We start from the raw sequence: 54958 nt of genomic DNA on the forward strand, positions 1-54958 counted from the left end.
CCCCCGGGACGCGGCCGTGCAGTCTCCAGGCGTCGCCGTCGTGTTCGGCCCGCACCTCGCCGCAGGCGGTCCAGCCCGACGGCGTCCGGCCCGCGGCGACGGCGGCGACCGCCTCGCCGTTCACCAGGCGCTCGAGCCACGCCTCGCCCAGCGGTCCCGCGGCGACGACGGCGGCGGTGACTGCGGCCAGGGACAGGGTGGGCGCCGGGGCGATGCCGCGGCCCAGTTCCTCCTGGATCACGACGGCGGCGGAAAGGCCCAGCCCTGCCCCGCCCAGTTCGGCGGGGACGGTGAGGCCGGGCAGACCCATCTCGACCAGCTCCGTCCAGAGCGCGCGGTCGTAGGGCTCGGGACCGTCGGCCAGCGCGGCGACGGCCTTCGGCGTGCAGCGCTTGTTCAGCAGCGCGGCGACGGTCTCGCGCAGTTCGTCTTCCAGGCCGGGCATCAGGTTCCTCCCCGGTGCGAAGGCAGGCCGAGGACCTTCTCGGCGATGGTGTTGCGCTGGATCTCGGCGGTGCCCGCGCCGATCGTGGACGAGCGGGTCATGAGGTAGCCGTACGTCCAGCGCCCGTGCTCGGGCGCTTCGGCCGCCGCGCTGCCGAGAACCGCGTCGGGGCCGACCACGCGCAGGGCCACCTCGTGCAGGAACTGCTCGAACTCGGCTTTCACCAGGCGGTTCACCGATGCCGCGGCACCGGGGTCACCGCCCTCCAGCACGGTGTCGAGCGCGCGCCTGCTGTTGGCGGCGAGGATTCGCGCCCGCTCCTCCACCCGGGCGAGGGACTGCCGGACGACGGGGTCGTCGGAGGCTCCGGTCGTCGCCGCGAGCGCGAAGAGCTCGTCGACGATCCGGCGGTAGCGGAACTCGTCGGCGAGGAAGGCGGTGGCCCGCTCGTGTCCGAGGCTGGTCCGGGCGATGGCCCAGCCGCCGTTCTCCTCCCCCACGAGGTTGCCGACCGGGACGCGGACCTCGTCCAGGAACACCTCGGCGAAGTGCGCGCCGCCCGTGATGTCGCGCAGCGGCCGGACGGTGACGCCCGGAGCGTCCATGGGCAGCAGCAGGTAGCTGATCCCGGCGGGGCCGAGCCCACCGGTGCGCACCAGCGCGAACATCCAGTCGGCCTTGTCGCCCATCGACGTCCAGACCTTCTGCCCGGTGACGACGTAATCGTCGCCGTCGCGCACGGCGCGGGTGGACAGCGCCGTCAGGTCGCTGCCCGCGCCCGGCTCGGAGAAGCCCTGGCACCACAGCTCGTCGGCGCGCAGGATCGGGCGGAGGAACCGTTCGCGCTGCTCGGGCGTGCCGTGCTCGATGAGCGTCGGGGCGACGATGAAGGACAGTCCGCACGGGTGCTTGGGGGCGCGGGCCCGCGTCATCTCGCGGTGGTAGGCGAGCTGGTCGGCCAGCTCCAGCCCCATTCCGCCCGCTTCGACGGGCCAGCCGGGCGCGGCGAGTCCCGCGTCGGTGAGATCCGCGTGGAAGGCCCGCGCCCGGGCGAGGCGCTCCTCCTTGCCGCGCGGGGGCCTGCCGGAGTGGGCGGCGAGGAACTCCCGCAGCCGTGTGGACCAGTCCGCAACCACCCGGTCACCTCCTTGAGAACAAACGGAGCATACATGGTTTACTAGGTTATCTACCATAGGGTTCGGCGTAGTAGCTATCCTGGTTGACCAGGTGAAAGCGCGAAGGGCCCGCGGGCCCGAAGGAAGGGATGGGCTCTCGTGACACTGCCCGAGCTGGAGCGATCCGGCACGGCCGGCCTGGCGCGCGGCGCCGACATCCGGCCGCCGAAGACAGGTGAGCTCGTCGCCCGCCGCATGCGCCGGATGATCGTCGAGGGAGGCCTGGCGGACGGGGACTTCCTCCCGCACGAGTCCTCCCTGATGGAGCACTTCGGCGTCTCCCGGCCCACCCTGCGCGAGGCGTTCCGGGTCCTGGAGTCCGAGGGGCTGATCGAGCTGCGCCGCGGTTCCCGGACAGGCGCGCGGATCACCGTGCCCGGCCCGGAGGCCGTCGCCCGCCCGGCCGGCCTGCTCCTGCAGCTCGGCTCCGCCACGCTCTCCGACGTGTACGTGGCGCGCAGCGCCGTCGAGCCCGCGGCCGCGCGGCTGCTGGCGCTGAGCGGCGACGAGGAGCGCTACGCCGCCCTGGAGAGCGCCCTGGAGGAGGAGCGCGCCAACCTCTCCGACCCGGAGCTCTTCGCCACCGGCTCCGCCGTCTTCCACCTGCGCCTCGTCGAGCTGTCGGGCAACCAGACGCTCGCGCTGATGGCGGGCATGATCTACGAGATCATCGCGCGGCAGACGCAGCGGGCGGTCCGCGCCAACCCTCCCGTCGCGGGCGAGGTCCGCGAGGACTACCTCCGCGCCCTGCGCGCCTACGAGAAGTTGGTCAAGCTGGTCCGGCTGGGCCGGGCCGACGAGGCCGAACGCTTCTGGCGCAAACATCTGGAGGTCGCCGACGAACTCGTCCTCGCAGGCGAGGAGGCGACCCGGGTATTGGACGTCCTGGACTGAACGGCCCCTCGTTCCATGGCCGGCACGAGGCCCGCGCGGCCCTCGGCCCGCCAGGGCGGCGAGGTGCGGTGCCGCCGCCTCCGTGCGCGCACCCTGTCCCCCGCTCGCGATCAGCGCCATGCGCCTCTCCCCCGTCGAGCGAGATAGGCATCCAGGACATAGATTACTACGTTATCCTTCTTCGGGAGAAGGTCGCCCGCTGGGGCGTGGCGAAGGAGGAGAAATGTCCGATGCTGTCCTGGTGGAACATGCCGACGGGGTAGCCGTCATCACGATCAACCGTCCGGAGGCCCGCAACGCGGTCAACCGGGCCGTGAGCTTCGGGGTGGCGGAAGCGCTGGAGGAGTTCGACGCACGCGACGACCTGACCGCGGCGGTCCTCACCGGCGCGGGCGGCACCTTCTGCTCCGGCATGGACCTCAAGGCCTTCGTCGCCGGGGAGAACGTCGTCCACCCCGACCGCGGCTTCGCCGGCATCACCCTCCGGCCGCCGCGCAAGCCGGTCATCGCGGCCGTCGAGGGATACGCCCTGGCCGGAGGCTGCGAGATCGTCCTCGCCTGCGACCTCGTCGTCGCCGCCGAGAACGCGAAATTCGGCATCCCCGAGGTCAAGCGCGGCCTCGTCGCCGGCGCGGGCGGGCTGCTCCGCCTCCCCCGGCGCGTCCCCTACTCGGTCGCGATGCGCCTCGCCCTCACCGGCGAGTTCCTCACCGCCGCCGACGCCGAACGCCACGGCCTCGTCACCGAGGTCACGGCCCCCGGCGCCGCCCTGGCCAAGGCCCGCGAACTGGCCGCCCTCATCGCCGCCAACGCCCCGATGGCCGTGGCCGCCACCAAGGAGATCATCGTCGGCGCCGGCTCCTGGCCCTCCGACGAGGCCTTCGCCCGCCAGAACGAGGTCATCGCACCGATCATCATCAGCGAGGACGCCCGCGAAGGAGCCGTCGCCTTCGCCGAGAAGCGCCCCCCGATCTGGCGCAACCGCTGAAAGGGATCACCGTGTCAGGGCGTTTCGGCCTTGGCGGGCGGCCGCCAGAAGAAGGCCGGCAGGAGCAGCAGGCGCCGGCGCCCAGTTCGGTGAGGGTCCCCAGCAGGGCGTGCAGGCGGCCCGGACGGATGCCGATGGACTCGAACCACCGGGCCGTCCCGGGGAGCTTGCCGCCGCCGAAGGCGTGGTTCCACCCGTGGGCGATCATCGTGATGCCCAGAGACGCTCTCAGCACGGACCCGTCCTCCGGCTCTACCGTGCGGTCGTCGACGAACCGGGCCGGCGGCGTTCCACAGCGGAGATCGATTCCCGCCTCGGCGAACGCCCGACCGAACGACGAGTGACGGCCCATCCCGGCGGTCTCGCCCGCTCTGTGCACCGCGTGATTCCACCCGACACGGGGACGTCACTTCGACACCGCGCATGCACAGCCATGACGGTTCAGGTGGTCGGCATGCCCGCGTCCGGTGTCAGGTCAGCTTCTTGAGCTTCAGCCCGTAGTGCTCCTCAGGAGGCCAGTTCTTTCGAGTCCGGGCGACCAGGTCTTCGAAGAAGGCCGAGTAGTGAACGTCCCCTCGGGCTTCCCGCTCCTTCAGAATGAACGGCTCAAGGGCCGACCAGGCGCGATCGGCCCGATACCCCAGGATGGACACCACGGTCCGTTCGCCGGCGACCCCCTCGGAGACCAGTGCTCCCAGGCCGCTGAAGAACGATCGGACGATGGACGCCGCCAGCCGGGCCTCCTACGGCAGATCCGAGACGCGGACCGGCTCGGGATGCTCGGCGCCCAGCCGGTGGACCACGTAGTCCTGCGCCTTCTGGAACTGCTCCGATCGGAACTCCCGCAGCAGGTCCACGATGATCGGAAGCTGGTTGGCGTGCCGCAATATCGTGATCTGTCGAATCGCGGAACCACCGCTCACCAGGATCGCCGCTACCGAGAGCACCAGGGCCAGCACGTTCGACAAACCCATTTCACCCGCATCCTAGAATCGCGCAACAGGGTGGCAATACGACTCCGCACCGCAGCCATCGGTTCCGCCGGTCTCTGCACCCGGCATGGCTGCCGGACGCTTCCACGTCACCTCCGCCCGCCTGGCCTCCTTCGCCATCCTCGACCTCGGCATGGGCGTCTCGGCCTGGTACCACGAGGACGGCGAACTCACCGAGGACGCCGTCGTCCGGCAGTACAGCGACTTCACCCTCCGCCCCGTCGGCGCGACAGAACCGTGACCGGCGGCGAACAGCGACCAGGATGCACCGAAGCACCTCCAGACGAGGCGATCCATACCGGCGTCGACTTTGATCACGGGCGCGTCGTGCGGGACCACCACGGTGACGCAGATGTCGAACAAGGGCCCGGCGAGCGCGAGCGCCCAGGCGTGCGGGATCGGCACCGGCCGGCGGCGGACCGCCCGGGGCGGCTCAGCGTCGTCGGCGCTTGGGAGCGGAGCGCTTTTGCGGGGTTCGCTTGGGGGCGGGCTGCTGGGGGGTGCGGCCGCGGGAGCTGTTGGGGGTGCGGCCACGGACGATGCCGATCAGTTCTTCCATGAGGTCGGTCGTCGCGTTCTCGGGCCAGGCCAGGCCGATCTGGGACTGGGGGGCGTCCGTCACGGGCCGGTAGGTGAGGTCCTTGCGGTGGTGGAGGCGGGCCAGTGATTGAGGGAGCAGCAGCACGCCGACCTCTGACGCCACCAGTTCGATCGCGTCCTCTGTGCTCTCGGGACGGGTGAAGGCGGGCTGTCCGGGGCGTTCGGCCCAGTCCAAGACGTCGTCGAGCGGTTCGAAGACGTCCTCGTCGGCGAGATCGGCGAGCTCCAGCTCGTCGACCGCGGCCACCGCGTGCTCTTTCGGCACCATGACGACGGTCGTCTCCAGGTAGAGCGGGATCACATGCAGGGACTCGCGGTCGACCGGGAGACGCACGAACGCCGCTTCCGCGCCGCCGTCCCGCAGGAGGGGGACGGCCTCGGCGGCGGGCACCTGGATCAGCCGGAGCGGCACCTCCCGCACCCGCTCGGCCCAGACTCCGGCCCATTTCGCGGGTGTCACCCCTGGCGCGTAGGCCAGCCGGAACTCCGTCACCTCCCCAGCCTAGCGCCGTCCGGACAGCTCTCTCGCACTGGCTACCCTTGACCTCATGAGCACGTCCAAGGCGAAGACCCCGCAGACCATGAAGCCCACGACCGCGGCCAAGAAGCTGGGGATCCTGCTGTCGGCAGCGCCCGCCGAGTTCCAGGAGGGCGCCGTGTCCCGGGACGAGCTGAACGCGCTCCAGGCCGACCCGCCCTCCTGGCTCGCCGATCTGCGCCGCGAGGGGCCCCACCCCAAGCAGGTCGTCGCCGCCAAGCTCCGCGTCTCCACCTCGGGCCTGGCCCGCGGCGGCATCACGGGCCCCCTCACCACCGCCGAGATCGAGGCCCTGAAGGCCGAGAAGCCCGAGTGGCTGGAGCGGGAGCAGGCGACCCACGCCGAGGTCCGCAACGAGGCCCTCCGGCTCAAGCAGCAGCGTGCCGAGGCCTGACCCACGGGGCGAGGCCCCTACCCGGCCCGACCTCCGTCGACGTCCAGCCGTGCCTCTACGAGGCGGGACAGCAGGAGAACCCGAAGGACCGAGCGTCTCCAGGACCGTCCGTCCGGGCGCTTAGACCGCTCGGTATCGGGAATGGATGATCGCCTGCGAGGACGAGGAGTACGAGAAGACCATCAGCGGCTTCACCCGGCGCGAGTGGTTCATCCGGAACGATCGGTTCTCGTAATCGCCCGCATGGACGTCCCCGACCTGCCCACCGCCCTGGACGGCGCCTCCTGGCGCTGACCCGTGGGTCGCGGGTCTACCACCAGCGGCCGGGAGCGGGCTCCACCCGTCGTGACGGCGCGGGAGGCCGTGGCGGCCGCCTGATCGAGGAGCGCCCGCGGTTCGGCGTCGGCGGGAGCGACAGAGCACCCTGGCGAGGGCGACTCGGGACTCGGAGACCAGCGGGCAGACGGGCTGCACCCGGTGCCGACCGCACCGCGCCTGGAGCCGGGCATGGTGGGTTGGAAGGCGTACGTGTTCTGCGCTGGAGCAGTTCCACCGGATGCTGCGCCGGCGGGAGGCATTCGCGAAGGGCTCCTCCAAGCGGGGCGATCCGTGGCCTCGCCGCTGGACCTGCGGCGGCTGTGAGCGCGAGGCCGCCCCGAGTGGACTTGCCCGAAGTGCTGCTGGAGGTGTTCTCCCGGACCGGCGCCGACCAGGTGTTCACCTCGGTCGGCCGGGCTCCCCCGATGAGAGCGGTCGGTGATCTCTCCGGGTCATCGCCCGTCCTCATCGAACCAGTGGATGAACCGGCACTTCACGCACACATAACAGAGCGCGTTCCGGTTGGCCCACGCCAGCCCGGCGAACTCCATTCCGGTGGTGTTGAGCTTCCACGCCCGCTTCTCAAAGCGGTCATCGCGGCAGACGACGCACCTGAGCGGGTCGCCGGTCTCCAAAGTGACCCGGACAACGCGCGGCGGTTGTGTCATTGAACCGTCCTCCTCGACTCGATCACGACGCCGTGCACTTGGACGCCTCCCGCCCACCTGCGGTTGCAACCCCGGATCTTCCACAAACGGCCTGCCCGCCTGCGCCCCCGCCGGCCGAGTGCAGGCTTGGGCACCGTCCCGGCCGACTTGCACGTCCAGATCGCCACCTCCATGGACGGCCGCATCGCCGCGATCGGCCCGACCCCGGTGCACGGCGCCCGCCACGACGCCCACGCTTTCGAAGCCTCGGGCCTCGAGGAGATCTCCGGATTCCACTCGATGGCCGACCTCGGCTGCATCGGAATCGAGGGCATCGGCCTCGTCCCGATCGAACGCCTTCCCAAGGCCGAACTACGCGCCCTCTTCGTGCAGGCCGTCGCCACCCTCAAGGGCCGCATGCTCGGTCAAGAAGGCGGCCGCTACCGCGCCCAGATCAACAAGTGGGAAGACATCCTCGACGCCATCACCGGACTGCTCTTCTCGAGGGCTTATGAATAAGCTTCCGGAGAGGTGAACACCGTACGGCCACGGCGGGGTCGGCGAAGGATGCTAATCTCATATCCTCTACCGTCCGGAAGTTCATGGAATGGGCGAACGGACCGGCAGGCCATCTGGTCGACTCTGCGGTTCGTGTCTCAGAGTGCGAATGGAAGGTACGGTTTGATGTACAGAACAGAGCCTACAGAAGCCTGTATCGAGGATGCGAACAACATTTTGGTCGCGCCTTCCACGTTGCAAGACGATGACTTGATCAGGGACTTTTTCGGGTCCGTGATCACGCCAGAGGACTTTGCTTCTGATTCGCCCGACCTCGCGCAGAAGACCGTCTACCTGTGTGGCGATGTATCCGGGATCAGCGGCCGCCAACTGCATGCGGCGGCCCGGGTGTTCGTTATCCGGGAGCTGTCACACGGTCACCACGAGGACGTCGACGAACCTTGGACCTTCGTCGACCTCGGCCAGGTTCCCCTCCGTGTACACGGCGCCGGCGTGTACTACCGCCGCTTTTTCGGCCTCGGCGTCGATCAGTTCAGACAGATCCGTGCGGAGCACGCGTTCCAGTCCCTGACGGAGTCCACCAAGCCCGGAACGGCCCATCGCAGCGGAATCTATCTGACGCCCGTCACCCGAAACGGTGACGAACTGCATTTCCGCCTGCTCCGGTGCTCCACGAATCTCTCGGGGCCGACCGAGAGCTTCGGCCCGACCGACACGCGCATCGTCGAGGCTCTGAACCGCGAGGCCGCCGCCGTCTTCCGGAACCAGGCACCGCTGAATCACGTCCTCGCCCAGATCTACCACAACACCCCTGCCACGGCCGAGCGCAAGCAGTCCAAGGCCAGGATCTCGGCCCATGCCGACAAGACCAAGGACATGCCCGTCAACGGGATCATGGCCTTCTGCACCTTCTATGACCGGCTCGACAAGCTGCAGCCCCTGGCCGAAGACGCCTTCGACTACGGCGTGAAGGGGGTCAGCGGGCTGACCAGGCTCCACTTTCGCCTCAAGGAGCCGACCGAGGAACGCGACGGGGTCGCGCTCCCCCCGCAGTTCACCCTGACTCTCCATCCCGGCTCCGTGTTCTTCATGCCGCTGTCCACCAACCGCCTGTATACGCACGAAGTCCGGCCCTCAACGTTGGACGCCGAGTTGCTCCCGATCCGCCTGGGATATGTGGCACGCTGCTCGAGCGCCGAAGCCGTTCACAAGAACGGCCACACGTTCCTCAAAGTGGACGGGGATCTGGTGGAGCTGGGGCCGCCCACACCGGCGGGCATGAACGAGCTGCGCAGGCTGTACGCCGAGGAGAACAAGACCTCGTCCTTCATCGATTACGGCGACGAGTTCCTCTTCAGCATGAACACGGGAGACTACGTTGCCCCCCGAGTCTAGGATCTCGGATGAGATCCTCTCGTGCGTCTTGCCGACCGAGGAGGATCTCTTTGCGGAGCTGTCCGCGTCGGCTCGTTTGGAAGACGTGGGAAAAGGCCGGCGTGGCGCCGTGCTTACCAGGACCGACGAGGCGGATGGCGTGCCTCTCGTACGCACTACCACTCGATACAGCAACCCTGCGCAGCGTTTCCGGGCGGTGCACGAGCGGCTGGCGCAACAGGTTCAAGAACGTGCGGCGCTTTCTTTCGGCTTCAACAACGCTCTCATCGAGACCTACACGAACGCTTACACGACCATGGGCAGCCATTCTGACCAGGCCCTCGATCTGGCCGACGGATCTTTTATCGCCGTCTTCTCCTGCTACCGGCATCCCGAATCGAGCCCGCCGAGGAAGCTGATCTTCGAACCGAAGGGGCCCGGTGGCGAGAAGCTCGAGATCCCCCTCGCCCACAACGGCATCGTCGCGTTCTCTGTCGACTCGAATCGGCGACTCAGGCATAAAATCGTACTGGACGCTCCCGTCCAGAAGACGGACAACCAATGGCTTGGTGTAACCTTCCGAACGTCAAAGACCTTCGTTCGGTTTCGAGACGGACATGTACACCTCCCGCAGGGTGCGCGCCTCATATCGGCCGACGATGAGCAGAGACGCGAGTTCTACCGACTACGGCGCCGTGAGAACAATGAAACGGACTTCATCTACCCCCTGCTGACGTACACCATCAGCGAGAGCGATCTGATGCCGCCCGCCTGACCTTGATCTTTCACGGTCGGCCATCGACCAGAGCCGATGCGTGTTCAGATTTGAGACCGAGTAGCCGTAGCCCGTGGTCGGGGTGGGTGTAGGGGCGGCGTCGTCGGTCCAGCCGATGGTGCGGAGGTGAGGCCGATGGCGAGGTCACGGAGGGTCCCGTGGCGCGGGGTGCGCTGCCGATCCGGATTCTTGAGGCGTCTTCGCGCGGTAGGTAACGATCGGACCCCGGAAACACGAAAGGCCCCGACGAAGCAGGGCCAGATACAAATCCTCAGGTCGGCGGCGGCCATGCACTGACAATCGCCCCGGTAGTAATCGCCGAAAATCCAACAGCCCTACCTCTGGCCTGGCCGACGTGCCAGACTCGATCGTCGAATTCACGGACGTCGCTACCGGAATCCCGTCAGCCTCAGGGAGGACGCGTGCCGCAGGACATCGACTTCGACCTGCCCTTCCCCCTTGCCCTGAGTCCTGATCTCGAGGGTGCGCGGCGCCGCAACCTCGAGTGGGTGCGACGGGTGGGCCTGGTCGGGGAGGGCAGATCGCTGGAGTGGTACGCCTCGTGGGACATGCCGCTCCTGGCCGCCCACGGCTTCCCCTACGCCCGGGGCCCGGCCCTGGATCTGTGCGCGGACGCGATGGCGTTCTTCTTCGTCTTCGACGACCAGTTCGACGGGCCCCTCGGCCGCGACCCCGCCCGAGCCGCGGCCGCGTGCCGGCAACTGATCGACATCGTGCACGGCGCCGCCCCCGCCCCGGGAGCCGACGCGTGCTCGGTGGCGTTCGCCGACCTGTGGGCGCGCAGCACCGACGGCGCCCACCGGGGCTGGGCGGCACGCACCGCGCACGAGTGGGAGTACTACTTCGCCGCCCAGGCCCACGAGGCCATAGGCCGCCTTCGCGGCACCCCCGCCGACATGGAGACCTACCTCCAGGTCAGACGAGGCATCGCCGGCACCGACCTGCCCCTGTCCCTCGGCGAACGCGCCGCCGGCGTCACCATTCCCCCGGTCGCCTTCCACAGCCCGCAACTGCGCATCATGCGCCAGGCCGCCACCGACGTCACCTTCATGTGCAACGACGTCTACTCATTGGAGAAGGAGGAAGCCCGCGGCGACATGGACAACCTCGTCCTGGTCATCCAACACGCCCGACCCTGCACCCGCGACCAGGCCCTGTCCGCCGCCCGCCGGGAAGTCGACCGACGCACCGCCCGGTTCGTGGAACTCGCCGTCCAGGTTCCGGCCCTCTGCACACGACTCGGCCTCACCGGCCGGGAACAAGCCGCCACGGAGACGTACATCGAGGTCATGGGTGCCTGGATGAGCGGCTACCACGCCTGGCAGACCCAGACCCGCCGCTACACCACCGCTCCGGCAGTACTTCCCGACACCGGACCCGGCTACTTCGACGAAGTCCTGGGAACGCAGGCGCATCCTGACGACTGAGTTCGGCGAGTCGGCCCAGAACAGAGGTAGGCCCGTCGGACCCCCGGCGATTACTCCCCGGACCCCTGCGCCTTGGCCGAACTCGACGACGCCGAGACCACTGCCTGAAAACGCACGGATATTCCTCATCTCATCCAGAGGCGATGCCCACCTCACAGCGATGATCATTCTCAGCGATACCAGCGGTCCGCGGATTCCTCGACCCCGGTCACAGCGAGCAGTCGCCCTCGAAGACGAGAGCCGGGCGGTGCTCAGACGATCGGCCAGTTGCGCAGGGCGGCGTCGGCCATCCTCTGGAGTTCCTCGCGGCCGACACCGCTCGCGGCTTGCACGGCGATGCCGAATGCCAAGGTGGTGACGTAGCGGGCCAGGAGCCCCGGATCAGTCTCCGGTTCCAGGTCGCCGTCGTCGACGGCTCGCTGGAACCGCTCTCGGAGGCGGGAGCAGCCGTTGTTGCGCCAGGCGGCGAGAAGGTCACGGACCTCACGCCCGGAGTCGCCGGAGGCCAGGGCACCCTGGACTCCCATGCACCCGTGGGGGTGGGCCGGGCGGGTGGTGGTCCGGATGACGCCGGCCAGGACCGCGGTGGCGACGCCGAGTGCGGCCGGCTCCTCCAGGGCTCGGGCCAGGTATGCGCTCGGGCCTTCGGTGTAGCGCTCCAGAGCCTTGCGGAACAGTTCCTCCTTGTTGCCGAAGGCCGCGTACATGCTGGTGGTGGAGATGCCCATCGCGTTGGTCAGGCCGGCCAGGCTGGCTCCCTCGTAGCCGTGTTCCCAGAAGACCAGCATGGCGCGCTCGAGGGCTTCGTCGGCGTCGAATCCTCGCGGCCGGCCGACGGGGCCGCTCTGTCTGGTCTCCACCCCTGGAGTCTACCCCTTCCGCATCGATCGATTCAGAAGTGCTACCGTTCGACTTCCGCATCGATCGATACAAAATTCGGAAGAGGTCGTTCACATGGGACTGCTTGAGGGCAAGACCGCTCTCGTCACCGGCGGCGGCAGCGGAATCGGCCTGGCCGGCGCCGTACGGCTGGCGGCCGAGGGCGCACACGTGTTCATCACCGGCCGACGCAGGGCCGAACTCGACGCGGCCGTCGAAGCGATCGGTTCAGCGGCCACCGCCGTGGTCGGCGACATCTCGAACCTGGCCGACCTGGACCGGCTCTACGAGGCGATCCGCAGCCGGGGGCGGGGTCTGGACGTACTGTTCGCGAATGCCTCCGTCGCCGCTTTCGTGACGCTCGAGCAGGTCACCGAGGAGCACTTCGACACGGTCTTCGGCATCAACGTCCGGGGCATGCTGTTCACCGTTCAGAAGGCGCTGCCGCTGCTCAACGACGGCGCCTCGGTGATTTTGAACGGCTCCACCAACGTCGACGTCGGCGCGGAGGCGTTCGGCGTCTACGCGGCGACCAAGGCCGCCACCCGATCGTTCTCCCGGACCTGGGCCAACGAACTCAAGGGACGCGGCATCCGAGTCAACACCGTCACGCCCGGCCCGATCGACACCCCTGGCCTGTCGGGGCTCGCTCCCGACCCGGAGCAGGCCGCCGTCCTCAGGCGGCAACTGGCCGCGCAGGTGCCGCTGGGCCGGCTCGGGCGCCCGGAGGAGGTCGCCGCCGCCGTGGTGTTCCTCGCCTCCGAGCAGAGCAGCTTCGTCACCGGTTCGAGCCTGTACGTCGACGGCGGCCTGAACCAGATCTGAGTTCCACGGCCGTGCATCCGGCGAGGATGGCGACGCCCGGCCGGCCGGGCTCGTCCAGGCGGTCGAGCCCGGCCGATCTCGACCGCAAGCCGACCGAGCGCCCAGAGGTCAGCCCCGCCGCAGCGGCGCGAAGGCGACGCAACAATCCCACCAGAGATCGAGGTAGAAGACCCATGACAGTGATCGGCATCATCGGCGCAGGCGAGGTCGGCAGCCAGATCGCGCGTGCGGCGATCACGAACGGCCACGACGTCGTCATCGCCAATTCACGAGGACCCGAGACTCTGAAGGACCTCATGGACGAGCTCGGTCCGTCAGCGCGTGCCGCAACCGCTGCCGACGCCGCTGCCGCCGGTGAGTTCGCAGTCGTGGCGGTCCCCCTCAAGGTCGTCAACGACATGCCCGCGGAGGAGCTGGCAGGCAAGATCGTGCTCGACACGAACAACTACATGGTCTGGCGCGATGGCCATATCCCGGTCATCGACTCGGGAGAGAAGACGGTTCACGAGCTACGCCAAGAGCACCTTCCGCGCTCCAAGGTCGTCAAGGCCTTCACCCACATCCAAGCTCCCCGCATCACCACCGCGGGTAAGGCGGCGGGCGCTCCCGGCCGTCTGGCGCTGTCGGCCTCGAGCGACTTTCCCGAAGCCGTGGAGCTCGTGACGCGCCTGTACGACCAGTTCGGGTTCGACACCGTCGACAACAGCCCGCTCAGCGAGTCGTGGCGTAGCGGCCCAGGTCAACCCGCATGGACCGCGCACGAGTACCAGACCCGCGCCGAACTGATCACCAACCTCGCCAGGGCGCGACGGATCATCTTGAGGTGAGTCCGACCAGGAGCGACTTCCGTCACGGCATGCAGATGATCAGCCCGTGCGGACCGGCCGCTGGAGACGATTCCGGGTCATATGGCGGTGGTGGCCCGTCCGGTGGGCGTCCTTCTTCAGGGAGCGGTGGCCGCCACGGCTCCGCGCGGGCGGAGTCGATGTCAACGTCGCAGTCCCATGGAAACACGTATCCTCCAGAGACCGGACGACCTGCGCAGCAGACGTCAGCCGCCGTACCCGAGGAGGCCGGTGACCAGGAACGACGCCGAGAACCAAGTGTGGGATCCCTTCGGCACGCTTCGCCGGGTCCTCTGGATCAGCGGCGGGCAATGGGCCGGCAAGTCCACCGTCGCCCGGCTGCTGGCCCTCCGATACGGGCTGACCGCCTACCACTACGACCACCACGACGCCCGCGGCCACAACGACCGCCGGATCGCTCGCCGCGTCAAACTCGGCCGACCTCCTGCCGACCCGGACCCCGACCAGACCTGGGTGAACACCACCCCGGAGGACATGGCCGCCGAAACGCTGGCCGACTTTCCGGTCCGGTTCGAATGGGCCTTGGACGACCTGCGCTGCCTCGTCTCCGGGCGCCCCATCATCGCCGAAGGCTGGGGGCTCCGCCCCGAACTGGTCGCCCCGATCATCGACTCCCCCCGGCAGATGGTCGTCATGGTGCCCACCCGGGCTTTCCGCGACCACCAGCTCCGCGAACTCCCGCGAGCCGCCGCCGTCGGCAAGGACGTCAGCGACCCCGAACGAGCCCAGCACAACCGGCTGGAGAGAGACCGCCTCGTCGCCGACGACGCCGTCCGCTCCGCCCGACGCCTCGGCATCCGCGTGATCGAGGTCGACGGATCCCACGACGCCGCAGCCATTGCCGGCATCGTCGCCGACCACTTCAGCCCCTACCTGCCGCCAGAGGACCACGGCGTTTGATCGGCACGGGCATTCGTAGAAGGCGATTCCGATCCTGGCCGGCAGGACGACCCCCGACCGGGTCGCGCCGGTCTTGTCGCGTTCAGCGAGCAGAGTCGATGGTGGACGGCGCTGAGGCGACGGCACCGGTAGAGCACCACGACTCTTGCCGGTGCCGTATGCGAATGTGGGCGGACGGGGACGGCTTTTGAGGCAGGCCAGGCGGGCGCACATCGGCATGTCGGCGTCGCCGCGCCTCGAGCGGCGTCTCGAGGGTTGAGGAACATCTGAACGAGTCACGTTAAGCGTCCGCCGGTCCTGGTCATGCCGCGACTTTCTGTTGGGAGCCGACAACGCGGTCTCGCCACTCGCACGCTCCTGCGGCTCGCGGTAACGTCGCTGTCAGTACCGATATGTCGTGCGCGAACAGTCGGAGGTGATCACGGTGCGTCCGGTCCCATGACAGCCCCAGCCCGGGGCGTCACGGAGCCGAAAGGTGACCGTATGAGCAAGACCGACAAGACCCGGCCCTCGTGGGTGCGGATGGCCGACGCGCCGATGGTGGCCTGCGTGCCCGTGCATGACCACCGGTTCGGGCCGTGCACGCTGCCGGACGAGATCACCGCCGACGGCGCGTCCCTGAACCACCGTACGAGCGGCTGTCACTGGCGCGCCACCGCCTACTACCTGTTCGACTGCGGGGGCGTCGGCGGAGGCCGGGAGTGGTACCGCCTCCGGCGCGAAGAGCGCCGCCGCAGCCGTCACCAGGCGCGCCGCGAACTGCGCGCCTGGCACGGCGAAGACTGAGGAGAATGCGCAGGGCCCGCATTTCGAGGGGCCCTGCCCCTTTCCCGTCCGTCGGCCGACCGGTGCCTCAAGTCCACCGGCAAAGGCCTACGGGCGTCTCAGCTTCAGGGGCGATACCCCGAATTCCCTGACAAGGGGACACAGGCGCGGTGCCTTTCTGGCGGATTCCGACCGTCCTCATGATCCAAGGGCGGGGAATACCAAAGGATTACGGCCGCGCCTGCGGCGGTCGGCGCTGCAAGCGAGGACTCGGCCTGACCGGATTGGACACCACCGCAACGGGCCTCTCGGCTTACCGTGCTTCATCCGCATCGGCGGACGGCCGGACGTTCCCGTGTGGCGGGGTCAGGATCTGGTCCAGACGGGAGGGCGTTTTTCGGCGAAGGCCCGGGAGCCTTCGCGGGCGTCGGCGGAGCGGAAGACGTGGGCGGTCAGGGTGGTCTGGAGGGTGTGGGATTCGGCTTGGGACCAGTCTTGGGATTGGAGGACGACCTGCTTGATGGCCTCCAGCGCCAGGGGGGCGTTGGCGGCGATCTCGCGGGCCAGGGCCAGGGCGGCTTCCAAGGCTGTGCCTTCGGGTACCAGGTGGTTGACGAAACCGAAGTGGTGGGCGCGTTCGGCCGGGAACATCTTGCCGGTGAGCAGCAGTTCCATCGCCACGTGGTAAGGGAGGCGCTTGTGGAGCTTCAGGGCTCCGCCGCCGGTGGGGACGAGGCCCCGCTTGGGCTCGGGCAGGCCGAAGGTCGCCTTTTCAGAGGCGACGATGATGTCGCAGGCCAGGGCGATCTCGCAGCCGCCGGCCAGCGCGTATCCCTCGACCGCTGCGATGAGCGGCTTGCGCGGCGGGGCCTGGACCAGGCCGGCGAATCCGCGCCCCTCGATCGAAGGACGGTCCCCCGCGAGGAAACCGCGCAGATCCATGCCGGAGCAGAAGGTGCCGCCCGCCCCGGTGATCACGCCGACGGACAGGTCGTCCCGTTCGTCGAGTTCGTCGATCGCGGCGGCTATCGCCCGCGCGGTCGCCCCGTCGATCGCGTTGCGGACCTCGGGACGGTTGATGCGCAGGATCGCGACCCCGTCGGCGGTCTCGAAGATCAGTTCATCCGACACGGTGTTCCTCGTTCTCTTCACATGAATTCCGATGACGGCGCCGCGTCGACGAGCAGCGACCACAGGTCCGTCGGGTCCAGGCCCGCGGTCTCGCGCAGCAGGGCGGCGTCCAGGCCGTGGACCGATCCGTTCTCCGACCGCCAGGACAGGACGCGCTGCGTCGACCGGTGCAGGGGGTGCTCGCGGGTGCAGCCCATGGCTCCGAGCACCTGGTGGGCGTTGCGCGCGACCACGGACGCCCCGTGGGCGGCGCACGACGCCGCGGCGAGGATCGCCACGCGGGCGCGCCGGTCCCCCGTGCCGGCCCTCCGGACGACGCCCACCGCTCCGTCCGCCGCCGCCCGGATCAAGGCGGTCTCGGCCGCGATGGTCGTGACCAGGTGCTGAACCGCCTGGAACTTCGCCAGCCGCCGGCCGAACTGCTCGCGGGTCACGGCGTGGTCGGCGGCGATCTCCAGAACGCGGGCGGACGCCCCGGCGATCATCAGGGTGCGGGCCAGGGACCGCCGCGCCGCGTACTCCGCGGCGACCTCGGCGTCGACCTCGATTTCGGCGGCCCCGGCCGCCCCGTCGACGAGACGAACGTCGTCCCGGTACTCCCCCGCCAGGTTCTCACCCGGCGTGATCTCCACCGCCCCGGCGCCGGTCTCCAGGACGGTCAGCCGGCCGTCGTCGCGGCGGTCGAGCAGGACGATGCTCGCGGCCTCGCGGGCCCAGGGCACCGCGCGGGCGACGCCGCCGCTGCTCGTCCCGCAGGTGCGGGGGCCTGAGCCGTCGTCCGGCAGGCCCGCGCGGCGCAGCAGCCAGCCGCCGAGCAGGTCGTGTTCCACGATGGGGATCCGCGCGCCCGCGGCACCGGCCTCGACCAGGAGCGCCGCGGCCTCGGGCCAGCCCTCCCCCGGGCCTTCGGCGGTCTGGAACAGGTCGGTGAGCCCGCTCTCGCCGAGAACCTTCCAGGTTCCGCGGTCCAGACCGACGCCGTCCTGCGCGGCGACGTCCGCGAAGATCCGGTGGGCGAGCTCGCCCACCTCGTGTGCGAAGTCCTGCATGACCTGTTCCTCCGTTCCGGTGCTCATCGCAGTCCCAGCCCTCGTGCCACGACGCCGTTGAGAACCTGCGTGGTCCCGCCGCGGATCGTGAAACCGGGACGGCTCAGCACTCCAGCGCGCAGGAACTCGGCCAGGACGGGCGAGGCGTCCCGTTCCGACGGACCGACGAGCTCGTCGACGACGTCCACCACGTCTCCCTCCATCTGGGTGCCGAGCAGCTTGACGACGGCCGCCGGGATGTCGGCGGCGTCACCGCGCTCGAGCGCCTGCGACACGGCCAGGGACATGTGGTGCAGTCCGAAGTGCCGGCCGACGAGCGCGCCGAGTCGGGGGTCGGAGGGGATCCCGCCGCTCCCGGCTTCGCGAAGCGCCTCGGCGAGCAGGGCGTAGGTCGACAGGAAGCGCTCGGACCCGGACCGCTCGAAGCCCAGTTCCGCCGTCACCTGCCGCCACCCCGTCCCGGGCTCGCCGAGCAGCATGCCGTCCGGGACGTACACCTCGTCGAGGACGACCTCGTTGAAGTGGTGCTCGCCCGAGAGGTTGAGCACGGGCGAGATCCGCACGTGCGGCGCGTCGAGCGGGACGATGAACTGGCTGAGTCCTTCGTGCCGGCGCTCGGGATCGGTCGGCGCGGTACGGGCGAGGACGATGAAGAAGTGCGCGTGGTGGGCGCCCGACGTCCACAGTTTCGTCCCGCTGACGATCCACCCGCCCTCGACCGGTACGGCCTTGGTCCGTACGGAGGCCAGGTCGGAGCCGGAGCCCGGCTCGCTCATCCCGATCGCCCAGAACTCCTCGGCCCTGGTGATCGGCGGGAGGAACCGGGCGCGCTGCTCGTCGGTCCCGTGGCGCAGCAGGGACGGGGCGACCTGCCGGTCGGCCACCCAGTGCGCGGAGACCGGGGCTCCGGCCGCCAGCAGTTCCTCGGTGACCGCGAAGCGTTCGACGAAGCTCCGCCCGCCGCCGCCGTACTGCCGCGGCACGGTCATGCCCACCCATCCGCGTTCGGCGAGCGCACGGGAGAATTCGGGGTTCCAGCCGTTTCCCCAGGAGTCGACGGTCGGCGTGAAGACACCGGCCGACCGCTGTTCGGCGAGGAGGGCGCGCACCTCGCGGCGCAGGCCGTCGAGGTCGGCGGCCGCCCGGCTCGCCGGGGGGACGAGATCGAATTTCATGCCGGCCCTACTTCGCCGACATCCGGATCGCCCCGTCGATCCGGATCGTCTCGCCGTTGATCATCGGGTTGTCGATCACGGCCAGGGCCAGTTGCCCGAACTCGGCGGGCACGCCCATCCGGGCGGGGTGGGGAACCTGCGCGGCCAGGCCCGCCTTGATCTCGTCGGAGTGCCGGCCGAGACCCGGGGTGTCGAAGACGCCCGGCGCGATGCCGTTGACGCGGATCTGCTTGCGCGACAGGTCACGCGCCGCCACGAGGGTCATGCCGACGATGCCGGCCTTCGACGAGGCGTAGGGGATCTGGCCGACCTGTCCCTCCCATGCGGCGACCGACGCGGTCAGCACGATCACGCCGCGCTCCTCCCCGACGAGTTCGTGCTTGACGATCCGGGATGCCGACAGGCGCAGCACGTTGAAGGTGCCGATCAGGTTGGTCTCGATGACGGCCCGGTAGGACTCCAGGTCGCCCGGGTCGCCCTGACGGTCCAGGACGCGGAGCGTGATGGCCCGTCCGGCGCAGTGGACGACCGCGCGGAGCGGCGCGATCGCCTCCGCGGCGTCCAGCGCCTCGGTGAACTGGGCGGTGTCGGTGATGTCGGCCGGGACGAAGGTCGCCAGCTCTCCGAGTTCGGCGGCGATCTCCTTGCCGTTCGAGGCGGGAAGGTCGACGATGACCGTCGGCACTCCGCGTTCGACGAACTTCCTGACCGTGCCGAGCCCCAGGCCGGACGCTCCTCCGGTCACGAGCGCGGTCGCGTTTGACAAATCCACAGTGATTCTCCGTAGTCGGGGGTGGTTCAGCTCGTGAGCAGTTCGAGAATGGTCGCGTTGGCCATTCCGCCCGCCTCGCACATGGTCTGCAGCCCGAACCGGCTGCCGGTGCGCTCCATCTGGTGGAGCATGGTCGTCATGATCCGGGCGCCGGACGCGCCCAGCGGGTGCCCGAGCGCGATGGCCCCGCCGACCGGGTTCAGCACGTCGAACGACGCGCCGATCTCGGCCTGCCAGGCGATCGGCACCGGCGCGAAGGCCTCGTTGACCTCGAACACCCCGATGTCGCCGATCCGCAGTCCCGCCTTGTCCAGGACCTTCTTCGTGGCCGGGATCGGGGCGGTCAGCATGAGCATCGGGTCGTCGCCGACGACGGCGGAGGCGTGAACGGCGGCCCTGGGCCGCAGCCCGAGCCTCCGGGCCAGCCCCTCCTCCATGAGCAGCAGGACCGCCGCGCCGTCGGTGATCTGCGAGGAGCTCGCGGCGGTGACCTTGGGCTCCAGGCCGGGGAACCGGGCGAGGACCTCTTCGGTGCCGAAGACCGGGGCGAGCCCGGCGATCCGTTCCAGGGTGGCGCCGGGCCGGATCGACTCGTCGACCTTGATCACGCCCTCCGGCGTGGTGACGGGGTGGATCTCCTCGTCGAACCAGCCCCGGGCCTGGGCGTGGGCGGCGCGTTCGTTCGAGGCCAGGGCGTACTCGTCGAGCCGTGCCCGGGACATGCCCCACTTGCGCGCGACGAGTTCCGCGGCGACTCCCTGGCCGACCAGTTCGCCGAACCGTTCGGTCACGGACGGGCCGTAGACGTCGGCGCCCATGCGGTTGGAGCCCATGGGCACCCGGCTCATCGACTCCACGCCGCCGGCGATCACCAGGTCGTTGACGCCAGCCGCGATCGACTGCGCCGCGATCTCGATCGCCTGCTGGCCCGAGCCGCACTTGCGCTCGACCGTCATGCCCGGGACGTGGACGGGGAATCCGGCGGCCAGCAGCGCCTGGCGGGCGGGGGTGCCGCCCTGTTCCCCGGCCTGGGTGACGTTGCCGATGACGACGTCGTCGACCCGGCCCGGATCGATGCCGTTGCGTTCGACCAGGCCGGTCAGCAGCTGCGCCAGCAGTTCGACGGGGTGCAGACCGGCGAGCGCGCCGCCCGGTCTGCCCTTTCCCAGAGGGGAGCGAATGGCGTCGACGATGACCGCGCGTCTCATACGGGATCCTTCCGTGTGCGCTCCCGGGATCCGGCCGGGAGGTAGATCGATTTCGGCCGCCGGTACGCCTCCAGGCCCTCGGGGCCGAGTTCGGTGCCGAGGCCGCTGGCCTTCCAGCCGCCGAACGGCGCCGCGGGGTCGAGGCCGAAGTGGTTGACGCCGATGCTTCCGGTGTGGACGCGCCGGGCGACGGCGACGCCGCGCTCCTCGTCCGAGGTCCACACGGTGCCCGCCAGGCCGTAGTCGGAGTCGTTGGCGATCCGAACGGCGTCCTCCTCGTCGTCATAGGGGATGACGCAGAGAACGGGGCCGAAGATCTCCTCTTGGGCGATGCGCCAGGAGTTGTCGACGTCGGCGAAGACCGTCGGTTCGACGAACCAGCCGGCCTCCCGGTCCGCAGGGACGCCGCCGCCCGTGGTCAGCCGGGCGCCTTCGGCCCGGCCCACGTCGATGTGGTCGAGCACTCTTCCACGGTGCGCCGCGCTCACCATCGGCCCGATCTGCGTGGCCCGGTCCAGCGGGTCTCCCACGACCAGTCCGCGGACGGTGTCGGTCACCGCGTCGACGACTTCGTCGTAGCGGGCCCGGGGGGCGAGGATCCGGGTGCTGGAGTGGCAGGTCTGCCCGGCGTTGGGCAGCGACACGCGCGGCAGCATGCCGAGATAGGAGGCGAGGTCGACGTCGTCCAGGAGGATCGCCGCGGACTTGCCGCCGAGCTCCAGCGTCACCGGTTTCAGCAGTTCGCCGCAGACCGCGCCGATCGCCCGGCCCGCGGCCGTCGAGCCGGTGAAGGCGACCTTGGCGACACCGGGGTGCGCGACGAGACGGGCTCCGGCGTCCCGTCCGCCGGGCACGATGTTGAGGACGCCGGGCGGCAGGCCTGCCGCCTCCGCCGCCTCCGCCAGGACGTAGGCGTCCAGCGCCGTCTCCGGCGGCGGTTTGAGGACGACGGCGCATCCGGCCGCGAGCGCCGGCGCGTACTTCATCGCGGCGAGTGTCTGCGGATAGTTCCACGGGGTGATCGCGCCGACCACGCCGATGGGCGTGCGCTCGACCCGGGTGCGGGTGCCCCGCATGCCGGGCCGCACATCGGGTTCCCCCGCGTCGCGGACGAGCCCTGCGTAATAGCGCAGGACGAGGCCGGGGAAGTAGCCGTTGGCGCCGGTCGACAGGGTGATCGGCATGCCGTTCTGCCGGCTGACGAGCGTGGCGGTCTCGACCGCGCGCGCGGTGAGGTGGTCGGCGAACCGGACAAGGACGTCCGCCCGCTCGCGGGGGTCGCGGGCCGCCCAGGAGGCGGAGGCGGCCTCGGCCGCGGTGACGGCGGCGTCGATGTCGGCGGCTCCGCCCAGCATGACGCGGCCCATCACCTCTCCCGTCGCCGCCTCCACGACGTCGGTGGCCTCGCCCTCCTTCGCCCCGGTCAGGGCGCCGCCGATGAAGAGATCCATCTGTTCCATGCGGTCTCTCCCCTATCGTCCGGCGAAGCGCCCGGGCCGCCGTTCGGAGACGGCCCGGACCCCCTCGCGGAAGTCCTCGGTGCCGAACAGCACCCGCTGCTCACGCGCTTCCCCGACGATCGCCTGCTCCACCTCGTCGGCGAGTGACTCGCGCATCGTGCGCCGGATCGACCGCACCGCCAGCGGCGCGCCGGCCGCGATCCGCCCGGCCAGCTCCAGCGCCGCGCCGGGCAGTTCCTCGGCCTCCACCAGCCGGTCGGCTAGACCGACGCGGTACGCCTCCCTCCCGTCGATCCGGCGGCCGGTGAGCAGCAGGTCCATGGCCTTCTGCTCCCCCACGGCGCGCGGGAGGGTCGCGGTCAGGCCGAAGCCGTGGTGGATGCCGATCTGTGCGAAGTTCACGGCGAACCGTGCCGCGGGGCTCACCACGCGCAGGTCCGCGGCGAGAGCCAGGCCGGTACCGCCGCCGATGGCCGCGCCGTGCACCTCGGCCACCATCGGGAGGCTGCGCCGGAACAGCCTGACGGCCTCGCGGTACAGGCTCTCGGGGTCGAGTTCGACGTCGCCGGACTCGCCGAAGTCGGCTCCGGCGCAGAACACCCGGCCGGTGGCGCGCAGCAGTAGAACGCGTGCCCCGTCCCGCTCGGCCTGCTCGCACGCGTCCGCGATCTCGCCGACGAGGGCGCGATCGAAGAAGTTGTGCGGAGGCCGGTCGAGGGTGAGAACGGTGATGTGGTCGTCTCTGCGTTCGATGTGCAGTCCGTCGCTCATGCGTCGAGCTCCTTGTCTGTAGCCGGGCCGAAGACGGGGTAGGGCGCGCCGCCCTCCCCGGACACGAAGCGGACCGCGACGGGCAGTCCCGACCTCAACCGATCGGCTTCGAGCCCGACCAGCGCGGTCTCCATCCAGGGCCCTTCGGCGAGTTCGACCATGCCGAACAGCCGGCCTCCGGGATGGCGGCCCCAGGTCACGAGCTCGCCCGTGCCCGACGCCTCCACCCAGGCGGCCTCGCCGCGGCCGCAGGCGCGGCAGGTAGTGCGTCGCGGGGCGCGCGTGTGCCCGCAGTGCGCGCAGCGGCGCAGCACCAGGACGTTCCGGGCGGCGGCGTCGAAGAACGCCTCCGACGCGGCGTTGGGTTCCACGGTGGGGAACGTCATCTCGCCTCCTCGGGCAGCGGGCTGAGGACGAGGGTCGAGTGGTGCTGCAGGATGCCGCCGTTGCCGCTGACGAGGATCACGGAGTTGTCGTCGGCCTGCCGCCGTCCCCCGTGGCCGCGGGCCTGGATCACGGCCTCGACCAGGGGTGTGAAGCCCCACAGGTAGAACGAGGACAGCTGGCCGCCGCCGGTGTTGGTGGGCAGCGCTCCGCCCGGCGCGAGCGCGCCGCTCGCGGCCAGCGCGCCGCCCTCGCCCTTGGCGCAGAAGCCGTAGTCCTCCAGCGTCACCAGGACGGTGTAGGTGTAGCAGTCGTAGATCTCCCGGACGGTGACGTCGCCGGGCCCGATGCCCGCCATGGCCATGGCGGCCCGCCCCGACTGGACGGCTCCCGTCGTCAGCCCGAACCCGCTGCCGCGTTCCCAGCTGTACCCCGGGTGGCCCTGGCCCCAGCCCCACACGTGGACCGGCGGCTGCCGCAGCCCGGCGGCGCGGGCGGCGCGGGTCACCACGACGGCCGCGCCGCCATTGGAGACTGTGCAGCAGTCCAGCAGCCGCAGCGGATCGACGACGGGCCGGGACGCCTGGTGCTCGGCCAGCGTCAGCGGCTCCCGGTACCGGGCGACGGGGTTGCCCGCGGCCCAGGCCCGCTGGCTCACCGCGACCGCGCCGAGCTGCTCGGAAGTGGTCCCGTAGGCCTCCATGTGCCGCTGCGCGGCGAGCGCGTAGTAGGCGGTCGTGTTGGTGATGCCGCTGGCCGTGAGGTGACCGCCGAACCCCTTGGCCACCGGCCGCTTGTAGACGTCGGAGCCCCGGACGCCCTCACGCAGCGGTGCGTCGGCGAAGACGCAGACCACCGTGTTCGCGCTACCCGCGCCGATCGCCATCGCGGCCAGCTCGACCATCGCTCCAGCCGAGGCGCCGAACGCGTTGACGGTCATCAGCAGGGACAGGTCCGTCATGCCGAGGGCTTCGGCGATGCCGAGGTCCACCCCGCCGGACTTGCCCGAGCTCACAAGCAGTCCGTCGACGTCGGAGAGGCCGAGGCCCGCGTCCTCCACCGCCAGCCGGACGGCTTCCCTGGCGAAGTCCGCCGCCGACCGTCCGTAGACCTTGCCGACGTCGGTGAGCCCGAGGCCTGCGATGGCCGCCCCCGTCATGACCGGCCGTCCGCAGGTGCGGTGGTCCCGCCGAGGGAGCTCAGGACGGTCTCGCGGTCGGCGTCGAGGGCGGGCGCCGGCCTGCCCGCCTCCCGGGTGTAGGAGTCGAAGCGGGCCGGGGTGCGGATGGTGCGGATCCGGCGACCGCCGCCGTCGTCGGTCTCGATGGCCAGCCGCGCGGCCTCGAACTGCTCGGAGGCGACGACCTGGTCGGTGTCCCGGACGACCCCGCAGGTGATCCGGGCGTCCTCGAAGTCCGCCTGCCACTGCGCGGTCGTGCGCCGCAGCAGGACCTCCTGCAGGATCTTCAGCAGTTCGTCGCGGTTGCGCATGCGGTCCTTCATGGTCTGGAACCGCGGGTCTTCGCGCAGCCGGTCGTCATCGAGGATCTCGACGGCCGTCTTCCAGTGGTGGGGCATGTAGGCCGCGAGGACGATGGTGCCGTCGGCCGTGGCGTACACGCCCGAGGGTGTGGTGGCCGCGGGGAAGTTGCCGGCGCGGCGGGCGACCCACCCCATGCTGAGGTAGTCGGTGAAGTCGTGCGTGTGCAGGCTGCACGCGACGTCGTAGAGCGAGACCCTGACGACGTCGCCGAGGCCGGTCCGGGTGCGGGCGAACAGCGCCGCGAGCGCGCCCTGCGCGGCGACGTGGCCGGTCGCGGCGTCGATCGGCACCGAACCGAGCTTGGTGGGCGGGCCGTCGGGCTCGCCGGTGATCGACATCCATCCGGTCTCGGCCTGGACGACCACGTCGACGCCGCCGCGCGTGGCGTTGGGCCCGGTCTCCCCGTAGGCGTTGATCGAGACGTAGACCAGCCCGGGGTTGCGGTCCCGGGCGTCCCGCGCGCCGAGTCCGAGCCGGTCCATGACGCCGACCCGCGACGACTCGATGAGCACGTCCGCCTCGTCGACCAGGGCCTGGGCCCGCCGCAGCCCCTCCTCGCTCCGCAGGTCCAGGACGATCGACTCCTTGCCGCGGTTGAAGGACTCGAACATGCCCTGGTAGCCGACGGACCCGCGGCCGCCGAGCTGACGCGCGGCGTCGCCGGAGGGAGGTTCGATCTTCACGACCCGGGCGCCGAGGTCGCCGAGGACCATCGCGGCCAGGGGGCCCGCGACGATCTGGCTGAAGTCCAGGACCAGCAGGCCCTCCAGCGGTCCGCGGTGTGCAACCACGACACCCTCCTTTTCGATAATGATGTCGATTTGCTGGCCGCAAAGGGCCCGGGAAAGACCAAGAAGGACAGGGAGAGATCAGCGCGCCAACGGCACGGCGTAGATCAGATTCGATTGATCGTGCTGGAAGTACCTGCGTCGACAGGCTCGCACGACCGCCTGATCCCGCGGATCGATCTCCGCGAGCACGGCTCCCGCTCCGGCGGCGCGCAGGTCGCCGAGAGTAGTTTCGATAACTATATCGATTTCTTCGTCGGAAAGCGATCCGGCTCCGGGGCCGAAGCCGAGCCGCGCCAGCTGATCCGGGCGCCCCGAGCCGTCGGCGCCGTGCCGGACCGTGACCGTCGCGCCGAGTCCGCCGCCGCGCGGCCGGTAGACGCGCTCGGACAGGGTCCGCAGGCCTTCGGCCGGGTCTCCGGGCACCGGCACGGGGACGCCCGCGCGCAGTTCCGCGAGCGTCCGCGTCTCGACGACCTCGATCTCCCGGCTCCCGGCTCCCGTCAGGTCCGCGCGGTGTCCACGGACCATGCGCAGCAGGACCCAGGTCTCGGCCACCGGCTCGAACCCGAAGCGCGCGGCGATCCGTCCTGCCGCCGGATGCGCGCCGTCCGCCACGGCCCGGATGCCGGTGAGCCCGGTGCCGAACCGGTCGTCCCCCGCGTCCTCGGCTCGCAGCCGCTCGATGAGCAGCGTGGCGATCCCGCGCGAGCGGTGTTCCGGTGCCACCACCAGGGCGGCCTCGCCGACACCGAGATCGTCGACGCCGGTGATGGACAGCAGGGCGACGATCTCGCCCTGGCCCGCTCGCTCGTCGTCTCTGATCTCCCGGACCACCAGATACCGGGCGGGCCCGTCCGCGGGTCCGGGCGGGCCGTCCAGATCGCCGATCGCGGTGAATCCCGCCTCCGCGTCGTGCGCCCGGGCCCTGCGGGCGAACTCCCGCAGGGCCTCGCGCGGCCCGCCCGTGACCTCGGGGAACCACGCGTGCTCGATGAGCAGGTAGGGCCCGGACCGCGGGGTCATCCCCGGTCCTCCGCGGCGAGCATGCGCTCCACTTCCCGGCGGAAGATGTGATTGGCGAGCTCGTTGCGGCCGAGCGTCATCGGCGCGGTGTTCGCGCTCTCCACCGCGGCCTGGGTGCCCCGCAGGATCGGGAAGTCCTCGGCGTGCAGCACCCGGAGCAGGATGTCCCAGTTCTTCTCCCACAGCGCGTTCCACTGCTCGCCGTCCAGGTCGGTGGCCTCCGGACGCGGCGGGATCACGCGCATCTCCATGAACGACCGGCCCGGGTCCTTGGGATGCGGCCGGAACGTGAGCAGCTCGAAGTGGTCGGGCTGCTTGAGCAGCGTGCTGTTCGGGCCCAGGTAGTGGGTCTCGATCAGGTACTTCTCCATCGGCCGGTCGGCCGGGTCCTCGTCGATCCAGCGGTCGATGCTCTTACGCGGCTTGATCCAGCGGCAGTGCCGCCCGAAGTCCTCCAGGACCGACACGTTGGTGTGGATGTACTTGCCCGCGGTGTTCGGGTGGGCGTACTGGATGTGGTAGCCGTCGAGGAAGGCGTCCTGCATCAGCTTCCAGTTCGCCGGCTCCTCGAACGAGCCGGACCGGAAGCAGACGGACTCCTCCATCCCGTAGCTCCCCAGGATCGCGTCCATCTCCGGGCCGAGCCAGGCGGCGACGTCGATCTCGCCTTCCACGTCGTCGATCACCCAGACGAAGCCGTGCCGCTCCTGGCAGGGCACCTCGGCCAGGGACAGGTTCGACTTGTCGAGCTCCGGCCCGAAGGTGTCCTCGCGGGTGATGGTGCGCAGCGAGCCGTCGGTGTCGTAGGACCAGCGGTGGTACGGGCAGGAGAAGAGCCGGCACTTACCGGACGGCTCCGTCTCCAGCATCGCTCCGCGGTGGCGGCACGCGTTGACGAACGCCTTCACCGACCCGTCGGGCTGGCGCACCACGATGAGCTTGTTACGCGGCATCTGGACGGTGACGAAGGCGCCGGGCGTGGCGAGCTCGCTGCCGTGCGCGACGATCGACGGCACCCGGCCGAAGATCAGGTCGCGTTCGCGCCGGGCGAGCTCGGGATCGGTGTACTCCGAGGCGTGGATGGTGGCGAGCCGGTCGTAGGAGTCGGTCGTGCCCTCCTTGAGGTGGCCGATCACGCGCCTGATGCGGTCCTGGCGGTGTTCCGGCGTGTCCTCGGCATAGCCCGAGTAGGCCATTTCGGTCATGATTCGTCCCTTCGGTGATGCGGTGTCGGCCGCGGTCAGAGCGTCGCCTCGGTGCCGAAGAGCACCGAGCCGGTCAGCTGGGCCTGGGGACCTGCGATGAACAGCGACAACCGGGCGTCCGGCACCTGGTTGACCGAGGTCCCCCGGATCTGCCGGACCGCCTCGACCGGCAGGCCCATGCCGTGTACGAAGCCCGCCGCCATGTTCCCTCCGGCGGTGTTCACGGGCAGTCCGCCCTTCGGGGCGACCAGGTTGTCGAAGGTGAAGAACCCGGCGGCCTCGGCGAACGTCGTGAACCCGTGGTCGATGAGCGCCTGGACCGCCGGTCCCGCGGTGTTCTCGTAGACCTGGGCGACATCGACGTCCCGCGGGCCGAAGCCCGTCCGCTCCCACAGCCGTCGGGCCGCCGGGATGAGGCCGGAGGTGGCGTAGGGGTCGGAGTTTCCCGCGTCCTCGCCGTATCCGCTCTGCTCCACGCCCAGGATGTAGGCGGGGACCTGCTTGAGCTTCCGGGCCTTCTCGGCGGAGGTGACCAGCACGGCGAAGGCTCCGTCGGCCTCCCGCGAGCAGTCGTAGACCCGCTGCGGGCTGGCGATCACCCGGCCGGCCGCGTACTTCTCGGCCGACAGCGGCCTGCCGTAGGCGAGCCCGTCGGGATTGGCCGATCCGTGGAAGTGGACGGCCCGGGTGAACTCCTCGATCGCCGAGGCGGGGACGCCCTCGAAGTCGAGCATCCGGCGGGTGCGCAGCGAGCCGGACTGGACCGCCGAGACGACGCCCTGGGCCCGGTAGGTCGAGGTGAAGTGGTAGCGGACGAACTCCTGCCGTCCGGACTCCTCCTGTGCCAGCGCCCGGTAGACGATGACGTGCTCGGCGAAACCGGCGGCGATCGCCGCGGAGGCCGCCGCGATGGCCCCGGCGATCCCGCCGCCGCCGCCCGTGGAGATGACCGAGAACCGGAAGTCGCGGACTCCCAGCGACGTCGCCAGGACCGGTCCCTCGTCGTGGCCGTCGCCGTAGGTCGTGAAGCCGTCGATCTCGCGCGGGTCCAGACCGGCGTCGGCGCACGCGCCGAGCACCGCCTCCAGGAGCATGCGCTTCTCGGCCTGGCCGGTGCCGCGCTTGAAGAAACGGGTCCCGCCGATGCCGGCCACGGCCGTGGCGCCGCGCAGTCCGGGCTTCATTCCGTCACCTCCGTGTCCGTCGTCCAGCGCAGGACCGGCCAGCCGCCGGTGAGCTCGCTCGCGGGCTGCACCCAGGCCGTCACCGGGGTCCCGATGAGCACGGGCGCCTCGCCCGTCACGATGCCCAGCAGGCGGCGGCCCCCGGCCTGCGGCAGCTCCACGAGCGCCGTCACATACGGCAGGGCGTCGCGGAACTCCTGGGATGCCGGGAAGGCGTGGAAGGTCTCGGTCCAGGAGTAGACGCGCCCGTGCGGCTCGACCTTCCGCCAGGGCGGATCGAAGGCATGGCAGGACGGGCAGATCCACGACGGCGCCCAGATCCACAGGTCGCATCCGCCGCAGTGCTGCATGCGCAGCTCACCGTCCCGCAGGCCCTCCCAGAACGGGACCTCCACCGGCTCCTGCGGCCCGATCGGCAGGGCGGCCGGAAGCTCGGGGCGGGCGCTCACTTCGGCTCCCCGGAGGTGCCGAGCCCGGCGTACTCACGCCGCACCTCGACCTTGTCGATCTTGCCGTGGGCCAGCCGGGGCAGCGGCTCGGCGCGCACGACGACGTGCCGCGGCACCTTGAAGTCGGCGAGCTGCTCACGGCAGACGGCCAGGACGTCCTCGGCCGTCGCCCCCTCGCGCAGGCGGAGGACGGCGGCCGGCACCTCGCCGTACTTCTCGTCCGCGGCCGCGATGACGACCACTTCCTCGACTCCGTCGATCGCGCCGATCACCGATTCGACCTCGGCGGGCGAGATGTTGATGCCGCCGGAGATGATGATGTCCCGGACGCGGTCCACGAACTTCAGGCGGCCGTCCTCGGTGAAGTATCCGGCGTCTCCGCCGTGGATCCACCCGTCCTTCAGGACTTCCGCCGTCCGTCCGGGATCGTTCCAATAGCCGAGCATGACCGACGGGCCGCGGGCGATGATGCCGCCCTGCTCGCCCCGCTCGCACTCGGTGCCGTCCTCGCGGATCACCTTGACCTCGCTGAAGATTCCGCCGGAGCCGCAGGTGTCGGGGTGCGCGAAGGCGTCCTCGGCCATGGTGGCCGTCGCGATGCCGCCGATCTCGCTCATCCCGTAGAGCTGCCGGATCGGCAGCCCCTTGCCCATCCACTTCTCCAGGAGCTCCACCGGGACCCGCGCGCCACCGGTGACCGCGGTCTTCAGGTGCGGGAACTCGGCGGCCTCGAAGTCGGGCGTGCGCGCCATCTGCTCATAGATGATCGGGCCGCCGAGCGAGATCTGGATCTCGTACTCCTGCAGGAGGCGGACGGCCTCCGCCGGGTCGAACTTGGGCTGGAACACGAGCAGGCCGCCGAGCGTCACGGCGCGCATCAGGCCCCAGACCGTTCCCGGCGCGAAGGCGAACGGGACCGGCAGGAAGATCCGGACGCCGGGACGCACCGTCTCCTCCATCAGCATCCACTCGAAGATGGCGCCCAGGATGCCGGCGTCGGTGTAGACGACTCCCTTGGGCCGCCCGGTGGACCCGCTGGTCATCATGATGATCAGCGGTTCGGACGGGTCGCGGTCCCGCCGGAAGTCCGCGTCGGGTCCCGGGCGCAGCCGGCCCAGGCCGCTCAGCGCGCCGAAGCCGATCCCGCCGGGCAGCCCCGCCACGACGTCGGCGAACTCGTCGTCGCCCAGGATCCGCGTCGGAGTCGTGTCCGCGACGATGTCGGCCAGTTCCCGCGCCCGGAAGCGGTTGTTGAGGGGCAGCAGGATCGCTCCGGTCTTGATCACCGACAACGCGGCGACCGCCCACTCCAGCGAGTTGCGCCCGATCACGCCGACCCGGTCGCCCGGGGCGACGCCCGACTTGGCGAGCGACTCGGCCACCCGGCTGGTCCAGTTCTCCAGTTCGCGGTATGTCAGCGAAACGCCGCCCACCGCGAGAGCGGGTTCCGCCGGACGCCGCCGCGCCCACCACCGCAGCGCGTGACTGACCGTCGCGCTCATCGACCCACCATCCTCAGTCCTTGCCGACTTCGGGGTCTAGTTTTCGATATCGTTATCGACTAACCCCGGTCGTAATGTAACGGCTGTCACTCTGCCTTGGCAACGCCCGCACCGGAAGAATCCGGACACAAGGTGGCCGTAGGTCATCCCACACTCGTAACATCCCGGGTGAATCAACTAACGAGGGAAGATTTCACCCACTACCCTAGCGGAACGCCTGTGACGCGGGTAACATCCGCAAAGTCGATATGAATATCGAATGTCAGCCTCGTCCGCCCGAGGCCTCGGAAGGTGCTCAGCCACCCCCGTCCGGGTGAGACCGATCGAAAGGTTCACACACGCGATGACACTCAAGTCCTTGATGACGCACGCCTCACTGCTGGTGAGCGCCGCTCTCGTCCTGAGCGCCTGCGCGGAGACCGGCTCCGCGGGCGACCAGTCCGGCGGATCGGGGCTGCCGGCCGCCTCGACCAAGGCCGAATTCCAGAAGGCGCTGGCCGACATGAGCCCCGTCGACCTGAACGTCCAGACGCTGGGCAGCAAGGGCTCGGCCGACGACGCCAAGGACGAGGAGTACATGGCCGCCATCACCGACTGGTCGGGCGGCAAGATCACCTTCACCGTGAACTACGCGCAGTCGGTCGCCACCGGAGCCGAGATCGACAAGGCGGTCTCCACCGGGCTGCTCGACATGGCCACGGTCATCCCCTCCTACAACCCCACGCTCTACCCGACCTTCACCGCGCTCAACAACGTCTCGGGCGTGCTCGGCAACGACCCGGTGGCCAGCATGCTCCAGTCCCAGGCGTGGTGGCTCGGCGTCCCGGCCTCGCTGCCCTCCTTCGACGAGGAGTTCCAGAAGCAGGGGCTCCAGGTCCTGGTCTCCGGCTACAGCAGCGCCCCGCACTCGATCCAGTGCACCAAGGAGCGGCGCGGGGCCGGCGACTTCAAGGGCGCCGTGATCCGCAGCTCCGAGGCCAAGGTCAAGGAGCAGATCGCCACCGTCGGCGCCGAAGCGGCCAACATCTCCACCGCCGAGGCCTTCGAGGCGCTCCAGCGCGGCGTCGTGGACTGCGAGGTCACCTCGATGCGGGTGTCCGCCAAGTCCGGCACGCTGGAGGAGGCGCACTTCGTCACGACCGCGCCGATCGGCTACAACGCCGCGACGCTCGTCATGAACGACGGCGTGTGGGACAAGCTCCCGCTCGCCGCCCGGCAGCTGTTCCACGACCGGCTGGACGTCTACCTCCAGGCCAACATCAAGTCCGGCTGGAAGGCCAACAGCGAGGCCCTCGGCATCGTGCAGAAGGCCGGCGGCTCCGTCGAGCCCGCTTCCGACGAGGTCGCCGCGAAGTTCACCCAGGTGAACGAGTCCCTGCTGGGCAAGGCCGACCCGGCCGTCGCCAAGGCGGCCCGCGAGTACGCCGAGACCTGGGCGGCCAAGGCCACCGAGCTGGGCTTCTCCGCCACGGACTGGTCGGACTTCCTGTCCTGGTTCGCCGGAGACCCCGACCCCAAGCCGTTCGTCGACGCCATCACCACCGACATCCTCGCCGAGGACCGGCCGGAATGAACGACAGGCGCGAAACGACGGGCCGCACCGGCTCCGTCTTCGCCACGGCGGTCATCGTCGGTCTCGTGATCATCGTGGTCCTGAACGCGGTGACGCGCGAGTTCTTCGGGTCACCGATCATCCAGGCGCTTCCGCTGGTGCAGTACTGGTTCATGCCGGCGATCGTCTTCCTGGGATATGTCCTGGCCCAGACGAAGGAGCGCCATCTCCAGGTCGATCTGCTGTTCGCCCGGCTGCGGCCGGGCGGACAGCGGGTCCTCCGCCTCCTCTCGATGCTGCTGTCGGGTGTCGGCTCCCTCCTGATCGCCTACCACGCATGGCATTACGCGAGGGAGGCACAGCTCACGGATAAAGGGGACGCGGTCAGCGGCGTGGCGATCTGGCCGGTGACCTACCTGGCGCCCCTCGCCATGGCGGCGCTCGGCATCCTGTTCCTCCGCTCGGCGGTCCGCACTCTCCGGACGGGCTCCGCCGAGGGCCTCTCTCCAAGCCCAGTGAAGGACGCGGTATGAGCGCGACCATCGATGCGACGGCTCCCCTCGCGGGCACCGGTGCCGAAAGCGAGCACCGGGTCCGCCCGGGCCTCGGCCTGGGATCCGTTCTCCTCCTCCTCGTGGTGGTGGGGTCCGCCTGCGGGATCTACGCCCCGCTGATCCCCGAGGTGAAGGCCTCCAGCGCGCTGGTGCTCATGCTCGCGCTGATCCTCGCCCGGGTCCCCATCGGGATCTCCATGCTCGTCCCGGGACTGCTGGGGGTGCACGCCATCCGCGGCGGAGACGCCGCCGCGGGCCTCATGAGCGAGACGCCGTTCAGTTCCGCGGCGTCGTGGTCGATGAGCGTGATCCCGCTGTTCATCTTCATGGGAACGCTCCTGTGGAAGTCCGGGATCACCGACGACCTCTTCCGCTCCGGCGAGCTGTTCCTGGGCCGGCTGCCGGGCGGTCTGGCGGTGGCGACCAACGTCGCCGGCGCGGGGATGTCCGCGGTCACCGGCACCACGATCGCGAGCACCTACACTCTGGCCCGCAGCGCCCTGCCCGGAATGCTGCGCAGCGGCTACTCGCCGCGGGTCGCGCTCTCCAGCGTCATGGCCGCGGGCATGCCGGGACAGCTCATCCCGCCGAGCGTGCTGCTGGTGGTGTACGCCGGCATCGCGGAAGTCCCCGTGGGCCCCCAGCTCATCGCCGGCATCGTGCCCGGCCTGATGTTCACGGTCGCCTTCTCCGCGGTCTTCATGACCTACGCCAAGGTCACGCGGCAGGAGGACGCGGCCGGTCCCGAGTTCACCGGGGCCGACCTGTGGAGGGAGCGCCTGCGCTCCCTCGGCCGGGCGTGGCCGGTCGTGCCGATCATGGCGGCCGTCATCGGCGGCATCTACGGCGGCTGGGTCACCGCGACCGAGGCGGCCGCGGTCGCCTCGCTCCTGTCGATCGCCCTCACCGTCTTCCGCAGGGGCGGGAAGTCCCTGAAGATCATCGGTGACGCGGCGACCGACGCGCTGATCTCCTCAGGGTCGATCTTCCTGCTCATCTTCGGCGCCAAGAGCATCGCCCTGATGCTCACGGTCTCGCGGCTGGGCGCACGCACGACCGAGTGGCTGACCGGGCTCGGGTTCGGCCGGGTCGGCCTGCTGATCCTGCTGCTCGTGGTCTTCCTGCTGCTGGGCATGTTCCTGGACACGCTCGCCCTCATCCTGGTCACGGTGCCGCTGCTGACCCCCGTCCTCCTCCAGCTCGACGTCTCGCTGATCTGGTTCGGGGTGTTCGTCACGATCGTCGGTGAACTGGCGCTGCTCCATCCCCCGGTCGGCATCCTCGGCTACGTGCTGTTCGACCTGTGCCGAGATCCGGAGGTCAACCTCGGCAAACGCATCACTCTGGGGGACGTCTTCATCGCCTCGGCCGTGGTGGTGCCCGTCGCGGTGGTGATCGTCCTGCTCCTGATCTTCTTCCCCGCGCTGGGCACGATCGGCGTGTGAACCATGAAAGAAGGAAGTTCGATGACCGTCGAAGCCTGGACGCTCCTCCCGAGCCTGCCGAAGGTCGCGAGCCGCGACGCGGTCGCCGCCGAGCAGGAGGGCTGGACGGGTGTCATGCTCGCCGACTCCCAGAATCTCGCCGCCGAACTGGTCGTCGAAATGGCCATGTGCGCGGCCCGGACCTCCCGGATCCGGGTCTCCCCCGGCGTCACCAACTCCGTCACGCGCCACCCCGCGGTGCTCGCCGGCGCGATGGCCACGCTTCAGGCCGAGTCCTCCGGCAGGATCTCGGTCGACATCGGACGCGGTGACTCCTCGCTCGCGCACCTGGGCTTCGCCCCGATGGGGGTGAAACCCTTCCAGAGGTATGTCACGACTCTGCGCGCCTACCTGCGGGGAGAGGAGGTGGACTTCGACCCGGGGTTCATGCCGTCCGGAGTGCGGCCTCTCCACACGATCGACCTCGGCAAGGCCCCCGGCATGAGCAGGCTCGGCTGGCTGAGGGGAGACCAGCCGGCGGTCCCGGTGAACGTCGCCGCGACGGGACCGAAGATGATCGCGTTCGGGGCCGTCGCGGCGGACGGGGTGTCCCTGTCCGTCGGGGCCGATCCGGCGCGCATCGCCGCGGCGATCTCCGCCGCGCGCGAGGCGAGGGAGGCCGCGGGACTCGATCCGGAGAGCCTGGTCGTCGGGGCGTACCTCAACGTCGCGGTCCACGACGACCTGGCGACCGCGGCGCAGATCACGTCGGGGAAACTGGCGAGTTTCACCCGGTTCTCGGTCATGCACGGGTCCGTCACCGGATTCGCGACCGAGGCGGACCGCGCGGAGCTGGCCCGGTTCGGCGGCACCTACGACATGACCGCCCACGGAAGGGCCGACGCGCAGCACACGCAGGGCCTGTCGCTGGAGTTCATGAGCCGCAACGCCGTCATCGGCGACTCGAAGACCGTTCTCGAGCGGCTCTGGGAGCTCCGCGGACTGGGTGTGTCGCGGTTCATCCTGACCGAGGACTTCTCTCGGACGGGCGTGGCCGGGGAATCGCATCGGCAGCTGGTCGAGGAAGTCCTTCCCGAGCTGTTGCGCTGGTCCTGACCGTGCTGCCGCCAAGACCTCACATATTTTCGACATATTTGTCGAAAATCCCTATCGATCACGCATGAGAGGACCACGGAGTTGAGACTGAAGGACAAGGTCGCCTTCATCACGGGCGGCGGATCCGGCCTCGGCCGTGAAAGCGCACGGCTCTTCGCCGAAGAAGGCGCCAAGGTCGTCGTTTTCGACCTGCAGGGCGGCAGAGCCGCGGAAACCGAGAAGATCGTCCGAGAGGAGGGCGGCACCGTCCTCGCCATCGAGGGCGACGTGACGAAAGAGGAGGACCTCGAGCGGGCCGTGGCCGAGACCCTTTCCTCGTTCGGCAGGCTCGACGTCATGTTCGCCAACGCCGGGATGGTCTCCCGCGGCGGCGTGCCGGGGGTTCTCGGCGGCGAGCACATCCCCCTCGAGGACTACCCCCTCGAGGACTGGAACGCGGTGGTGAACGTCAACCTGACCGGCGTTTTCCTGACCTGCAAGCACGCGATCCGTCCCATGCGGGACAACGGTGGCGGTTCCATCGTGGTCACGTCTTCGTCGGCGTCGTTCGCCGCCTACCCGAACATCACTCCGTACACCGCGACCAAGGCGGGCGTCAACGGAATGGTGCGGAACCTGTCCTTCGACCTCGGCAAGTACGGAATCCGCGTCAATGCGCTGGCCCCCGCCCACGGCATGAGCCCGAACTTCCTGATGCCGCCGGATTCGGCGGTGGTGGGCAAGTCGTATGAGGAGGCCGCGGGCGACTGGGACCCGTTCGCGAAGCCGATGCCTCTCAAGCTGACGCGGCCTCCGTCCCTGCGGGACAACGCGAAAGTCGCGCTTTTCCTTGCGTCGGATGACTCGGCATATATGTCGGGAGTATGCCTTCCGGCCACGGACGGTGGAACCCTGGCACGCGTCGCCATCCAGTTCGAGGGCGACGTGGCCCGGGACCACGGCGCCTGGCGGCAGGACGCCGACTAGCGATTCATGGCCTCCGCCGGATCCCTCGAGAATCGGCGCTCGAATCCGCGACTCGCTTCGCTGATTTCCACCGGCGGCGGACTCATTCCGCCGCCGGGGCCACCTCGTCGCACATATACGAGGCTGGAGTGGACTATGGGGAGCAGCTCTGAATCAGTGATAGGATTCGGAGACGGTTTGATGATGACGGGAGCCCGGGAAACCTTTACCGGCCAGCTCTGGAAAGGCATGCCGCCGTGACCAAGAATCAGACGACCCGCGGCGGGCATGTGCCGACGGGCACCTCCGCCGAACGTCGCGCCCGAACCGCGGGCAGCGTGACCGAGAAGGGCGAGCGCACCCGCAGGCTCATCATCGACTCGGCACGGGCCGTCTTCGAGGAAAAAGGCTACCTCGATGTCCGGGTGAGTGACATCGTTCGCCGGGCCGGCGTCGCCCACGGCAGCTTCTACACCTATTTCCCGTCCAAGCTCGAGGTGTTCCAGGCCATCGTCAACATCGTCGGCGAAGAGATCGACCAGGCCGTACAGCGAACGTCCGGGGAATCGCCCGGCGACTGGCGGCAGAATCTACTCAACGCCAACTATCGCTACCTCGAAGTTTATCAGCGCAATCATAAGATCTACATTCTCATAGAGCAGACGGCCACTCTGGACGAACAGGTCAAGGCCTACCGGCTGGCCGGCAGAAGGCGGCACCTGGACCGGGTCGAAAGCTCGCTGCGGCATCTGCAGGAACGCGGGATCGCCTCTCCCGAACTCGATATTCCGCTCACCGCCGCAGCACTGGTGACGATGCTCAGCAGCCTGGCGATGTGGATCCACATCGAAGGCAAGGAGATCGATCTGCGCACAGTCGCGGAAACCGTCACGGATATCTGGACGAAATCAATCGTCCGCTGATATCGGACCATACTTCGATCTCGCCCGTCAGGGCTTTACAAGCTGTTCCTTCGCCTGCTCTGCCATGCGAAGAAATTCCTCAAGAAAAGTAGTCGAATCACCTGCGGACCGCCCCTTGTGTGCTTTCCGCACCCCTCCTAAACTCTGAGCCGGATTCGATATCCATATCGAATCCATCCCCGCGGGCGTCGGTTCCCGCGGTGGCGTCCCTCGCCAGAGAAAGCAGATCCCCATGCAGCGAACACCTCGACTCTTCATCGACGGACAGTGGGTCTCGCGCACCGATCACCTGTTCGACGTCATCTGCCCGTCGACGGAGGAGCGCATCGGGCAGGCGGCCGACGCGTCCGAGGAGGACGTCGACACGGCGGTCCGCGCCGCCCGCCGGGCCTTCGAGGACGGTCCGTGGCGGCGGCTGTCCGTCGGCGAACGCGCCGAGTTGATCGAGCGGGCGGCGGAACTGTTCGGTGTCCGGGCCGAACAGACGGGCTGGCTGGTCACCGCCGAGATGGGCGTACCCATCTCGACCTCCGTCATGCTGGCCCGGCGGGCCGCCAACACCATGATCGCGTGGGCCGAACTCGCGCGCTCGACCCCGCTGACCGAGTTCAGGACGGCCGGAGGCCCCACCGCGGTGGTCCGGGAGCCGGTCGGGGTGTGCGCCGCCATCTCACCCTGGAACGGTCCGGTGGGCATGGCCGTCGGCAAGATCGTTCCGGCTCTTCTGGCCGGGTGCTCCGTCGTCTACAAGCCCGCGCCCGAGACCCCCTTCGACATCGCCTTCCTCGTCGACGCCCTGCGGGAGGCCGGACTGCCCGCCGGCGTGCTCAACGTCGTCACCGGAGGAGCCGAGACCGGCCGGCTGCTGATCCGGCACCCGGGCGTGGACAAGGTCGGCTTCACCGGGTCGACCGCTGTGGGACGCGAGATCGGGGCGGCCTGCGGCTCGGAGTTCAAGCGCGTCCAGCTGGAACTCGGAGGCAAGTCCGCGGCCATCGTGCTCGAGGACGCCGAGCCCGACCAGGTGCGGGCCGGCCTGGCGATGGGCTGCTTCTTCAACAGCGGCCAGGTCTGCGCGGCGCTCAGCCGGGTCCTGGCTCCCCGGCGGATCTACGACGAAGTCGTGTCCTGGATGGAGCAGGCCGCCGGCGGATGGGTCCTCGGCGACCCGTTCGACTCGGCCACCACGCTCGGCCCCCTGGTCTCCGAGCGGCAGCGCATGCGTGTCGAGAACTACATCGGGCTCGGCGTCGAGGCCGGCGCCCGTCTCGTGTGCGGCGGCGGCCGTCCCGAACAGCCGGGCAAGGGCTGGTTCATCGAGCCGACCGTCTTCGCCGACGCCGACAACACCATGCGCATCGCACGCGAGGAGATCTTCGGTCCCGTCGCCGTCGTGGTGCCCTACGACGATCCCGAGGACGCCGTCCGCATCGCGAACGACTCGGAGTACGGGCTGCACGGGGCGGTCTTCACCTCCGACCCGGAGAAGGCGATCTCGGTGGCCCGGCGCATCCGCACCGGAACGTTCTCGATCAACAACTTCGTCTACAACAACCGTGTCCCGTTCGGCGGAGTGAAGAGCTCCGGAATCGGGCGCGACTCGGGCAAAGAAGGCTACGAATCCTTCTTCGAGCTGAAAACGATCAACCTGGACGCGGGCACCGCACCGCTGTTCGCCCCCTGACACCCGCCCCACGGCGACCACCCCACCTGCTCGAAAGGCAAGAATGATCATGAGACCTGACCACGTTCCGGCCGACCTCGTCGTGGATTTCAACGCCTTCAGCGGCGACTCGATCGAGCAGGCGCTCGAGAAGGCCGAGTCGTGGCGCCGGCTCGGTCCCGTCGTCTGGACCGACCACAACGGAGGGCACTGGGTCATCACCTCCCACGCGGGCGTCCGCCAGGTCCTCTCGGACGCCGCACGCTTCTCCAGCGCGCAGCCCCGCAAGGGGGTCACCCTCGTGGAGGTGGACCGCGAACTCCACGTGCCCATCGAGATGGACGGGGACGAGCACCGCCAGTACCGGCGTCTCCTCATCCCGCTGTTCTCGCCGCGCCGGGTGCAGCAGATGCAGGACACGATCCGGGACGTCGCGAGGTCCCTCATCGCCGGCTTCGGCGAGCGCGGGTCGTGCGAGGTCGTCGCCGAATACGCCCGGCCCCTGGCGAGTTCGATGTTCCTGGGGATGCTCGACTGGCCGCTCAAGGACCGCGAGATGCTCGAGCATCTCGCCGAGCTCCAGCTCAACGGCCCGGCGAACGCGACGCAGGAGGAGCGGGCCGCCGCCAAGCTGGACGCGGGTAACCAGATCGCCCAGTACGTCCGCGACCGCGTCGCCGAGCGCCGTTCCGGCGTGAAGGCCACCGAGGACATGACCAGTGTGATCATCGACAGCACGCTGGACGACGGCGCCCCCATCCCCGAGAACAAGCTGGTGGCGCTGCTTCGGCTGCTAATGATCGCGGGTCTCGACACGACGCAGAGCGTTCTGTCGCAGTCGCTGGCCTATCTGGGCGAGCACCCCGAGGCGCAGGAGTACCTGCGCACGCACCCCGAAGAGATCCCGGCGATCGTCGAGGAGTTCCTGCGCATGGGCGCTCCGGCCATGCCGAGCCGGACCGCCACCGCGGACACCGAGGTCGAGGGCGTGCGCATCGCGAAGGGCGACACGGTGCACTGCCTCATCGCCGCCGCCAACCACGACGCCGCCGAGTACGACCAGCCGGACATCGCCGTCTTCACCCGCGCGGTCAACCGGCACGTCGCCTTCTCCGTGGGCCCTCACAAGTGCATCGGTGCCCCCTTGGCCCGCGTGGTGCTGGCCGCGGCCCTCGAAGAGTTCCACCGAGCCGTCGCCTCCTACAGCGTCGTGGCGGCGCAGTCCCACAGCGGCGCCGTCTGGGGCATGAACCGGGTGGACCTGGCGATCAAGAACGCCACGGTGACCGCGTGACCCTCCGCGCCTCCCAGGCCGGTCCTTCGTTCGACGCCGTCATCGAGCGGAAGGAGACAGTGGCCGACGGCGTCGTCGAACTGGTGATGCGGACCCATGACGGTGCTGATCTTCCTGTCTGGGAGCCGGGAAGCCACATCGACCTGGTCTTCGGCGACGGCCTCGTCCGGCAGTATTCGCTGTGCGGCGAGCCCGGCGACCGAAGGTCGATCCGTGTCGCCGTCCTCCGCGCGCCCGACGGCCGCGGCGGCTCCGCGTTCGTCCATGACCGTCTGGCCGTCGGAGACGCGATCACGCTGCGCGGCCCGCGCAACAACTTCCGGCTGGTCGACGCCGACCGGTATCTGTTCGTCGCGGGCGGCATCGGCATCACCCCGCTTCTTCCGATGCTCCGATCCGTGAACGCGCGCTCCGTGCCATGGAGGCTCGCCTACGGCGGCCGCACGAGGGCGTCGATGGCCTACGCGGACGACCTCATGAAGGACCATCCGGGTTCCGTCGAAATCCTGCCCGAGGACGAGACCGGCCTGCTGCCGCTCGATCGCATCCTCCGCGATGCCGACGACCGCACCGCGGTGTACTGCTGTGGTCCGGAACCCCTGTTGTCGGCCGTCGAGCAGATGTGCGCGCGCTTCTCCATCGGGAACCTCAATGTCGAGCGCTTCGCTCCACGAGCAGATGCCGAAGCCGCCCCGACGACGAGTTTCGAGATCGAGCTGTTCTCCTCGGGCAGGACGCTGCAGGTAGGCCCGGACGAATCCATCCTCGACGTTCTGGAACGCGCGGGAGTCCCGGTCGACTCGTCCTGCAGGGAGGGCACCTGCGCCACCTGCGAGACCGGAGTCGTCGCCGGTGTCCCGGACCACCGCGACGCGGTCCTCAACGAGTCCGAACGCTCGGAGAACAAGACCATGATGATCTGCGTCTCCCGCTGCCAGGGCCTCCGGCTGGTCCTGGACGTCTGAGGGCCCGCGTACGGACCGATCCGTTCAGCCCGCTTCTCGAACACCTCCCGCGGGTGCTCCAGCAGCGGGCGGGCACCGTCGCGATCCTGAACGCCCGGCGCGTTGTACGGCCCGCTGATCGCGTTCTGTTCCAAGTGCCGCCGGCCGGGCCGCCGGTCGGCGGCACTTGGAGCCCTCCCGCCGGCACCCGTCACACGCTCTGCCCCAGGGCTTTCAGGCCGGCGGCGGCGAGCGGGGCGACGGCCCGGCCGACGGTCTCGAAGCCGGTGCCGCGGGTCATGCCCTGGCGGTGGCGGGCGTGGATGCCTTCGGCGATGACGGCGATCTTGAAGTAGCCGAGGGCGAGGTGGAACTGCAGGTCGCCGAGGTCGCGTCCGCCGGCGCGGGCGTAGCGTTCGGCGAGGTCGGCGGTGGAGGGCAGGCGGGGGCTGGTCGAAGCGGCCGAGCCCGCCAGCACGGGGGCGAAGGCGGGGTCGGCGTAGACCAGGTGCAGGGCGAGGTCGGCGAGCGGGTCGCCGAGGGTGGCCATCTCCCAGTCCACGACCGCGCGCACCTCGCCCGGATCGGCGGGGTCGAGGATGGCGTTGTCGATGCGGTAGTCGCCGTGCACGATCGAGGCGCCGCTCTCGGCGGGGCAGGCGGCGGACAGGCGCTCATGCAGGCGGTCTATGTCGTCGAGCTCGCGGGTGCGCACCCGCTGCCACTGGTCGTGCCAGCGCCTGACCTGACGGGCGAGGTAGCCTTCCGGCCGTCCGAACTCCGCCAGGCCGACCTCGGCGGGATCGACGGCGTGCAGCCGGGCCAGCACGTCGATCAGACCGTGGGCGCAGCGGGTGATCTGCTCCTGCGGCAGGGCGTGCAGTTCCTCGGTCGTGCGGATCACCGCGCCCTCGACGTACTCGACCACCGCGAAGGGCACACCGAGCACGTCCGCCTCGGCCAAGGCCACCGCGCGGGCCACCGGGACGTCGGTGTCCGACAGCGCGGCGACGACCCGGTACTCGCGCTGCATGTCGTGGGCCGAGGGGGTGAGGCCGCCCAGCGGAGGCCGGCGCAGCACCCAGGTCGCCCGTCCGTCGGAGAGCCGGTAGGTCAGGTTGGACCGGCCGCCCTGGACGAGCTCGGCGGTGAGCCGGCCGCCGAACCCGGGCACCCGCTCGGCGAAGAACCGCTCGAGCGCGGGCAGGTCGAGCCCGTCCAGGGTCGTCGTCTCGGTGCTCATCGTCCGGCCTTCTTGTCGTGCTCGCGCAGGGCACGGCGAGCGATGGCCCAGCGGTGCGTCTCGGACGGGCCGTCGTAGATGCGGAAGGGCCGCACCTCGCGCAGGAAGCGGCTGAGCAGGATGTCTCCGGAGACGCCGAGGGAGCCGCAGATCTGCAGGGAGCGGTCGACGACCCGCCAGACGGCCTCGGCGCTGAAGGTCTTGGCGATCGAGACGGCCTGGGAGGCGTGGCGTCCCTGGTCGAGCTCCCAGCACGCCTGGGTGATGAGGCCGCGGGCCGCGGCGATGTCGATCTCGTTGTCGGCGATCATCTGCTGGACCATGCCCAGCTCGCCCAGCCGGGAGCCGAAGAGGCGCCGCTCGGCCGCGCGGGCGACGGCGATGTCCTGGGAGCGGCGGGCGATGCCCAGCCAGCGCATGCAGTGCGTCATCCGGGCCGGCCCCAGCCTGACCTGCGCGTAGCGGAATCCCTGGTCGACCTCGCCGAGCACGGCCTCGTCCGGCACCACGCAGCCGTCGAAGACGATCTCGATGTGGCCGCCGTAGAGGCTCTCGTCCAGGGTCTCGATGTGGCGGACCATCTTCATGCCGGGATTGTCGGCGTCGACCAGGAACATGGTGGCGCCGCCCGCCTCGCCGGCCTCGCCCGAGGTGCGGGCCATGCAGATCGCGAAGCCCGCGCCGTCGGCGCCGGTGATGAACCACTTGCGGCCGTCGATGCGCCAGCCGCCGGGCACTCGCTGCGCGCGCGTGCTGAGCGCGGCGGGGTCCGAGCCCGCCCCGGGCGCCGGCTCGGTCATCGCGAAGCAGGACCGGATGTCGCCCGCCGCCAGCGGCCGCAGGTAGCGCTCCTTCTGCTCCTCGGTGGCGATGATCTCCAACATGTGCATGTTGCCCTCGTCGGGCGCGGCGATGTTCAGGGCCAGCGGGCCCAGCAGCGAGTAGCCCGCCTCCTCGAACACGGCGGCGCGGCCCCTCATGTCGAGCCCGTGGCCGCCGTACTCTGCGCTCACGTGCGGGGCGAACACCCCCGCATCCTTGGCAGCCCGCTGCAGCTCGAGCCGCACCTCCTCCGAGCGTGCCACCCCGCGCTCCCGCTCCTCGACGGGCACCACCACCCGGCGGACGAACTCCGCGGTGCGCCGCGCCAGCTCCGCCACAGGCTGGTCCTGGTCAAGGTCGACTGCCATGACGCCTCCCAAAGGCTAATGACTATTAGCCTCAAGCTTAGCGCCCTGACTTGAACGAACCTAGACACACCCCATTGAACCGCCACCATGGGCTATCTTGTGTTAGCTGAAAGTGGAGGAAAGTTGAGCCGGTCCGACGACATCCGCGCCGCGGCCCTGGAGCTGTTCACTCGCCAGGGATACGAGGCCACCACCATGGCCGACATCGGAGCCGCGGTCGGAATCCGCGGCCCGAGCCTCTACAAGCACGTCGCGTCCAAACAGGACCTGCTGGCCCAGATCATGACCACCACGATGGAGGAGCTGCTCGCCCTCCACCGGACGGCCGTGGCCGGCAGCGACGACCCCACCGAGCGCCTGCGCCGCGCCACCGAGGCACACGTCCGCTACCACGCCCGGCACCGCCTCGAGGCGTTCGTCGGCAACCGCGAGATCCGCGGCCTCGTCGAACCCCACCGCGCCAGGATCCTGGCCCTGCGCGCCGAGTACGAGAACCACTTCCGCGAACTCGTCAACGCCGGCATCGCCGCCGGACGCTTCCACGTCACCTCCGCCCGCCTGGCCTCCTTCGCCATCCTCGACCTCGGCATGGGCGTCTCGGCCTGGTACAGCGAGGACGGCGAGCTCTCCGAGGACGCCGTCGTCTGGCAGTACAGCGACTTCACCCTCCGCCTCGTCGGCGCGACAGAACTCTGAGAAGAAGGCCCGAGGGAAGCGGCCCGGCTGTCTCCCCCCGGCCGCTCCTCCTGCACCGCACGACGAGTCCGGGCCCGGCGCGTCCGCGGCGGGCCCGGAAACCGCGGCCTTCATCGGCTTCTAGGCGCCGGCTCCCACCACGCGGTAGTGGTAGCCGCTGTCGCCGAACATGGCGTCGATGGCGAGGATGCGCTTCATGTAGTGGCCGACGGGGAGTTCGTCGGTCATGCCGATGCCGCCGTGGGTCTGCACGGCCGCTTCGGCGAGGGTGCGGCCGAGCCGTCCGACCTGGGCCTTGAGGACGGACACCTCGCGCCGTCCGGCCCGGCCCGCCTCGGCGAGCGCGGCCGTGTACAGGAGGGTCGCGCGGGCCTTCGTGAAAGCGATCTTCATGTCGGCCAGCCGGTGGGCGACGGTCTGGAAGGTCCCGATCGGGACGCCGAACTGCCGGCGGGTGACGGCGTATTCGCCGGTCTGGCGCAGCAGGGCTCCCATCGCCCCGACCGCTTCGGCGGACAGGGCGATGACCGCGTCGTCCAGGGTCCTGGTGATCGCCTGGTGGGCGTCGGTCGTCAGGCAGCCGTCCGAGGGGATCTCGACGGCGTCGAAGACGATGTGGGCGGCGCTCCTGCCGTCCAGCGCGGTGAAGGGGGTGATCCGCACGCCGGGCGCTCCGGGCTCGACGACCAGCAGCGCCAGTCCCTCCCGTCCGCCGGGCTCTCCCCCGACGCGCGCGGTGACGACCAGGACGTCGGCGTTCGCGCCGCCGAGCACCAGCCGCTTCTCGCCGTCCAAGCGGTACCCGCCATCCGCCGGGATGCACCGCGCGGCCACCAGCGCGGGATCGGCCGTGCCGGCGCCCTCCTCGTGGGCGAACGCGGCGAGCGCCTCGCCGGCCATGAGCCGCCCGAGCCAGCGCTCGGCCTGCGGGTGCTCGCCGAACTCCGCCAGCGCCCGCCCGGCCAGCAGGATCGAGGACAGGTAGGGCTCGACCACCAGGTGCTCGCCGAACAGCTCGCCGACCGCGACGAGGTCGACGACCGAACCGCCGAGGCCGTCGAGGGCCTCGGGGAACGGGAGGGCGAGCAGTCCGAAGTCGGCGAAGGCCCGCCACGCCTCGGCCGAGAAGGGGCGGTCGGATCGCACGATCGCCTGGCGCTCCTCGAAGGCATAGTTCTTCGCGAGGTAACGGCCGACGCTCTCGCGCAGCATCGTCTGCTCGTCGGTGAAGGTGAAGTCCATCGTCGCTCTCCTGCGCTCAGCGGCTCATCATGAGGGAACGTGCGATCAGGTCGCGCTGCACCTCGTTGGTGCCCGCGTAGATCGAGGCCGCCCGGCTGTTGAGGTAGTACGGCATGGCGATCAGGTCGAAGCCGTCGCCCAGCGGCTCCACCCCGCTTCCGACCGTCAGTGCCTGGAGCTGCAGCGAGAGCCCTTCGAGGCCGCTCACCCGCGCCATCAGGGAGGTCAGCCGCTGGATCAGCTCGGTGTTGACGGTCTTGTTGAACGACGGGAGGGCCGGGTCGTCGGCGATGGGGTGCCCGCTCACCGCGAGCTTCTCCACCGCCTCCACGGACGCGACGTCCGCCTCCAGTTCGCCGAGCTCCCGCTGGAACACCGGGTCCTCGGCGAGCGTGCCGCCGAACGGTGAGGGGCGCGTCGCGGCCGCCTCGCGGAGCGTCCGGAGGAAGCGGTAGAGCCACGGGGCCTGCGACGAGCCGCCGCGCTCGTACTTGAGCAGGTGCTTGGCGACGGTCCAGCCCTCGTTCTCGGCTCCGACGCGGCCCGACTGCGGGACGCGCACGTTGTCGAAGAACACCTCGCACTGCTCGGGGAAGCCGTCGAGGCCGACGATGGGCCGGATCTCCATGCCGGGGTAGTCGACGCGGTCCAGGAGCAGGAAGGTGATGCCCTGCTGCTTCTTGCCCTCGCTGCTGGTGCGGACCAGCATGAACATCCGGTTCGAGTGGTGGGCGAGCGTCGTCCAGGTCTTGCTGCCGTTGATGATGTAGTCGTCGCCGTCGGCGACCGCGGTGCAGCTGAGCGACGCCAGGTCCGAGCCGGCCTCCGGCTCGGAGTAGCCCTGCGTCCAGTAGTCCTCGCCGGACAGCATCCTCGGCAGGTACTCGGCCTTCTGCTCCTCGGTGCCCAGGTCGATGATCAGCGGCCCGATCATCTTGAGGCAGTTGGGCAGCAGCGGCGGCAGGTCCCGCTTGCTGTACTCCTCGGCGAAGACGAAGCGCTCCTGCTCCGACCAGCCGGTGCCGCCGTACTCCACCGGCCACTCCGGCGCGGCCCAACCCCGGTCGTTGAGGATCTTCTGCCAGGCGATGGTCTCCTCGAAGGGGGCGAACACGCTCGTCGTCTTGCGCCCCGCCTCCCGGACGGCGTCCGTCGGCGCCGTGTCGAGGAATTCCGCGACCTCCCGGCGGAAGGCCTCGAGCTCCGGATTCGGCTCGATGTTCATCAGCGCGTCTCTCCTCTCTGGGACCGTCCGGTGAAGGCGGCGATCCGCTCGTGCATGTCAGGGCCGACCCCTTCGCTCTCGGCGACCTCCCATTGCAGGCCGGCGTCGAGCGGACGGCCGTCGGTCGCCTCGAGCAGGCGTTTGACGGCCGCGTGGGTGAACGGCGAGTTCGCCGTGATCCGTCCGGCGAGCGCCTCGATCTCGGCGTCGAAGCGTTCGTACGGCACGGTGTACTCGGCGAGGCCGATGCGCACCGCCTCGTCGGCGTCGATCGTCTCGGCGGTGAACATGAGCCGCTTGGCGGTCGCGACGCCCACCCGGCGGGGCAGGCGCTGGCTCATCCCCCACACGGGGGTCAGCGCCCACTTGGCGTGCGTGTCGCCGAAGCGCGCGTTGTCGGCCGCGATGATGAGGTCGGCGGCGAGCGCGACCTCCAGGGCTCCGGTGTAGCAGTGCCCGTGCACGGCGGCGATCACGGGCTTGGGCAGCCGCTCCAGCATCCGGAGGGTCTCGCTGTGCCAGCCGGGCGAGGGCACCTCCTCGCCCTCGGCGATGGACGACAGGTCGTGGCCGGCCGAGAAGCACCTGCCGGCCCCCCGGATCACCACGCATCCGACCCCGTCGTCGTCCCGCAGCTCGACCACGTGGCGGCGCAGCTCCCGGAACATCTCCACGGTCAGCGCGTTGAGCTTGTCGGGCCGGTTCAGGGTCAGCAGGGTCCATCCCTGACGATCCGTCCGGCTCACGAGGTCCGTCATGGCAACTCTCCTGATGATCGACCATCGGAACGGCCTGGCCCCCGAGCGCCGCCCCCGGGAATGAGGAAACGCTCGTGTTCCTTGGGTGAAGTTAACAGAACGCCGTTCGGATTGCCTCCGGCGAGTGCCCCCGTGCGGAGCATGGCGCGGTGGTCGCCGACTGATTCCGGCAGGCCCCGGGTAGGGCCTCGGCGTCAGAGGACTTGCCAGGTCGTGGGTCCGCGCCGGACCGGCTGTCAGGTGACGTCGCGGCGCATCGGGCTGAGCACGGCGGCGGTGGCGGCCAGAGCGGTGTATGCCAGGAGGACGAGCAGGCCGCCCACCGGGGAGAGCAGGTGGACGGGGTCGGTGGACATCTGCTGCGCGAGGGCGTCGGAGATCGCGGTGAAGTCGGTCAGTGCCGCGGCGGCGCCGCCGGGCAGCCACGGGTAGAGGTGCCGGATGCCGGGGATCATCATCAGGAGCGTCTCACCCGCGTACAGGTATCCGATGACCACGGCGAGGGCCGCGACCTGGTTGCGGATCAGGGCGCCCATGCCGATTCCGAGCACCGTATAGGCGGCCATCGCCAGGCCGGTCCTGGCCAGCAGCTCGATGATGTCCGCGGTGGGCATGCCGAGCGTCACGTCCCTCGCCGCCGCGGAGCCGAAGAAGGCCAGGGCGGCGGTCGTGGTGAGGACCAGCCCGTAGCAGACGCCCGCCGCGCCGTGGGTGACGATCTTGGCGACCAGCACCTGCCAGCGGCGCGGTGCGAACAGGAACGTGAAGTTGATGGTCCGGTGCCGGTACTCCGACGTCACCGCCAGGGTGCCGATCGCGGCGGGAACGAGCGCGGTGTATCCGAGGAAGCCCAGGACCGTCCGCACCCCCTGCTCGGTGTGCAGCCCCGGCATCGGGGGGTTGAAGTTCTCGGGGCCGGCCAGCGTCAGCATGCCGATCAGCCCGCCGCCCAGGAGCCCGCCGACCAGCAGGGCGCCCCACCACATCCGGGTGGCCAGCAGCCTGCGGAACTCGGCTTTGATCAGACGGTTCACCGCGTGCTCCCTGTCAGGTCGAGGAAGAGTCGTTCCAGGTCGGGTTCCTCGGTGGTCAGGCCGTGGATCCGAAGGTGGTGCGCGGCGGCCAGGTCGGCGAGGTGCGCCGCGTCCGGCCCCCACACGCGCAGCTGGTCCGGCCCGATCCGCTCCACGCGCGGCTCCGGCCCGGCGGGCGGTTGCCGGGTGAACACCTGGACCAGCGCTTCCGCGTCGGGCGAGCGGATCAGGACCGCCGCCTCCATGCCGGACAGTTCCGACAGAGGCGCCGCGGTGACCAGCCGTCCCTGCCGGATCACCACGACGTCGTCGGCGACCTGCTGGATTTCACCGAGCACGTGGCTGGAGATCAGAACCGTGCGGCCCTCCCCCGCGAGGTGCCGCAGGAAGGAGCGGAGCCAGGCCGTGCCGGCGGGGTCCAGTCCGTTGCTCGGCTCGTCCAGCAGCAGGACCCGCGGGTCGCCCAGCAGCGCGGTCGCCAGGTTGAGCCGTTGGCGCATGCCGGTGGAGAAGCCGCGCGTCCTGCGGCGCGCGGCACCGGTGAGGTCCATCAGCGACAGCAGTTCGTCGACGCGTTCATCGGGGTGGCCGCCCATCGCGGCGTACACGCGCAGGTGGTCGCGGGCCGAGTGATCGGGGTGGAAGGAGGCCGCGTCGAAGACTGCGCCGACGGCGGCCGACGGATCGGTGAACTCGCGGTACCTCTTCCCGCCGATGGTGACCGAACCGGAGGTGGGGGTGATGTGACCGATCATCATCCGCATCGTCGTCGTCTTTCCCGAGCCGTTGGGCCCCAGGAACCCTGTGACCCGGCCGGGCTCCACGGTGAAGCCGAGGTCGTCCACGGCGGTGATGTCGCCGAAGCGCTTGGTCAGGTGCCTCGCCTCGATCCGGAGCCTCTCGCCGGTCATGGTCGCTTCCGTCATGTCACTGCCTCTCTTTCGGGGGCGTCGTGTCGTCCTTCTCCGCGGTCGGCGGGTCCACGGGCATGAGCACGGTCGCCAGCAGCCGCGGCGTCCGCCCCCTCCTCGGTTCGTTGGCGGCCAGCGGCTGGACGAGCTCGGCGAAACCCCGGGCGAAGTCGGCGAACTCCTCGTCATCCAGGTGCAGCACCACCTGCTGGTAGCCGACGCCGTCGGCCGCCAGATCGATCCGCTCGCGCGCCAGGTAGCGGGAGAACTCCGCGAGCAGGCTGGAGACGAACGCGGTGAAGTAACGCCCGTGGTCCTCACGCGTCGCCTCGGCCAGCGCTTCCCCACTGAGCACCGCCCCGCCGGGCGGCAGCGCGTAGACACGCTCGGTGGTCCCGCCGACCCTGCGTTCTTCGACCACCTCGAGCAGGCCGCCTTGGGCGAGCGCGGCCAGATGCCGGTAGAGCGTCGCCTGAGGCACGTCCGGCAGCAGACCGGCGATCTCGCGGGTGGTGCGCTGCCCGCCGCCGACCGCCCGCAGCACCCGTATCCGCACCGGGTGCAGGGCGAGCTCCGCCCAGCGCTTCTTGGAATCCTTCACCCTATGACATTATCACTATCGATAATGATAATGACAGCGCGGCCGCAGAGCTCAAGGAGCAAGGGTAACTCGCACCCGGAACCGACCTGCGGCTTGAGCCGACACCCCGGAGTTCGTCGACGAGGTGCTTCAGCGGGTCATGCCCGCGGTGAAGACCACCGGTTGAAGGACGCGGATCCGCGGCCGCGGTCGGCACCCCCGAGGGGGTTTCTACTCGCTGAACTCGGTCACGGAAAACGCCTTGTCCAGGCGGCCGGCGGCCAGGTCGTCGTGGCGGATCACGAAGCTCCCGTAATAGAACTCGTCTACCGCGGGAAAGCGGGCGAGCGACATCCACTCGCTGCTGGAAGGGCGACAGGTCGTCCTCCTCCTCGTCCTCGTGCGTCGAGAACCAATCGGGCAGCTCTGCGCAGAGTGTGGCGCTGACGTCGTACTGCTTGCCGAGGAACCCGGGGTCGGGGGGTTCTGCGACCGCGGTGTCGGTATCGGCCGACACATACACGACTCGCGCGTATCCCTGCTCCCCGGTGGCACTGGCCAGGTGATCGTTCTCATGGTCCAAGAAGAACAGCAGCGAGCCGTCCGCCGGCAGGCCGAAGCCGTCGACCCTCGGCAGCGCCGCGCAGTCGACGGAGAAGACGAACGGCAACCGACCGATCCCGTCGGACGGCCAGTCCTCGTCGACCGGCAGCCGGGGCGCCCCACCGAACCGCCCGACCGGAACACCGCCGGAGCCCCCGCTCAACCGGATCGACAACCGAAGGTGCTCGACGAACCTGCTGATCTCGTCGTCCGGGACGTCCAAGGCGAGCGCCGCACGACGAAACCGCCCCTGATGATCCATGGCTCAGCATGATTCCACGGACGCAACGACGAGAGGGCGGGCCCGGCGATCGGGTGGCCTGCACACGCCGTTGTCGCCATTCACGCGGGGATCACAGTCCCGAAGCACCCGCCTCTAGCGGCGCCGCATCCCCGACAGGGGATCAGACGTCGGCTTCGAGGGCGAAGGTATTGCCGTCCGGGTCCTGGAACCACGCGATACGTCCACCGCCGGCCCGGGCGGTGATGCCCTTGGCGTCGTGTTCGAACTGGTCGTAGCGGACGAACTCGACGCCGGACGAGACGAGCTCGTCAACGATCTGATCGAGGTCGTCGACGTACCACGTCGCCAGCGTCGCCGGGGTCTTCCCGGCGGTGGCCGACTGGTACACGTTCAGCGCCGGCCCGCCGCCAGAGCCATAGACGCGGTTGCCGTCGGTGATGTCGGCGCTGGGGCCGGACTCCAGCACCGGTAGGCCCAGTTTGCCTTCGTAGAACGCGACCGCCTCCTGTATGTCGGACACCGCGATCGAAGTCCTGAGTTGATACGCGCTCAAGGGCATGAGATCACTCTCTCAGAGCCTCCCCCGTTCGACGGCCGGACACGGCGAGACGGGCCAGATCGATCAGCGGAAGGAAAATCACGTACCGTCAGCGGACGACCCCGCGACCGATTGCAGTTCGCCGTCAGGATCGCGCGGATCGGCGGTTGCCGGAGCGATCCGGGGCGGTCAGGGTGGCCAGGTAGTCGTCGAGGAGCTGGACCTGCCGCTGCGGCGGGAACGCCGCAGGGGCGAACAAGGCCTGAACCACCAGGCCCAGGACGAAGGACTGGGCCCCGGCCGCGATCTCCGCGGGGTCGCCGGGGGGCAGTTCGCCGAGCTCCTGGGCCGCGGCCACCTGCTCGCTCAGCCTGTCGCGGCTTACGGCGTACTTGTGGGCGTAGCCGGTGCTCAGGTCGGGGTCGGAAAGCGCGGCGTCCCAGGAGGACACCCAGATCCGGTTGCTGTCGGCGGCCTCGGGAGTCAGCGGGAGAATGTCCAGCAGCCCGTCTCTCAGGGCGGCCAGACCCTTGCCCGAGTCGCGGCGAGGGCGGGAGAGCGTGCGCTGTTCGAGCAGGTCGAGGGCGTACTCCACCAGGGCGCGCTTGGTCGGGAAGTAGTGCGTGAGCAGGCCGGTGGTCGCGCCGAGTTCGGCGGCGACGGCGCGCAGGGTCAGGCCGGCGAAGCCGCGTGCGGCCATGACCTGCCAGACCGCTTCGGAGACATCGCGTCGGCGTGCCTCGTGATCCCCCTTGGTGCGTGGCATGCCACCACGGTACATTCACACAACACTTGTTATGTGAATGGGGAGGTCCTCATGTTCTCGCTGCCGCTGCGCGACGACGCCCGCCTCGGCCCGCTGGAGGTCTGGCACGCCGAAGAGTTCGCCGACCACCTCGACCGGGCGCGTGAGCACATCCGCCCGTGGGTCGGGCCCGCGTTCGTCACCGACGACCTGGACGGGGCGCGGGCCACTCTGCAGCGGTATGCGGAACGCCAGGCGAGTGACGGCGCCCGCCTGTACGGCATCTGGCGGCGCGGAACGCTGATCGGCGGCGTGCTGTTCAACGACTTCGACGCCGCTGTCGGCTCGTGCGAAATCGGCTGCTGGCTGGAGCCGTCCGCCGAGGGCCACGGCCTGGTCACACAGGCGTGCGGTGCGCTGCTGGACTGGGCGTTCACGTCCCGAGGGCTGCACCGGGCCGAGTGGCACTGCCGGGCCGACAACGACCGCAGCTCAGCGGTGGCCAAGCGGCTCGGCATGACCCTGGAGGGGGTGCGCCGCGAGGCATGGCCGTACGAGGGAGTGCGCTACGACAAGCAACTCTGGGCACTCCTCGCTCCCGAATGGCGGGCCCTCGGCCACTGACCGGCGACGGCTTCGTCCGGCAGGCACGCAGTCGCCCGTCGACCGGCACCAGGACTCGGTCTCGGTCCGCGGCCGGTGTCCGTTCAACGGCCGCAGGAGGCGCGGGAAGGGATGCCGAACGGTCACCAACGGCACCTTCTGTCAGGAATTCTCAGGCGGGAATGTTCGCGCCTCGGTTCCCTCACTCAGCCCTCCGCAGCCGTGGCGAGCCTCATCGGCTAGGAAATCTGCGATCACCTTGCATATCGCCAGGCTCTAGACATTCCCATACCAATCGGCGATACGCTCCACCGGATCGGCTGACGGCGGGAGACGGAATGTCTGGTGACTTCGTAGGAACGACGGCGGAGAAACTGGAGGAGCTGCGGCGGCGCAGGGCCCGTCTCGCCGAGCCGCAAGACCCCCGCGCGGTCGAGCGCCAGCGCGCGAAGGGGAAGCTGACGGCCCGCGAGCGGATCGAGGGCCTGCTCGATCCCGGATCCTTCCGTGAGCTCGACGCGCTGGCCCGCCACCGCAACCCCGCCCTCGGCCTGAACGAGGACCGCCCCTTCGGCGACGGCGTGATCACCGGTTACGGCACCATCGACGGCCGGCGGGTCTGCGTGTTCGCCCAGGACTTCACCGTCTTCGGAGGGGCGCTGGGCGAGGTGTACGGCGAGAAGGTCGTCAAGGTGATGGACCTGGCTCTGAAGACCGGCTGCCCGATCATCAGCGTCAACGACTCCGGCGGCGCCCGCATCCAGGAAGGAGTGGTCTCCCTCGCCTACTACGCGGAACTGGTCAAGCGGCACGTTCGGGCTTCCGGAATAATCCCGCAGATCTCCCTCATGGCCGGGCCCTGTGCCGGCGGCGCCGTGTACGCCCCGGCGATCACCGACTTCATCGTGATGGTCGAGGGCACCTCGCACATGTTCGTCACCGGACCCGAGGTCCTCAAGACGGTCACCGGGCACGAGGTGGACCGCGAGGAGCTCGGCGGCGCGCACAGCCACAGCACCGTCTCCGGCGTCGCCCACCATCTGGCGCCCGACGAGAAGTCGGCCTTCGAGTACGTGCGTCTGCTCCTGGGCTACCTGCCGTCGAACAACATGGACGAGCCGCCCGTCTACGCCGCCACCGAGCCGCGCGAGTTCACCGAGGAGGACCTGGCCCTCGACTCGCTGGTCCCCGACAGCCGCAACCGGCCCTACGACATGCTCAAGGTCGTCCACACCGTCCTGGACGAGGGCGAGCTGCTCGAGGTCCAGCCCCTCTTCGCGCCCAACGTGATCTGCGGCTTCGGGCGGATCGACGGCCGCAGCGTGGGCGTGGTGGCCAACCAGCCCATGCACATGGCCGGCGCTCTCGACATCGACGCCAGCGAGAAGGCCGCCCGCTTCATCCGCACCTGCGACGCCTTCAACATCCCCATCCTCAGCATCGTGGACGTGCCGGGCTTCCTCCCGAGCCTCGACCAGGAGCGCGGCGGCATCATCCGCCGCGGAGCCAAGCTGATCTACGCCTACGCCGAGGCCACCGTCCCGATGGTCACCGTCGTCACCCGCAAGGCCTACGGGGGCGGCTACGGGGTGATGGGCTCCAAGCACCTGGGCACCGACATCAACTTCGCCTGGCCGACGGCCGAGATCGCCGTCATGGGCGCCGAGAGCGCCGTCACCGTCCTGCACCACCGGACCGTGAAGGCCGCCGCGGACCCGGCGGCCGAGCGCAGCCGCCTCCTGGCCGAGTACACCCGGGACCTCTGCAACCCCTACGTCTCCGCCGAACGCGGCTACGTCGACGAGGTGATCCTCCCCCACGAGACCCGCACGGCGGTCGCCGAAGCCTTCGTCGCCCTGCAGAACAAGCGCCCGGACACCCTTCCTCGCAAGCACGGGAACATCCCCCTCTGAGCCCGCCGAGCACTCTCACCGCTCACGGC

At 69.9% G+C, this 54958-nt stretch carries 58 protein-coding genes; 24 read left to right on the forward strand and 34 right to left on the reverse strand.

Annotated elements, in window-relative coordinates; all coding sequences use genetic code 11:
- Both ABD327_RS32080 and ABD327_RS32085 read right to left on the reverse strand, forming a co-directional pair.
- On the reverse strand, nucleotides 1-445 hold a 445-nt coding region (locus ABD327_RS32080; protein ID WP_344456271.1), incomplete at its 3' end, for an acyl-CoA dehydrogenase family protein.
- Nucleotides 445-1581, reverse strand: coding sequence for an acyl-CoA dehydrogenase family protein (locus tag ABD327_RS32085; protein ID WP_344456273.1), 1137 nt, complete (start codon nucleotides 1579-1581; stop codon nucleotides 445-447). The genes ABD327_RS32085 and ABD327_RS32080, both read right to left, overlap by 1 nt.
- Before the next feature lie 138 nt (nucleotides 1582-1719).
- On the opposite strand from ABD327_RS32085, the gene ABD327_RS32090 reads away from it, so the two are divergent.
- Both ABD327_RS32090 and ABD327_RS32095 read left to right on the forward strand, forming a co-directional pair.
- On the forward strand, nucleotides 1720-2514 hold the full coding sequence (locus ABD327_RS32090; RefSeq protein ID WP_344456275.1) for a FadR/GntR family transcriptional regulator: 795 nt from the start codon (nucleotides 1720-1722) through the stop codon (nucleotides 2512-2514).
- A 223-nt stretch (nucleotides 2515-2737) separates the two neighbouring features.
- The gene (locus ABD327_RS32095; RefSeq protein WP_344456277.1) at nucleotides 2738-3502 is read left to right on the forward strand and encodes a crotonase/enoyl-CoA hydratase family protein; all 765 of its coding nucleotides are present in this window, start codon (nucleotides 2738-2740) and stop codon (nucleotides 3500-3502) included.
- Here the strand turns inward: ABD327_RS32095 and ABD327_RS37545 are convergent.
- From ABD327_RS37545 to ABD327_RS32105, 3 genes are all read right to left on the reverse strand, one after another.
- Nucleotides 3432-3854, reverse strand: coding sequence for a DoxX family protein (locus ABD327_RS37545; protein WP_425547273.1), 423 nt, complete (start codon nucleotides 3852-3854; stop codon nucleotides 3432-3434). The genes ABD327_RS32095 and ABD327_RS37545 overlap by 71 nt on opposite strands.
- Nucleotides 3855-3972: 118 nt before the next feature.
- Complete coding sequence (locus ABD327_RS32100; RefSeq protein ID WP_344456279.1) at nucleotides 3973-4155, reverse strand: hypothetical protein; 183 nt, start codon at nucleotides 4153-4155, stop codon at nucleotides 3973-3975.
- 90 nt (nucleotides 4156-4245) lie between these two features.
- The gene (locus tag ABD327_RS32105) at nucleotides 4246-4476 is read right to left on the reverse strand and encodes a hypothetical protein (RefSeq protein WP_344456281.1); all 231 of its coding nucleotides are present in this window, start codon (nucleotides 4474-4476) and stop codon (nucleotides 4246-4248) included.
- Nucleotides 4477-4561: 85 nt separating this feature from the next.
- Here ABD327_RS32105 and ABD327_RS32110 point away from each other — a divergent pair, with 85 nt between their 5' ends.
- On the forward strand, nucleotides 4562-4735 hold the full coding sequence (locus ABD327_RS32110; protein WP_344456283.1) for a TetR-type transcription factor C-terminal domain-containing protein: 174 nt from the start codon (nucleotides 4562-4564) through the stop codon (nucleotides 4733-4735).
- A gap of 192 nt (nucleotides 4736-4927) precedes the next feature.
- On the opposite strand, the gene ABD327_RS32115 is transcribed toward ABD327_RS32110, so the two are convergent.
- On the reverse strand, nucleotides 4928-5587 hold the full coding sequence (locus ABD327_RS32115) for a LysR family transcriptional regulator substrate-binding protein (RefSeq protein WP_344456285.1): 660 nt from the start codon (nucleotides 5585-5587) through the stop codon (nucleotides 4928-4930).
- Nucleotides 5588-5642: 55 nt separating this feature from the next.
- Here ABD327_RS32115 and ABD327_RS32120 point away from each other — a divergent pair, with 55 nt between their 5' ends.
- Nucleotides 5643-6026 (forward strand): DUF5997 family protein, encoded by a 384-nt coding sequence (locus ABD327_RS32120; protein WP_344456287.1) that lies wholly within the window; start codon nucleotides 5643-5645, stop codon nucleotides 6024-6026.
- 770 nt (nucleotides 6027-6796) lie between these two features.
- Here ABD327_RS32120 and ABD327_RS32125 read toward each other — a convergent pair.
- Nucleotides 6797-7012: a hypothetical protein gene (locus tag ABD327_RS32125; RefSeq protein WP_344456289.1), complete on the reverse strand. Its 216-nt coding sequence runs from the start codon at nucleotides 7010-7012 to the stop codon at nucleotides 6797-6799.
- A 126-nt stretch (nucleotides 7013-7138) separates the two neighbouring features.
- Here ABD327_RS32125 and ABD327_RS32130 point away from each other — a divergent pair, with 126 nt between their 5' ends.
- From ABD327_RS32130 to ABD327_RS32145, 4 genes are all read left to right on the forward strand, one after another.
- On the forward strand, nucleotides 7139-7510 hold the full coding sequence (locus ABD327_RS32130) for a hypothetical protein (RefSeq protein ID WP_344456291.1): 372 nt from the start codon (nucleotides 7139-7141) through the stop codon (nucleotides 7508-7510).
- A 165-nt stretch (nucleotides 7511-7675) separates the two neighbouring features.
- Nucleotides 7676-8905 (forward strand): hypothetical protein, encoded by a 1230-nt coding sequence (locus ABD327_RS32135; protein WP_344456293.1) that lies wholly within the window; start codon nucleotides 7676-7678, stop codon nucleotides 8903-8905.
- Nucleotides 8906-8933: 28 nt separating this feature from the next.
- A complete protein-coding gene (locus ABD327_RS32140) occupies nucleotides 8934-9659 on the forward strand; it encodes a hypothetical protein (RefSeq protein ID WP_344456295.1) in 726 nt (241 codons plus the stop codon).
- Nucleotides 9660-10081: 422 nt separating this feature from the next.
- Nucleotides 10082-11107: a terpene synthase family protein gene (locus ABD327_RS32145; RefSeq protein ID WP_344456297.1), complete on the forward strand. Its 1026-nt coding sequence runs from the start codon at nucleotides 10082-10084 to the stop codon at nucleotides 11105-11107.
- A 251-nt stretch (nucleotides 11108-11358) separates the two neighbouring features.
- On the opposite strand, the gene ABD327_RS32150 is transcribed toward ABD327_RS32145, so the two are convergent.
- A complete protein-coding gene (locus ABD327_RS32150) occupies nucleotides 11359-11967 on the reverse strand; it encodes a TetR/AcrR family transcriptional regulator (RefSeq protein ID WP_344456300.1) in 609 nt (202 codons plus the stop codon).
- A gap of 94 nt (nucleotides 11968-12061) precedes the next feature.
- Here ABD327_RS32150 and ABD327_RS32155 point away from each other — a divergent pair, with 94 nt between their 5' ends.
- From ABD327_RS32155 to ABD327_RS32170, 4 genes are all read left to right on the forward strand, one after another.
- Complete coding sequence (locus tag ABD327_RS32155) at nucleotides 12062-12811, forward strand: SDR family oxidoreductase (RefSeq protein ID WP_344456302.1); 750 nt, start codon at nucleotides 12062-12064, stop codon at nucleotides 12809-12811.
- A 173-nt stretch (nucleotides 12812-12984) separates the two neighbouring features.
- Entirely contained in the window at nucleotides 12985-13638 is a 654-nt protein-coding gene (locus ABD327_RS32160) for an NADPH-dependent F420 reductase (RefSeq protein ID WP_344456305.1), read from the forward strand.
- A gap of 249 nt (nucleotides 13639-13887) precedes the next feature.
- Nucleotides 13888-14577, forward strand: a complete 690-nt coding sequence (locus tag ABD327_RS32165; RefSeq protein ID WP_344456307.1) for a hypothetical protein — start codon at nucleotides 13888-13890, stop codon at nucleotides 14575-14577.
- A gap of 483 nt (nucleotides 14578-15060) precedes the next feature.
- Nucleotides 15061-15363 carry a hypothetical protein gene (locus tag ABD327_RS32170; RefSeq protein WP_344456309.1) on the forward strand — a complete coding sequence of 101 codons (303 nt, stop codon included), beginning with the start codon at nucleotides 15061-15063 and terminating at the stop codon, nucleotides 15361-15363.
- A gap of 345 nt (nucleotides 15364-15708) precedes the next feature.
- Here the strand turns inward: ABD327_RS32170 and ABD327_RS32175 are convergent, their stop codons facing one another.
- The 15 genes from ABD327_RS32175 to ABD327_RS32245 all read right to left on the reverse strand — a co-directional run bounded on the left by ABD327_RS32175 (nucleotide 15709) and on the right by ABD327_RS32245 (nucleotide 30989).
- Nucleotides 15709-16473, reverse strand: a complete 765-nt coding sequence (locus tag ABD327_RS32175) for a crotonase/enoyl-CoA hydratase family protein (protein WP_344456311.1) — start codon at nucleotides 16471-16473, stop codon at nucleotides 15709-15711.
- A 17-nt stretch (nucleotides 16474-16490) separates the two neighbouring features.
- Entirely contained in the window at nucleotides 16491-17522 is a 1032-nt protein-coding gene (locus ABD327_RS32180) for an acyl-CoA dehydrogenase family protein (protein WP_344456313.1), read from the reverse strand.
- A gap of 23 nt (nucleotides 17523-17545) precedes the next feature.
- Nucleotides 17546-18697 (reverse strand): acyl-CoA dehydrogenase family protein, encoded by a 1152-nt coding sequence (locus ABD327_RS32185; RefSeq protein WP_344456315.1) that lies wholly within the window; start codon nucleotides 18695-18697, stop codon nucleotides 17546-17548.
- A gap of 7 nt (nucleotides 18698-18704) precedes the next feature.
- Nucleotides 18705-19469 carry an SDR family NAD(P)-dependent oxidoreductase gene (locus tag ABD327_RS32190; protein ID WP_344456317.1) on the reverse strand — a complete coding sequence of 255 codons (765 nt, stop codon included), beginning with the start codon at nucleotides 19467-19469 and terminating at the stop codon, nucleotides 18705-18707.
- 26 nt (nucleotides 19470-19495) lie between these two features.
- Nucleotides 19496-20677 carry a thiolase family protein gene (locus ABD327_RS32195; RefSeq protein ID WP_344456319.1) on the reverse strand — a complete coding sequence of 394 codons (1182 nt, stop codon included), beginning with the start codon at nucleotides 20675-20677 and terminating at the stop codon, nucleotides 19496-19498.
- On the reverse strand, nucleotides 20674-22137 hold the full coding sequence (locus ABD327_RS32200; protein ID WP_344456321.1) for an aldehyde dehydrogenase: 1464 nt from the start codon (nucleotides 22135-22137) through the stop codon (nucleotides 20674-20676). The genes ABD327_RS32195 and ABD327_RS32200 overlap by 4 nt, the downstream gene beginning before the upstream one ends.
- Before the next feature lie 12 nt (nucleotides 22138-22149).
- Nucleotides 22150-22908, reverse strand: a complete 759-nt coding sequence (locus ABD327_RS32205; protein ID WP_344456323.1) for an enoyl-CoA hydratase/isomerase family protein — start codon at nucleotides 22906-22908, stop codon at nucleotides 22150-22152.
- Nucleotides 22905-23294 carry a Zn-ribbon domain-containing OB-fold protein gene (locus ABD327_RS32210; RefSeq protein ID WP_344456325.1) on the reverse strand — a complete coding sequence of 130 codons (390 nt, stop codon included), beginning with the start codon at nucleotides 23292-23294 and terminating at the stop codon, nucleotides 22905-22907. The genes ABD327_RS32205 and ABD327_RS32210 overlap by 4 nt, the downstream gene beginning before the upstream one ends.
- Nucleotides 23291-24451: a thiolase family protein gene (locus ABD327_RS32215; RefSeq protein ID WP_344456327.1), complete on the reverse strand. Its 1161-nt coding sequence runs from the start codon at nucleotides 24449-24451 to the stop codon at nucleotides 23291-23293. The genes ABD327_RS32210 and ABD327_RS32215 overlap by 4 nt, the downstream gene beginning before the upstream one ends.
- Nucleotides 24448-25626 carry a CaiB/BaiF CoA transferase family protein gene (locus ABD327_RS32220; protein WP_344456329.1) on the reverse strand — a complete coding sequence of 393 codons (1179 nt, stop codon included), beginning with the start codon at nucleotides 25624-25626 and terminating at the stop codon, nucleotides 24448-24450. Before ABD327_RS32220 ends, ABD327_RS32215 begins: the two co-directional genes overlap by 4 nt.
- Nucleotides 25627-25704: 78 nt before the next feature.
- The gene (locus tag ABD327_RS32225; RefSeq protein WP_344456332.1) at nucleotides 25705-26649 is read right to left on the reverse strand and encodes a GNAT family N-acetyltransferase; all 945 of its coding nucleotides are present in this window, start codon (nucleotides 26647-26649) and stop codon (nucleotides 25705-25707) included.
- A complete protein-coding gene (locus tag ABD327_RS32230; RefSeq protein ID WP_344456334.1) occupies nucleotides 26646-27854 on the reverse strand; it encodes an aromatic ring-hydroxylating oxygenase subunit alpha in 1209 nt (402 codons plus the stop codon). Before ABD327_RS32230 ends, ABD327_RS32225 begins: the two co-directional genes overlap by 4 nt.
- 35 nt (nucleotides 27855-27889) lie before the next feature.
- Entirely contained in the window at nucleotides 27890-29038 is a 1149-nt protein-coding gene (locus tag ABD327_RS32235; protein WP_344456336.1) for a thiolase C-terminal domain-containing protein, read from the reverse strand.
- A complete protein-coding gene (locus ABD327_RS32240; RefSeq protein WP_344456340.1) occupies nucleotides 29035-29487 on the reverse strand; it encodes a Zn-ribbon domain-containing OB-fold protein in 453 nt (150 codons plus the stop codon). Before ABD327_RS32240 ends, ABD327_RS32235 begins: the two co-directional genes overlap by 4 nt.
- On the reverse strand, nucleotides 29484-30989 hold the full coding sequence (locus ABD327_RS32245) for a class I adenylate-forming enzyme family protein (protein WP_344456342.1): 1506 nt from the start codon (nucleotides 30987-30989) through the stop codon (nucleotides 29484-29486). The genes ABD327_RS32240 and ABD327_RS32245 overlap by 4 nt, the downstream gene beginning before the upstream one ends.
- Before the next feature lie 343 nt (nucleotides 30990-31332).
- On the opposite strand from ABD327_RS32245, the gene dctP reads away from it, so the two are divergent.
- The 9 genes from dctP (at nucleotide 31333) to ABD327_RS32290 (ending at nucleotide 41425) form a co-directional block, all read left to right on the forward strand.
- On the forward strand, nucleotides 31333-32562 hold the full coding sequence (gene dctP, locus ABD327_RS32250; RefSeq protein WP_344456345.1) for a TRAP transporter substrate-binding protein DctP: 1230 nt from the start codon (nucleotides 31333-31335) through the stop codon (nucleotides 32560-32562).
- The gene (locus ABD327_RS32255; RefSeq protein ID WP_344456347.1) at nucleotides 32559-33074 is read left to right on the forward strand and encodes a TRAP transporter small permease; all 516 of its coding nucleotides are present in this window, start codon (nucleotides 32559-32561) and stop codon (nucleotides 33072-33074) included. The genes dctP and ABD327_RS32255 overlap by 4 nt, the downstream gene beginning before the upstream one ends.
- The gene (locus tag ABD327_RS32260; RefSeq protein WP_344456349.1) at nucleotides 33071-34540 is read left to right on the forward strand and encodes a TRAP transporter large permease; all 1470 of its coding nucleotides are present in this window, start codon (nucleotides 33071-33073) and stop codon (nucleotides 34538-34540) included. Before ABD327_RS32255 ends, ABD327_RS32260 begins: the two co-directional genes overlap by 4 nt.
- 21 nt (nucleotides 34541-34561) lie before the next feature.
- Entirely contained in the window at nucleotides 34562-35635 is a 1074-nt protein-coding gene (locus ABD327_RS32265) for an LLM class flavin-dependent oxidoreductase (RefSeq protein WP_344456351.1), read from the forward strand.
- Between the two features lie 81 nt (nucleotides 35636-35716).
- Nucleotides 35717-36601, forward strand: coding sequence for an SDR family NAD(P)-dependent oxidoreductase (locus ABD327_RS32270; protein WP_344456353.1), 885 nt, complete (start codon nucleotides 35717-35719; stop codon nucleotides 36599-36601).
- Between the two features lie 236 nt (nucleotides 36602-36837).
- The gene (locus tag ABD327_RS32275) at nucleotides 36838-37503 is read left to right on the forward strand and encodes a TetR/AcrR family transcriptional regulator (protein ID WP_344456355.1); all 666 of its coding nucleotides are present in this window, start codon (nucleotides 36838-36840) and stop codon (nucleotides 37501-37503) included.
- Between the two features lie 232 nt (nucleotides 37504-37735).
- On the forward strand, nucleotides 37736-39187 hold the full coding sequence (locus ABD327_RS32280) for an aldehyde dehydrogenase (RefSeq protein WP_344456357.1): 1452 nt from the start codon (nucleotides 37736-37738) through the stop codon (nucleotides 39185-39187).
- Nucleotides 39188-39236: 49 nt separating this feature from the next.
- Nucleotides 39237-40460 carry a cytochrome P450 gene (locus ABD327_RS32285; protein ID WP_344456360.1) on the forward strand — a complete coding sequence of 408 codons (1224 nt, stop codon included), beginning with the start codon at nucleotides 39237-39239 and terminating at the stop codon, nucleotides 40458-40460.
- Complete coding sequence (locus ABD327_RS32290; protein WP_344456362.1) at nucleotides 40457-41425, forward strand: PDR/VanB family oxidoreductase; 969 nt, start codon at nucleotides 40457-40459, stop codon at nucleotides 41423-41425. Before ABD327_RS32285 ends, ABD327_RS32290 begins: the two co-directional genes overlap by 4 nt.
- 190 nt (nucleotides 41426-41615) lie before the next feature.
- Here the strand turns inward: ABD327_RS32290 and ABD327_RS32295 are convergent, their stop codons facing one another.
- Together ABD327_RS32295 and ABD327_RS32300 are read right to left on the reverse strand one after the other, a co-directional pair.
- A complete protein-coding gene (locus tag ABD327_RS32295; RefSeq protein WP_344456364.1) occupies nucleotides 41616-42647 on the reverse strand; it encodes a phosphotransferase family protein in 1032 nt (343 codons plus the stop codon).
- Complete coding sequence (locus ABD327_RS32300; RefSeq protein ID WP_344456366.1) at nucleotides 42644-43837, reverse strand: acyl-CoA dehydrogenase family protein; 1194 nt, start codon at nucleotides 43835-43837, stop codon at nucleotides 42644-42646. The genes ABD327_RS32295 and ABD327_RS32300 overlap by 4 nt, the downstream gene beginning before the upstream one ends.
- 123 nt (nucleotides 43838-43960) lie before the next feature.
- Here ABD327_RS32300 and ABD327_RS32305 point away from each other — a divergent pair, with 123 nt between their 5' ends.
- Complete coding sequence (locus ABD327_RS32305; RefSeq protein ID WP_344456368.1) at nucleotides 43961-44533, forward strand: TetR/AcrR family transcriptional regulator; 573 nt, start codon at nucleotides 43961-43963, stop codon at nucleotides 44531-44533.
- A 120-nt stretch (nucleotides 44534-44653) separates the two neighbouring features.
- On the opposite strand, the gene ABD327_RS32310 is transcribed toward ABD327_RS32305, so the two are convergent.
- The 9 genes from ABD327_RS32310 to ABD327_RS32350 form a co-directional block, all read right to left on the reverse strand.
- Entirely contained in the window at nucleotides 44654-45775 is a 1122-nt protein-coding gene (locus tag ABD327_RS32310; RefSeq protein ID WP_344456370.1) for an acyl-CoA dehydrogenase family protein, read from the reverse strand.
- 16 nt (nucleotides 45776-45791) lie between these two features.
- On the reverse strand, nucleotides 45792-47000 hold the full coding sequence (locus ABD327_RS32315) for an acyl-CoA dehydrogenase family protein (RefSeq protein WP_344456372.1): 1209 nt from the start codon (nucleotides 46998-47000) through the stop codon (nucleotides 45792-45794).
- The gene (locus tag ABD327_RS32320; protein WP_344456374.1) at nucleotides 47000-47758 is read right to left on the reverse strand and encodes an enoyl-CoA hydratase/isomerase family protein; all 759 of its coding nucleotides are present in this window, start codon (nucleotides 47756-47758) and stop codon (nucleotides 47000-47002) included. The genes ABD327_RS32315 and ABD327_RS32320 overlap by 1 nt, the downstream gene beginning before the upstream one ends.
- 236 nt (nucleotides 47759-47994) lie before the next feature.
- Nucleotides 47995-48792 carry an ABC transporter permease gene (locus ABD327_RS32325; protein WP_344456375.1) on the reverse strand — a complete coding sequence of 266 codons (798 nt, stop codon included), beginning with the start codon at nucleotides 48790-48792 and terminating at the stop codon, nucleotides 47995-47997.
- Entirely contained in the window at nucleotides 48789-49718 is a 930-nt protein-coding gene (locus ABD327_RS32330) for an ABC transporter ATP-binding protein (protein ID WP_344456378.1), read from the reverse strand. Before ABD327_RS32330 ends, ABD327_RS32325 begins: the two co-directional genes overlap by 4 nt.
- A 1-nt stretch (nucleotide 49719) precedes the next feature.
- Complete coding sequence (locus tag ABD327_RS32335; protein ID WP_344456381.1) at nucleotides 49720-50304, reverse strand: helix-turn-helix domain-containing protein; 585 nt, start codon at nucleotides 50302-50304, stop codon at nucleotides 49720-49722.
- A 1-nt stretch (nucleotide 50305) separates the two neighbouring features.
- Nucleotides 50306-51148: a DUF1963 domain-containing protein gene (locus ABD327_RS32340; protein WP_344456383.1), complete on the reverse strand. Its 843-nt coding sequence runs from the start codon at nucleotides 51146-51148 to the stop codon at nucleotides 50306-50308.
- Between the two features lie 142 nt (nucleotides 51149-51290).
- Complete coding sequence (locus ABD327_RS32345; protein WP_344456385.1) at nucleotides 51291-51689, reverse strand: VOC family protein; 399 nt, start codon at nucleotides 51687-51689, stop codon at nucleotides 51291-51293.
- A gap of 124 nt (nucleotides 51690-51813) precedes the next feature.
- On the reverse strand, nucleotides 51814-52434 hold the full coding sequence (locus ABD327_RS32350) for a TetR/AcrR family transcriptional regulator (protein ID WP_344456387.1): 621 nt from the start codon (nucleotides 52432-52434) through the stop codon (nucleotides 51814-51816).
- Between the two features lie 51 nt (nucleotides 52435-52485).
- Here ABD327_RS32350 and ABD327_RS32355 point away from each other — a divergent pair, with 51 nt between their 5' ends.
- Together ABD327_RS32355 and ABD327_RS32360 are read left to right on the forward strand one after the other, a co-directional pair.
- Entirely contained in the window at nucleotides 52486-53037 is a 552-nt protein-coding gene (locus ABD327_RS32355; RefSeq protein ID WP_344456389.1) for a GNAT family N-acetyltransferase, read from the forward strand.
- A 317-nt stretch (nucleotides 53038-53354) separates the two neighbouring features.
- Nucleotides 53355-54929, forward strand: coding sequence for an acyl-CoA carboxylase subunit beta (locus tag ABD327_RS32360; RefSeq protein WP_344456391.1), 1575 nt, complete (start codon nucleotides 53355-53357; stop codon nucleotides 54927-54929).
- Nucleotides 54930-54958 lie beyond the last annotated feature (29 nt).

The organism is Actinocorallia aurantiaca, assembly GCF_039533685.1.
GTDB classification, from domain to species: domain Bacteria; phylum Actinomycetota; class Actinomycetes; order Streptosporangiales; family Streptosporangiaceae; genus Actinocorallia; species Actinocorallia aurantiaca.

Bases quoted from the DNA above. Each gene is read 5' to 3' on its own strand.
- ABD327_RS32095 (WP_344456277.1), top strand. From the start codon at position 2,738: ATGTCCGATGCTGTCCTGGTGGAACATGCCGACGGGGTAGCCGTCATC.
- ABD327_RS32345 (WP_344456385.1), bottom strand. From the start codon at position 51,689: ATGCCCTTGAGCGCGTATCAACTCAGGACTTCGATCGCGGTGTCCGAC.
- ABD327_RS32315 (WP_344456372.1), bottom strand. From the start codon at position 47,000: ATGAACATCGAGCCGAATCCGGAGCTCGAGGCCTTCCGCCGGGAGGTC.
- ABD327_RS32280 (WP_344456357.1), top strand. From the start codon at position 37,736: ATGCAGCGAACACCTCGACTCTTCATCGACGGACAGTGGGTCTCGCGC.
- ABD327_RS37545 (WP_425547273.1), bottom strand. From the start codon at position 3,854: ATGGGCCGTCACTCGTCGTTCGGTCGGGCGTTCGCCGAGGCGGGAATC.
- ABD327_RS32255 (WP_344456347.1), top strand. From the start codon at position 32,559: ATGAACGACAGGCGCGAAACGACGGGCCGCACCGGCTCCGTCTTCGCC.
- ABD327_RS32225 (WP_344456332.1), bottom strand. From the start codon at position 26,649: ATGACCCCGCGGTCCGGGCCCTACCTGCTCATCGAGCACGCGTGGTTC.
- ABD327_RS32300 (WP_344456366.1), bottom strand. From the start codon at position 43,837: ATGGCAGTCGACCTTGACCAGGACCAGCCTGTGGCGGAGCTGGCGCGG.
- ABD327_RS32295 (WP_344456364.1), bottom strand. From the start codon at position 42,647: ATGAGCACCGAGACGACGACCCTGGACGGGCTCGACCTGCCCGCGCTC.
- ABD327_RS32260 (WP_344456349.1), top strand. From the start codon at position 33,071: ATGAGCGCGACCATCGATGCGACGGCTCCCCTCGCGGGCACCGGTGCC.
- ABD327_RS32235 (WP_344456336.1), bottom strand. From the start codon at position 29,038: ATGAAGCCCGGACTGCGCGGCGCCACGGCCGTGGCCGGCATCGGCGGG.
- ABD327_RS32310 (WP_344456370.1), bottom strand. From the start codon at position 45,775: ATGGACTTCACCTTCACCGACGAGCAGACGATGCTGCGCGAGAGCGTC.
- ABD327_RS32160 (WP_344456305.1), top strand. From the start codon at position 12,985: ATGACAGTGATCGGCATCATCGGCGCAGGCGAGGTCGGCAGCCAGATC.
- ABD327_RS32155 (WP_344456302.1), top strand. From the start codon at position 12,062: ATGGGACTGCTTGAGGGCAAGACCGCTCTCGTCACCGGCGGCGGCAGC.
- ABD327_RS32230 (WP_344456334.1), bottom strand. From the start codon at position 27,854: ATGACCGAAATGGCCTACTCGGGCTATGCCGAGGACACGCCGGAACAC.
- ABD327_RS32330 (WP_344456378.1), bottom strand. From the start codon at position 49,718: ATGACGGAAGCGACCATGACCGGCGAGAGGCTCCGGATCGAGGCGAGG.
- ABD327_RS32355 (WP_344456389.1), top strand. From the start codon at position 52,486: ATGTTCTCGCTGCCGCTGCGCGACGACGCCCGCCTCGGCCCGCTGGAG.
- ABD327_RS32120 (WP_344456287.1), top strand. From the start codon at position 5,643: ATGAGCACGTCCAAGGCGAAGACCCCGCAGACCATGAAGCCCACGACC.
- ABD327_RS32350 (WP_344456387.1), bottom strand. From the start codon at position 52,434: ATGCCACGCACCAAGGGGGATCACGAGGCACGCCGACGCGATGTCTCC.
- ABD327_RS32210 (WP_344456325.1), bottom strand. From the start codon at position 23,294: ATGACGTTCCCCACCGTGGAACCCAACGCCGCGTCGGAGGCGTTCTTC.
- ABD327_RS32360 (WP_344456391.1), top strand. From the start codon at position 53,355: ATGTCTGGTGACTTCGTAGGAACGACGGCGGAGAAACTGGAGGAGCTG.
- ABD327_RS32285 (WP_344456360.1), top strand. From the start codon at position 39,237: ATGAGACCTGACCACGTTCCGGCCGACCTCGTCGTGGATTTCAACGCC.
- ABD327_RS32245 (WP_344456342.1), bottom strand. From the start codon at position 30,989: ATGAGCGCGACGGTCAGTCACGCGCTGCGGTGGTGGGCGCGGCGGCGT.
- ABD327_RS32265 (WP_344456351.1), top strand. From the start codon at position 34,562: ATGACCGTCGAAGCCTGGACGCTCCTCCCGAGCCTGCCGAAGGTCGCG.
- ABD327_RS32135 (WP_344456293.1), top strand. From the start codon at position 7,676: ATGTACAGAACAGAGCCTACAGAAGCCTGTATCGAGGATGCGAACAAC.
- ABD327_RS32180 (WP_344456313.1), bottom strand. From the start codon at position 17,522: ATGCAGGACTTCGCACACGAGGTGGGCGAGCTCGCCCACCGGATCTTC.
- ABD327_RS32340 (WP_344456383.1), bottom strand. From the start codon at position 51,148: ATGGATCATCAGGGGCGGTTTCGTCGTGCGGCGCTCGCCTTGGACGTC.
- ABD327_RS32205 (WP_344456323.1), bottom strand. From the start codon at position 22,908: ATGAGCGACGGACTGCACATCGAACGCAGAGACGACCACATCACCGTT.
- ABD327_RS32125 (WP_344456289.1), bottom strand. From the start codon at position 7,012: ATGACACAACCGCCGCGCGTTGTCCGGGTCACTTTGGAGACCGGCGAC.
- ABD327_RS32320 (WP_344456374.1), bottom strand. From the start codon at position 47,758: ATGACGGACCTCGTGAGCCGGACGGATCGTCAGGGATGGACCCTGCTG.
- ABD327_RS32195 (WP_344456319.1), bottom strand. From the start codon at position 20,677: ATGAGACGCGCGGTCATCGTCGACGCCATTCGCTCCCCTCTGGGAAAG.
- dctP (WP_344456345.1), top strand. From the start codon at position 31,333: ATGACACTCAAGTCCTTGATGACGCACGCCTCACTGCTGGTGAGCGCC.
- ABD327_RS32105 (WP_344456281.1), bottom strand. From the start codon at position 4,476: ATGGGTTTGTCGAACGTGCTGGCCCTGGTGCTCTCGGTAGCGGCGATC.
- ABD327_RS32215 (WP_344456327.1), bottom strand. From the start codon at position 24,451: ATGACGGGGGCGGCCATCGCAGGCCTCGGGCTCACCGACGTCGGCAAG.
- ABD327_RS32200 (WP_344456321.1), bottom strand. From the start codon at position 22,137: ATGGAACAGATGGATCTCTTCATCGGCGGCGCCCTGACCGGGGCGAAG.
- ABD327_RS32170 (WP_344456309.1), top strand. From the start codon at position 15,061: ATGAGCAAGACCGACAAGACCCGGCCCTCGTGGGTGCGGATGGCCGAC.
- ABD327_RS32110 (WP_344456283.1), top strand. From the start codon at position 4,562: ATGGCTGCCGGACGCTTCCACGTCACCTCCGCCCGCCTGGCCTCCTTC.
- ABD327_RS32185 (WP_344456315.1), bottom strand. From the start codon at position 18,697: ATGAAATTCGATCTCGTCCCCCCGGCGAGCCGGGCGGCCGCCGACCTC.